At 67.2% G+C, this 57,671-nt stretch carries 18 protein-coding genes (2 of these 18 running past the window's edge); 12 read left to right on the top strand and 6 right to left on the bottom strand.

Annotated elements, in window-relative coordinates:
* The 6 genes in view from ACQP1G_RS05290 to ACQP1G_RS05265 are tightly spaced (at most 33 nt apart) and all read left to right on the top strand, a layout consistent with a single transcriptional unit that may run on beyond the window.
* A protein-coding gene (locus ACQP1G_RS05290) for a carboxyl transferase domain-containing protein (protein ID WP_433198909.1) crosses the window boundary here: on the top strand, positions 1-109 show its final stretch. The gene continues 1,493 nt to the left of window position 1, outside the view; the window shows 109 of its 1,602 coding nt (coding positions 1,494-1,602); the start codon falls outside the window, past its left edge; the stop codon is at positions 107-109.
* A gap of 5 nt (positions 110-114) precedes the next feature.
* On the top strand, positions 115-2,157 hold the full coding sequence (locus ACQP1G_RS05285; RefSeq protein ID WP_433198907.1) for an acetyl/propionyl/methylcrotonyl-CoA carboxylase subunit alpha: 2,043 nt from the start codon (positions 115-117) through the stop codon (positions 2,155-2,157).
* Complete coding sequence (locus ACQP1G_RS05280; protein WP_433198905.1) at positions 2,154-3,314, top strand: acyl-CoA dehydrogenase family protein; 1,161 nt, start codon at positions 2,154-2,156, stop codon at positions 3,312-3,314. Before ACQP1G_RS05285 ends, ACQP1G_RS05280 begins: the two co-directional genes overlap by 4 nt.
* Positions 3,311-3,799, top strand: a complete 489-nt coding sequence (locus tag ACQP1G_RS05275; protein WP_433198903.1) for a MaoC family dehydratase — start codon at positions 3,311-3,313, stop codon at positions 3,797-3,799. The genes ACQP1G_RS05280 and ACQP1G_RS05275 overlap by 4 nt, the downstream gene beginning before the upstream one ends.
* Complete coding sequence (locus ACQP1G_RS05270) at positions 3,796-4,608, top strand: HpcH/HpaI aldolase/citrate lyase family protein (protein ID WP_433198901.1); 813 nt, start codon at positions 3,796-3,798, stop codon at positions 4,606-4,608. The genes ACQP1G_RS05275 and ACQP1G_RS05270 overlap by 4 nt, the downstream gene beginning before the upstream one ends.
* 33 nt (positions 4,609-4,641) lie before the next feature.
* A complete protein-coding gene (locus tag ACQP1G_RS05265; protein ID WP_433198899.1) occupies positions 4,642-6,582 on the top strand; it encodes an acetoacetate--CoA ligase in 1,941 nt (646 codons plus the stop codon).
* A 79-nt stretch (positions 6,583-6,661) separates the two neighbouring features.
* On the opposite strand, the gene ACQP1G_RS05260 is transcribed toward ACQP1G_RS05265, so the two are convergent.
* Complete coding sequence (locus tag ACQP1G_RS05260; protein ID WP_433198897.1) at positions 6,662-8,209, bottom strand: protein kinase domain-containing protein; 1,548 nt, start codon at positions 8,207-8,209, stop codon at positions 6,662-6,664.
* Between the two features lie 145 nt (positions 8,210-8,354).
* Here ACQP1G_RS05260 and ACQP1G_RS05255 point away from each other — a divergent pair, with 145 nt between their 5' ends.
* Positions 8,355-9,644 (top strand): TetR/AcrR family transcriptional regulator, encoded by a 1,290-nt coding sequence (locus ACQP1G_RS05255; RefSeq protein WP_433198895.1) that lies wholly within the window; start codon positions 8,355-8,357, stop codon positions 9,642-9,644.
* A gap of 186 nt (positions 9,645-9,830) precedes the next feature.
* On the top strand, positions 9,831-11,081 hold the full coding sequence (locus ACQP1G_RS05250; RefSeq protein WP_433198893.1) for a TetR/AcrR family transcriptional regulator: 1,251 nt from the start codon (positions 9,831-9,833) through the stop codon (positions 11,079-11,081).
* A gap of 132 nt (positions 11,082-11,213) precedes the next feature.
* On the opposite strand, the gene ACQP1G_RS05245 is transcribed toward ACQP1G_RS05250, so the two are convergent.
* Positions 11,214-12,332: a serine hydrolase domain-containing protein gene (locus tag ACQP1G_RS05245; protein WP_433198891.1), complete on the bottom strand. Its 1,119-nt coding sequence runs from the start codon at positions 12,330-12,332 to the stop codon at positions 11,214-11,216.
* Between the two features lie 211 nt (positions 12,333-12,543).
* Between ACQP1G_RS05245 and ACQP1G_RS05240 the strand changes: the two genes are divergently transcribed.
* Together ACQP1G_RS05240 and ACQP1G_RS05235 are read left to right on the top strand one after the other, a co-directional pair.
* A complete protein-coding gene (locus tag ACQP1G_RS05240; RefSeq protein WP_433198889.1) occupies positions 12,544-13,002 on the top strand; it encodes a carboxymuconolactone decarboxylase family protein in 459 nt (152 codons plus the stop codon).
* The gene (locus tag ACQP1G_RS05235; RefSeq protein WP_433198887.1) at positions 12,999-13,349 is read left to right on the top strand and encodes a carboxymuconolactone decarboxylase family protein; all 351 of its coding nucleotides are present in this window, start codon (positions 12,999-13,001) and stop codon (positions 13,347-13,349) included. Before ACQP1G_RS05240 ends, ACQP1G_RS05235 begins: the two co-directional genes overlap by 4 nt.
* On the opposite strand, the gene ACQP1G_RS05230 is transcribed toward ACQP1G_RS05235, so the two are convergent.
* A complete protein-coding gene (locus ACQP1G_RS05230; protein WP_433198885.1) occupies positions 13,346-14,506 on the bottom strand; it encodes an MFS transporter in 1,161 nt (386 codons plus the stop codon). The two genes, ACQP1G_RS05235 and ACQP1G_RS05230, sit on opposite strands and share 4 nt — an antisense overlap.
* Before the next feature lie 78 nt (positions 14,507-14,584).
* Here ACQP1G_RS05230 and ACQP1G_RS05225 point away from each other — a divergent pair, with 78 nt between their 5' ends.
* Together ACQP1G_RS05225 and ACQP1G_RS05220 are read left to right on the top strand one after the other, a co-directional pair.
* Positions 14,585-15,328 carry a helix-turn-helix domain-containing protein gene (locus ACQP1G_RS05225; protein ID WP_433198883.1) on the top strand — a complete coding sequence of 248 codons (744 nt, stop codon included), beginning with the start codon at positions 14,585-14,587 and terminating at the stop codon, positions 15,326-15,328.
* A 590-nt stretch (positions 15,329-15,918) separates the two neighbouring features.
* Entirely contained in the window at positions 15,919-17,217 is a 1,299-nt protein-coding gene (locus ACQP1G_RS05220) for a helix-turn-helix domain-containing protein (RefSeq protein WP_433198881.1), read from the top strand.
* A gap of 56 nt (positions 17,218-17,273) precedes the next feature.
* Here the strand turns inward: ACQP1G_RS05220 and ACQP1G_RS05215 are convergent, their stop codons facing one another.
* The 3 genes in view from ACQP1G_RS05215 to ACQP1G_RS05205 are tightly spaced (at most 25 nt apart) and all read right to left on the bottom strand, a layout consistent with a single transcriptional unit that may run on beyond the window.
* Entirely contained in the window at positions 17,274-17,492 is a 219-nt protein-coding gene (locus tag ACQP1G_RS05215) for an MbtH family protein (protein WP_433198879.1), read from the bottom strand.
* Between the two features lie 25 nt (positions 17,493-17,517).
* Positions 17,518-43,011, bottom strand: a complete 25,494-nt coding sequence (locus ACQP1G_RS05210; RefSeq protein ID WP_433198877.1) for a non-ribosomal peptide synthase/polyketide synthase — start codon at positions 43,009-43,011, stop codon at positions 17,518-17,520.
* Positions 43,011-57,671: the 3' portion of a non-ribosomal peptide synthase/polyketide synthase gene (locus ACQP1G_RS05205; protein WP_433198875.1), read on the bottom strand. The gene runs 3,165 nt beyond the window's last position; 14,661 of the gene's 17,826 nt are visible here — the last part of the coding sequence; the start codon falls outside the window, past its right edge; the stop codon is at positions 43,011-43,013. Before ACQP1G_RS05205 ends, ACQP1G_RS05210 begins: the two co-directional genes overlap by 1 nt.

Here is a 57,671-nt window from a genome sequence, read left to right as displayed (position 1 = left end):
CGACGGCGTCATCGACCCCGCCGACACCAGAACAGTGCTCGGACTTGCCCTTTCGGTGTGCGCGCAGGCGCCGCTCGAACCCGTTTCCTACGGCGTCTTCCGGATGTGAACCAGATGATGAACAAATCCCATCCCGTCGACTTCGACACCGTCCTCGTCGCCAACCGCGGCGAGATCGCGGTGCGGGTCATCCGCACCCTGCGCACCATGGGTATTCGCTCCGTCGCGGTCTACAGCGATGCGGACGCCGACGCCAGGCACGTGCGCGAGGCCGATACCGCGGTGCGCCTGGGCCCGGCTCCGGCCAGGGAAAGCTATCTCGATATCGACAAGGTGGTCGCCGCGGCGGTACGCACCGGAGCCAAGGCCGTGCATCCGGGCTATGGATTCCTCTCCGAGAATGCCGCTTTCGCCGCCGCGCTCGCCGGGGCGGACATTGTGTTCCTCGGACCGCCCGCGAAGGCGATCGAGATCATGGGCGACAAGATCGCGGCGAAGAACACCGTCGCCGCCTTCGATGTGCCGGTCGTCCCCGGTATCGCCCGGCCGGGACTCACCGATGCCGAATTGATCACTGCCGCAACCGATATCGGCTATCCGGTGCTGGTCAAGCCGTCGGCGGGCGGTGGAGGTAAGGGTATGCGGCTGGTCGAGGAGCCCGCGGCCCTACCCGCCGCACTGGTCAGTGCCCGGCGCGAGGCAGCGGCGGCATTCGGTGACGACACCCTGTTCCTGGAGCGGTTCGTCACCCGACCCCGGCATATCGAGGTGCAGATCCTCGCCGACCAGTTCGGCCATGTGATCCATCTCGGCGAACGCGAATGCAGTCTGCAGCGGCGGCATCAGAAGGTCATCGAAGAAGCGCCGTCGCCGCTGCTGGACGCCGCGACGCGGGCGCGTATCGGCGCTGCCGCGTGTAATACCGCGCGCAGTGTCAATTATGTCGGTGCGGGCACCGTCGAATTCATCGTCTCCGCCGACCGGCCGGACGAGTTCTTCTTCATGGAGATGAATACCCGCCTGCAGGTGGAACATCCGGTCACCGAACTGGTCACCGGAATCGATCTGGTGGAGTGCCAGGTGCGGGTCGCGGCCGGGCAGAAGCTCGCAGTGGAGCAGGACGAACTGCGAATGGTCGGGCACGCGATCGAGGCCCGGGTCTATGCCGAGGATCCCGGACGCGGCTTCCTGCCCACCGGCGGCACCGTACTCGATCTGTCGGAGCCCGAAGGCGTTGGCGTGCGGGTGGATTCCGGATTGCGCGTCGGCACCGTGGTCGGTAGCGATTACGATCCGATGCTCTCGAAGGTCATCGCGCACGCCGCCGACCGCGACGCCGCACTCGCGAAACTCGATCGGGCACTGGGCGATACCGTACTGCTCGGCGTCACCAGCAATATCGAGTTCCTGCGGTTCCTGCTGGCCGACCCGGATGTGGCCGCGGGAAAGCTCGATACCGGACTGCTGGACCGCCGTGTCGGCGACTTCCACCCCGCCGCGGTCGGGGACGACGAATTCATCGCCGCCGCTGCCTATCACTGGCTGCGGCGGTGGCCAACGGCACCGCGCGATCCGTGGGATATCCCGTCCGGGTGGCGCATCGGCACACCCGCGCCGACCACCATCAGGCTGGCCAGCGGTGACCGCACCGAACACGTTTATCTGACCGGCTCTCCCGCTGCCGCCGAAGTGCACCTCAACAGCAGCGAATCCGCCTCGCTCGCCGCCGATTTCACCGGCGATACGTCCGGAGTGCTCGTCCTGACGCTGGGCGGCCTGCGCCGGGAATATCGCGTCGCCGAATACGACGGACAGCTCTGGGTGGCCGGGCCGTCCGGTGTCTCGGTGCTGCGCGAAGTGGCCGAGGTGAATGTCCGCGGCGCTACCGAGCACATCGGCGACGCCGAGATCCGCAGTCCCATGCCGGGTTCGGTCATCGCGGTGCCGGTCGCCAACGGTGCCACCGTGGCCGCGGGCGCGCCGGTCGTCGTGGTCGAGGCCATGAAGATGGAGCACACCCTCACCGCACCGGTCGCGGGCACCGTCGAAGTCCTGGTCGAACCGGGCACCCAGGTCCGCCTGGATCAGCCGCTGGTGCGCATCGCCGCGGCCCCCACCGAAGCCGAAACCGCCGAGCGAGAAGGAACTTCCGCATGACCGAGTTTTTGTCCACCGGCACACTGCCCGAGGACTACCGCGACCTCGCACTGACGGTGCGCGATTTCGCCAAGTCGGTGGTCGCGCCGGTGGCCGCTGAACACGATGCGAACCACACCTTCCCGTACGAGGTCGTCGCTGGTATGGCCGATATGGGCCTGTTCGGCCTGCCGTTCCCGGAGGAGTACGGCGGCATGGGCGGCGACTATTTCGCGCTGTGTCTTGCGCTGGAAGAACTCGGCAAGGTGGATCAGAGCGTCGCGATCACCTTGGAGGCCGGTGTCTCGCTGGGCGCCATGCCCATCTACCGCTTCGGCAACGATAAGCAGAAGCTGGAATGGCTGCCGCAGTTGACCAGCGGCCGCAATCTCGCCGCGTTCGGGCTCACCGAACCCGGCGCGGGCAGCGATGCGGGCGGCACCAGGACCACCGCGGTCGCCGACAGCAGCGAATGGATCATCAACGGCAGCAAGCAGTTCATCACCAACTCCGGCACCGACATCACCAAACTGGTGACGGTGACCGCGGTCACGGGCCAGTCGGGCGGTAAGAAGGAGATCTCCACCATCCTCGTCCCCACCGACACCCCCGGCTTCGTGGCCGAACCCGCCTACAACAAGGTCGGCTGGAACGCCTCGGACACCCACCCGCTGAGCTTCACCGACGTCCGGGTGCCCGAGGAGAACCTGCTCGGTGAGCGCGGCCGCGGCTACGCCAACTTCCTGCGGATTCTGGACGAGGGCCGCATCGCCATCGCGGCGCTGTCGGTGGGCGCGGCCCAGGGCTGCGTCGATGAAAGCGTGCGCTACGCCAAGGAACGCGAGGCCTTCGGCCAGGCCATCGGCCGCAACCAGGCCATCGCGTTCAAGATCGCCCGGATGGAAGCGCGCGCCCACGCCGCCCGTACCGCCTACTACGACGCCGCCGCACTCATGTTGGCGGGTAAACCGTTCAAGAAGGAAGCGTCGATCGCGAAGCTGGTGGCGAGCGAGGCCGCGATGGATAACGCCCGCGACGCCACCCAGATCTTCGGTGGCTACGGCTTCATGAACGAATACGCTGTGGCCAGGCACTATCGCGACAGCAAGATCCTCGAAATCGGTGAGGGCACAACGGAGGTGCAGCTGATGCTGATCGGGCGGGAGTTGGGCCTGTGACCGAGACTGCTGGCCTGCGCCGGGTGGTGCAGCGCGGCCTGTGGTTCGACGAGTTCGAGCTCGGCATCGTCTACGAGCATCGGCCGGGCCGGACCATTACCGAGGCCGATAATGTCCTGTTCACCACGCTGACCATGAACACCCAGGCGCTGCACCTGGATGCGGCGTTCAGCGAGCAGCTGCCGCCGTTCCACCAGCGGCTGGTGAATTCGATGTTCACGCTGTCCACCCTGATCGGACTTTCGGTCGCGCAGCTGACCCAGGGCACGATCGTCGCCAACCTCGGCTTCTCCGAAATCGCCTTCCCCAAACCGCTGTTCCACGGTGACACTATGTACGCCGAGACGGTCGTCACCGACAAGCGCGAATCGAAGAGCCGTCCCGGCGAGGGCATCGTCACCTTCGCGCACACCGCGCGCAATCAGCACGGCGATATCGTGGCGACGGCCGTACGCAAGACATTGGTCCGCAAGGAGCCCACATGAGTTGGGAAATGTCCGGACCGGCCTGGCTGTTCGTGCCAGCCGATCGGCCCGAACGGTACGAAAAGGCCGCGGCGGCAGCCGATGTGGTGATCATCGACCTGGAGGACGGGGTGGCAGCGGCGGATAAGGCGGCCGCGCGCAAGGCGCTCACCGACACCCCGCTGGATCCCGAGACCACCGTGGTGCGGATCAATGCCGTCGGCACCGATGACCACGAGCTGGATCTCGTCGCGCTGGCGCGCACCGGGTATCGGCGGGTCATGCTGGCGAAAACCGAATCCGCCGAACAGATCTCCTCGCTCTCGGCTTACGAGGTGATCGCGCTGATCGAATCCCCGCTCGGTGCCGTGGCGGTCGAGCGCGCGGTGCTGGCGCGCAATGCGATCGGCGTCATGTGGGGTGCGGAGGATCTGGTCGCCGGGCTCGGCGGCAACTCCAGCAGGCATGCCGATGGCAGCTATCGCGATGTGGCACGCCATGTTCGGTCCACGTCGCTGCTCGCGGCCAAGGCGTACGGGAAGTTCGCGCTCGACTCGGTGTATTTGAACTTCCGTGATCTCGATGGGCTGCGGGCCGAATCGCTGGACGCGGTCGCGGTCGGCTTCGACGCCAAGGTGGCCATCCATCCCAGCCAGGTACCCGTCATCCGGGCGGCGTACGCGCCGTCGGCAGACGATATCGATTGGGCCCGACGGGTACTCGACGAAGTGCCGAACCATCGGGGCGTCTTCGCCTTCGACGGCCGGATGGTCGATGCCCCAGTGCTCCGGCACGCCGAGCAGATCGTACGGCGCGCGAACCACACCTGATTTCCGAAAGATATTCAGCCAGGAGGCAATGCGGTGCAACCACAATGGGTGCCGACCGAATCCGATCTCGCGGAGGCGCGCATCACCGACTTCGCCAGGTTCGTTGCGACACGCACCGGGGTGTCCGCGCCGGACTACCGGACGCTGTGGCAGTGGTCGGTCGACGATCTGCCCGGTTTCTGGCGTGCGCTGTGGGACTACTTCGAGCTGGGCCCGATCGCGGGCGATGTGCTCGCGAACGCCGAAATGCCGGGTGCGCAGTGGTTTCCGGGCACTCGGCTGAACTACGTGGATCAGGTTGTTCGACAGTTCCGCACCGATCGGCCCGCCATTGTCGCGGTAACCGAGGACGGCCCGGTGCGTGAGGTGTCCTGGAGCGAATTGATCGACAGCACCGCGGCCTTCGCGCGCACACTGCGCTCGCTCGGCGTGCGGCCGGGTGATCGGGTGGCCGGATACCTGCCGAATATTCCGGAAGCGGTGATCGCCTTCCTGGCCACCGCGAGCATCGGCGCGGTGTGGAGCGCCTGCGGGCAGGACTATTCTCCCAAGGCGGCGTTGGACCGGCTCGGCCAGCTCGAACCCACCGTACTGGTCACCGCCGACGGCTACCGCTTCGGCGGCAAGGCACACGACAAGCGTGACGATATCGCGGCGCTGCAGGCCGGACTCGATACCGTGAAGACCACCGTAGCCGTCTCCCAGCTGGGCTTGCCGGTGCCGGACGCACTGCCCTGGACCGAGGCCGCCACCAACACCGCAACCGTTGTCATCGAGACCGAGACGGTCGATTTCGACCATCCGCTGTGGATCGTATTCTCCTCCGGCACCACCGGATTGCCCAAGGGCATTGTGCACGGCCACGGCGGTGTCGTGCTGGAACACCTCAAAGCCGTTGCGCTGCAGGCCGATATCGGATCCGAGGACACCTTCTTCTGGTACACCAGCCCGAGTTGGATGATGTGGAACTTCCAGGTCGCCGGGCTGCTCGTCGGCGCGACCATCGTCTGCTATGACGGCAGTCCCACCTATCCGACCCCGGATGCGCTGTGGCATATCGCATCCCAGGTCGGCGCGACGGTGCTCGGCACCAGCCCCGGCTATGTGCTCGCCTGCATCAAGGCGGGTGCGGTACCGCGCACGGACCACGATCTCTCCGCGCTGCGGCAGGTCGGCATCACCGGTTCCTCACTGCCGCCCGCGTCGGCAGTGTGGTTGGGCGACAATGTCGGTGACCATGTCCAGGTCGCCTCGATCAGCGGCGGCACCGATGTGGTTTCCGCCTTCATCGGCGGCGCGCGCACGGTGCCGACCTGGCCAGGTGAGCTGTCCGCGCCCTATCTCGGCGTCGCGCTGGAAGCCTTCGACACCGACGGCAAGCCGGTCCGCGACGAGGTCGGCGAGCTCGTCATCACCAAGCCGATGCCGTCCATGCCGGTGCGCTTCTGGAACGATCCGGACGAAACCCGCTACCACGACGCCTATTTCGATATGTTCCCCGGCATCTGGCGGCACGGCGACTGGATCACCATCACCGATCGCGGCAGCGTCGTGGTGCACGGCCGCTCCGATTCCACCCTCAATCGCCACGGCATCCGCATGGGCAGCGCCGATATCTACCAATCCGTCGAACGGCTCCCCGAAGTCACCGAGGCACTGGTCATCGGCGCCGAACAACCCGACGGCGGCTACTGGATGCCACTGTTCGTCACCCTCACTCCCGGCACCGACCTCACCGAGGACCTGAAAACCCGTATCAACAGCACCATCCGCACCGAGGTCTCCCCCCGCCACGTCCCCGACGAGATCATCGTCGCTCCCGGTATCCCGCACACCCGCACCGGCAAGAAACTCGAGGTCCCGATCAAAAAGCTCTTCCAAGGCGCCGACCCGACCCGCGTGGTCGAACGCAGCGCCGTCGACAACCCGGACCTCCTCGACTGGTACGCCGCCATCCGCCCGCAGTCCGGATAGTCTTCGCACGCCAGGATCAGGGCAAACGCCTGCTCGACGCCGGGCTGTCGACGATCCGATCGGTGGTGCGGTCCGGCGGTTAAGGGCGGCGACCCGATCGCGGTCCCTCGGCCAGCCATCGCCTGGTCGGGCGGCTGAGCGCACCGACCACAACGGCGATCGCGGGGAGCAGCGTGATCAGACAGAGCGTGCGGATCGGGTAGGGTTCGGGATCTCCCTCGGCGACGGCTATCGGCGTGAGCAGCAGAAGCAGGCCCGACGCAGTCGCCACCAGGATGCGGCCGATCGGCATTCTGGCGAATATCTGACCGGATCCGAGCAGCAGCATCGAGCCGATGACGGCCGAGGCGAGCATTCCGGCGATGATGGTTCTGGTCATGCCCGTGTACAACGACGTATCCGCGTAGGTTTGCCCGAAGTCGCTGGTGTGCAGGGACTTCAGCGAGATGACGGATCCGAGTGCCACGAAGACGACCCACAGTCCGAGCAGGAGCGCGAGAATCGCGGTGGTGCGAGCGAATCCAGCCGTGGGTGACCTGGGGACGGCGATCGGCCGCCAGGCAGGGTTGGGCGGCGGTTGCGCAATCCGGCCCGCCTGCGCGGTGACCGGCCACGTCGGCATCGACTGTACTGGATTCGAGTGCCGCGGAACCGACGGCGCTGAGCTCGAGCCTCGCGGAATCGACGGCGCGGGAACAGCGTTCGGCTGTCTCGGATTCGACTGCGAGGACCTCGATTCCGCCGGACCGAGGTACGGATTCGACAGACCGGGCATATTCCGCACGGGCGGGCTCGGAGCCGCAAACGCAGCCGCGGCGGCCGTCGCGAACTCCGTACAACTTGCGAACCGCTCCTCGCGCTGTTTGGCCATCCCGCGCGCGATAACCTCGTCCAATCGCCGAGGCAGCTCGGGACGGCTGGCGCTGAGGCGGGGCACGGGCTCGCTGAGATGCCCGACGATGACCTGCCCCGGATTGGACGCCAGATAGGGCGTACGACCGGCCAGCAATGCGAAAAGCGTGCAGGCGAGGGAATATTGGTCGGTGCGGTGATCGAGCGGCAGACCCGACAGATGTTCCGGCGACGCGAAAGCCAGCGTGGCCGTCAACTTGCCGGTGGCCGTCAGCTGGGTATTCGAATCGATCAGGCGGGCAATGCCGAAGTCGGTGAGGACCGCCCGCGCCTCGCGGCCGACCTCGGCCGCGGCGAGCAGGATATTGGCGGGCTTGATATCGCGGTGCAGCACCCCCTGGCTATGCGCATAGTCCAGCGCCGCAGCGGTTTCGGTGACGATCCGCACAGCCCGCTCCGGCGGAATCCGGTGTGCCTGCGCCGCGTCGGTGCCGCGAATGTACTGCATGGAGATCCACAGGTGCCCATCGTGGTCACCACGGTCGTGGATGCCGACGATGCCGGGATGGTCCAGTCGCGCAACGACATTCGCTTCCTGGTCGAAGCGTCTGCGCAGTTCCTGATCCGCGGAGAACTCCCGGTCGAGTACTTTGAGCGCAACTCGGCGCGGCAGCCGCGGATGTCTGGCCAGATACACCGTGCCCATTCCGCCCCGCCCGAGCACTCCCTCCACCACATGGCCCGCGAACGGCTCGTTCACCGCGAGCTGAGCCACATTTCCCCTTCGATCGAGCACTGTCCTCTCGGACGGAGCATATCCCGCTCGCGGCCGCCCCGAAATAGGGGCCGACGCCCCCACCAGGGAAAATCAGGCATACCTCGGCACATCGCGAGCCGACATGGTCGTTACGATGTCGGGCATGGGTGTCGACAACCGCCGTACGGCGCACAAGGCAGTCAGCGGCGACTCGGCACCGCGGGAGGTTCGGCGTAGGCCGAAGAATCGGCGGGCCCAGATCGCGGCGGCCTCGGCGGCAGCGTTCGGTGCGCTCGGCTATCACGGTGTCAGCATGGATGACATCGCATCCGGGCTCGGGATCAGCTCGGCGGCGCTGTACCGGCACTATCCGAGCAAGTACGCGCTGTTCCGGGAGGAATTGCTGCGGGTCGGCCGGGCCATGACGGAATCGGTCGAGTTGCCGGAAGAGGCGGCGGGCCGGGGGCTGGCAGCCGACGAAGCCGGCGGGGTGGGTAAACCCTGGTCGCCGGAGCGGCGGCTGCGCCATGTGCTCGACGCGCTCATCGCCGTCACCATCGAGAATCGGCCCACCATCACCCTGGTGCGCTGGGAGGGCCGCTATCTCGAGCCGGAGGATCTCGCGGTTCTCACCGAGCAGCAGCTCACCGTCGTCGGCGCGATCGGCGCGCAACTGGCCGCGCTGCGACCGGAACTCGCGGAGAACGACCTTCGGGTATTGCGCGCCGCGGTGCTCAGCGCGATCACCAGCATCGCCGATCACCATGCCAGCTTGCCCGCGAAATCCCTTGCCCGGCTGTTGAGTTCGGCCTGCATGGCACTCGTACCCGCTGAGCTGCCCGCAGTGGGGACCGATACCGAACTGCCGGTGGCCCCGGAGATTCCGGAGTCGTTCAAACATGAGCTGTTGCTGCGCAAGGCCGTCGAACTCTTCCACGATCGCGGCTACCCGAATGTCAGTGTCGAGGAGATCGCCACTGCCGCAGGGCTTTCCGCGGCATCCGCGGTATACCGGTTCTATCGCGGCAAGAGCGATCTGCTCGCCGCCGCGTTCCGCCGGGCCGCGGATCGGGTCTCCGGCGCGATAGGCCCGGCGGTGGCGGCCGCCGCCGACTCCGAAGAGGCGCTGACCACACTGATCGAGCAGTACGTCGAGGGCTCGTTCACCGAACGCGCGCTGACCTTCGTGTATTACACGGAGTTCCAACACGTTCCGACCGACGAGCGCACGGTGCTGCGAAATATCCAGCGGCTCAGCGTCGAAGAGTGGGCGCGGCTGCTGCGCGATGTCCGACCGGAGCTCTCGCCCGCCGAGGCCCGATTCCTCATCCACGCGGGGTTCGCGTCGGTGGTCGATCTCGGGCGAACCTTCGGTGCCGAACCGATCGCCTCCCCGGCCCGGGTTCGGTTGCTCATGCAGCTCGTCCTGTTCGGTCGCCCGGCCCGCTCGTAGTCCGCACCACGCTGTGGTGCAGAGCCTCGTCGACGCTCGATATGTTACCCAGCATTCCCGTCCGCTCGCGCACAATATGAGGACGTGAAAACCTAGTTCTAGATTTCTTTGTGATCTTCGATTCAATTCGATTTCAGCACTGGGAAGACACATCTAACAAGCGTCCGATTGGGCTAACATCGCGGGATGGATGCCGAGGATCGTCGCGTAGCGGGGGACGCGACCGCAGGCCGCGCCACACCGTCGCGTGCGGTACGCCGTCGACCACGCGATCGCCGGGCGCAGATCGCCGCCGCCTCGGCAGAGGCCTTCGGATCGTTCGGCTACCACGGTGTGAGCATGGAGGACATCGCCTCGCGCCTCGATATCAGCTCCACCGCGCTCTACCGGCACTATCCGAGCAAGTACGCGCTGTTCCGGGAGGAGGCGCTGCGGCTGGCCGCGCTGAGCACCGAGGCCGTACACCTGCCCGAGCAACTGCACGACCGACCCCCCGTCGAACGCCTCGACCATATCCTCGATGCCCTGATCGCGGCCTCCATCGCGAACCGCCGTAGCGCCGCGCTACTGCGCTGGCAGAACCGCTACCTCGACGGTGCCGACCGCCAGATCCTCATCGACCATCTGGTGGCCACCGATACGGCGGCCCGCAACCTGCTGGCCGAGACCCGGCCGGAGCTGCCCGGCGGGGATCGGGCGGTGGTCTCGGCCGCCGCAATGAGCGTGATCGGCAGCATCTCCGACCATCACGTCGCGGTTCCGGTACGCACACTTACCGCCCTGCTGCGCTCGGCCTGCGACGCGGTCATCGCATGCGAACTGCCCGCCCCCGGCGATGAAACCGAATCCCCTGGGGCGAAAGAGGTTCCGCTCACCTTCAAACATGAGCTGTTATTGGTGCGGGCCATCGAACTGTTCCATGAGCACGGGTATCCCCATGTGAGCGTGGAGGATATCGCCAATGCGGCCGGCCTGCCCGCCTCCTCGGCGGTGTACCGCTTCTACCGCAGCAAGGGCGATCTCCTCGCGGCGGCGTTTCGCCGTGCGGCGGACCGGGTTTCGGCGGCGATCGGCCCCGCCATCGCGGCATCGGACAGTCCGGAGCAGGCGCTGGGAACCCTCATCGAGTTGTATGTGCAGGGCTCGTTCGCCGAGCGCGCGCTGACCTTCGTCTATTACGCGGAAATCAGCAATGTGCCGCCCGAGGATCGCACTGTGCTGCGAAATATCCAGCGGCTCAATGTCGAAGAGTGGGCCAAGCTGCTCATCGGGGTCCGGCCGGAGCTTTCCCCGGCCGAGGCGCGGGTGCTCGTCCATGCGGCCCTGGCCCTGGTGGTCGACCTCGGTCAGTGGCTCGGGCCCGATAATCCGCTGTGCTCGCGGCAGCGGGTCACGCACCTGATGCGGGTCATCCTGTTCGGTCGCCCCGCGCACTAGGTCAGGACCGCGGGGCTGCGGCGAGCGGCGAGTTGACCTTGTTGACCAGCCAGCGTCCGTCCACCTTCTCCAGCCGCATCACCTTCACGCGCGATACCGTCCGCCACGCTCAGATGCTGCCATTGATTCCCGTCACGGACACAGCGCGTGCGCCAACATGTCCGTCACATCGGGCATGGATTTCGGCTCCTTGGTGAACGCATAGGTCACCGCCCGGCCATCGGGTGTCGCACCGGAGACCGTGACGAATCCGTAGATGCCACCCGTATGCCCGACGTACTCGACACCGCAGGACAAGTGCGTGGATCCGACCCCGAGCCCGTAGTTCATATCCATCTGTCCCATCGGCACACCGGTCCGCATTTCCTGCAACTCGGCCGCGGGCACGACCCGCCCCGCCAGCAATGCCTGATAGAAGCGATTCAAATCGTTGCCGGTGGAGACCATCGCGCCCGCACCCCACGGCACCGACGGCTCGATGCGCGACACATCCGTGACCACACCATCGATATCGGCATAGCCCTTGGGATGTGGGCCACGGATATCGAGCTCGCCGGGCGCCGGAAGATAGGTGTCGTCGAGCCCCAACGGTTTCAAGATGCGACGGTTCAGCTCGTCGACCAATGGCGATCCGGTGACCCGTTCGACGAGCACACCCGCCACGATGTAGTTGGAGTTGCTGTACTCGAACCGCTCACCCGGCGCGAAATCCGCTGGCCTGCTGAGGATGATGGCGATCTCCTGCGCGGGCGTCAGGATCCGCCCTTGCAGCGCAGCCCGATACTCATCGATCACCGGGTCATCGGTGAGCTCCGGCAACCCGCTTTGGTGACGCAGGATCTGGCGCACGGTGATCACCCGCCCATCGATCCCCGCCCCGCGCAGCAGCCCCGGCAGATACGTGTCCACCGGTTCATCGAGCCGAATCTTTCCCTCCGCCACCAACTGCAGGACAACCGCACTGGTGAACGTCTTGCTGATACTGCCGATCCGCACCTGCTGCGGCGGCTCGGCCGGAATCGGCGCACGGGTGTCGCGGTCGGCAACACCGCTGGTGAGCGTCACTGTCTTCCCGTTCTCGGTAAGCGTCGCGATCATCCCGGTGACCCCGGACTCCACCATCCGATCGATATCGCCCTGAACCGCCCGAATCCTGTTGTCCGACACCACTACTGGCCCATCCGAAGCGTTCGCACATCCCGCGAGGAGGGCAACGACACCGACGGCCATACCTATCGTCACAAGGCGCATACCTGAACGCTATGAACCTCCGCCGCACCGCGCATCAGGGTCCGACCCCGAAATTTCCCCTAGTACCAGCGGGTGATACCGCGCCGGTTTGTCACTACATCAGCGTTGCAGACCGACCGAGGCGCGGCATCGGGATCTGGGCGGTGACGCACTCGGCCCAACGCAATCGCCATTTGCGTTGGAGCACACTCCAGCTTTTAGAGTTCGGCACATGACGAACACACAGCCCGGTACCAGCAATGATCGTTTCGAGCGCGGCTTGGCTCTGCTTCAGCAGGTCAGTGGGAAAGAGCGGCCCGCGGTGCTGGACACCCTCGCGGATATCGCTCCTGACCTGGGGCGGTTGACCGTCGAGTTCGGGTATGGCGATGTGCTGTCGCGGCCGGGACTGACATTGCGGCAGCGGCAGCTGGCCACGGTGGCGGCGCTCGCGGCGATGGGAAATGCCGCGCCGCAGTTGCGGTTCCACATCGACGGGGCGCTGAATGTGGGGTGCACACGGGAGGAGATCGTGGAGACACTCATCCACGTCAGCGTGTATGCGGGGTTCCCCGCCGCGCTGAACGGACTCGGGGCCGCACGTGAAGTGTTCAGTGCCCGTACCGATCTCCCGGTTGCGGCCGAGCCGGCACCGGCCCGACCGGCGACCGGTTCGAGCGCGGGAGTGTGAAGATCGCCGAGATCGATGGACATGCGGGTGAGCAGGTCATCGATTCGCTGCGCGATATCGCGCCGGATCTCGGCCGATACATCATCGAATACAGCTTCGGCGATATCTATTCGCGGCCCGGGCTCGACCTGAAGACGCGCGAGATGGTCACGGTCGCGATGTGCACCGCGCTCGGGACGGTCGCACCGCAACTCGGCGTGCACATCCACGGGCTGCTGAATGTCGGCGGCACCGAGACCGAGGTCGTCGAAATCATCACGCAGATGGTCGGTTACGCGGGATTCCCGGCCGCGCTGAACGGAATTGCCGTGGCGCGTGCCGTCTTCGCGGAACGCACCGGCGACTAGACAGCGGGTTCGGGCAGCAGCGCGGCCAATGCGATCGCGATGACGGGGATGAAACACAGTGTGGTGAGGACGGCTTGGGGGCCGTGCCGGTCGGCGATGGCCCCGAGCACCGGTACGAACAGGCCGCCCGCGCTCACCGCGAGCCCCAATGTCACGCCCGCCGCGGTTCCCGGGCGAGACGGCAGGTAGTCCTGTCCGAGTTTGACGAATACCGCGAACGGCATGTTCACGGCCACGCCGACGAGGACGGCGGCGGCCAATCCCAGTTCGGGATACGGGCACACGCGCAGCAGCACCAGCGCCGGAATCGCCGCGGCACTGCCGATCTGGATGGTGCGCAGCATTCCGACACGGTCGGCGACGCGACCACCGACCACTGTGCCCGCGACACCACCGACCAGGAAGGCAGCCAAGGCGACTCCCCCGAGGGCCCGCGCGGAGCCGAGCTGATTGATCCAGTACAGCGCGATGAAGGTGTTGATGCCGGAGTACATGGCCGATCGAACGACCTCGACCGCGGTCAGCAAGAAGAACGGAATCCAGCGGTCGGGTCCATCGAGTCGCCTCGACGCCACGGCATTTCGAATGTGCCGCTGTTGATGCCGCCACAGCACGAACCCCATCAGCACCGCGGGCGGGATGAACAGCGCGGTGGCGCCGACACCGAACGACACCAGCGCCGGTGTCGCCAGCGCGGGCGCGAGAAAGAACCCGACACTGCCGCCCGCCGCGAATAGGCTCATGGCCTTCGCACTATCGTCGGCGGCCGCGCGCGCGTCGCGTCCGGCCGCCGGATGGAATGCCGCTACCCCGAGCCCCGACAACAGCAGCAAGGCCCACACCAGCGGATAGGTCGGCGCCAGTCCGGCAAGCCCGGCCCCTACTCCGGCGAGCGCCAATCCGGCCGGAGCCAGCCACAATAGCCGCCACCGGTCGGCGATCACACCCAGGATCGGTTGTGGCAGTGCGCTTCCCAGGGTCGCGGCCAACGCGAGTCCGGAGGCCGCGACATAGCTGTAGTCCCGCTCCAGCACGAAGAACGGAATGCTCGCGGGCACCAGGCCCTGATAGAAGTCGTCGACCATATGCGCGAGGGCCCAGTGCCGCATCCGTTGCCAGTCGGATACGGCCCGGACGGCCTCGACTGCCTCCACCATGTCCGACCTCCTCATTTCCTCGTCCGCAGTCAGCGTAGGAACGAGCAACGCGGCAGACTTCCGATAAAGTGCCAAAATATGTCGCTGATCAGCCAAAGTCTCGGAGCGCCGACGGCGACCGGCGATCTGCCCGGCGGATCGCAGATCGATCGGCATCGGCATATCGAGCACCAGATCGTGTACCCGAGCGCGGGAGTCGCCGAGGTCCGCACCGACGCGGGCTGCTGGATCGCGCCCGCGGACCGGGCCATCTGGATCCCGGCGGGATGCCGGCACGAGCACCGCTTCTATGGCCCGACCCGATTCCATTGCGTCGCTTTCGAACCCGACCGGACCGAACCGCGGCGCGATGCCGTGGTCATAGCGGTGAACCCGCTGTTGCGCGAACTGATCATCGCGTGCTCGGCCCCTGATGATCTCCCCACCGACGAACTCGACCGCCTGCGACAGGTCCTGCTCGACCGGATCGGCCGCAGCTCCGAACAACCACTGCGTCTGCCCGCCGCACAGGACGAACGACTCCGCCGCGCCTGCGCGTTGGTGCAGCGCGATCTCACCGAGGTCTGGACGCTGACCGAACTCGGCCGACAGGTGGGCGCGAGTGAACGAACCCTTGCCCGGCTGTTCCGCACCGAACTCGCCATGACCTACCCCCAATGGCGAACTCAGCTTCGCCTGCACCGCGCGATGCAACTACTGGCCGAATCGCTTCCGGTCACCACCGTTGCCCAGCGCTGCGGCTGGGCGAGCACCAGCGCATTCATCGACGTCTACCGCCGCGCACTCGGCCACACACCGGGCGCTTACCACCGACGCCACTAACTCGCTCGGCCCCAAGGTCTTTGCCGACCGCCTGGACCGAACCCGGTGTGGCGCTCGATCAACGAACGCCGCACCGAGACCCCTCATCAGGGCATCGGCTACTTGTCGGCGGTGCGCCGGAAGCAGTGCGCGGAGGCGGCCAGGTACTGGCGACAGCGGGCGCCGTGACCGGCGTGAACGGACAGGATGAATCGGGCTCGGTCATAGCTGAGACCCACGGGTTCTTGACTGCAGTCTCGGCTTTGCACCAGCCACAATTCGCGGATATCCGAATGCAAAACGTCCATTGTTCACCTCCACGAAAGATAAGTGCACCCGGCACCGGTGGTGCCGCCGGAACCCGCCGTCGACGCTGTTGGATCGGAGCAACGTCGGGACCGTGCGTCGGGTTCTGGAGAGCTTGCGCCCCCGAAAGGGTTTGGGGCACAACCCGGTGCCGGGTACCGCTTCAGCGTGCACGTTGCGATTCGGTCTATAACAGAGCCGAATGTGGTAAATGCGAGTAATTTCCGATTGAATCAGCCTGGTACGAGGAAGCGGGACCTATGGTTGAGGTCGACTGGACCGGCGAAGACGTACACGCTCTTCGCGTGGCGATGAAGCGAAGTCGCTATGAGTTCGCACGCTTGGTGGGCGTAACCCCGCGCACCGTGATCTTGTGGGAGAACGGCCGGACAACCCGGATGCATGCCGCAAGCCGACGTTTGCTCGATCGAGTGCTATCGGAGGCCGATTCGGTCGTCATCGCGCGGTTCGAGCGCGCGATCGAGACGGGCCCCGTGATGGCCCACGACACCGAAAATATGAGCGTGGCGCTCGATCGGACACAGCTCGGTAGGGACATCGGGCTCGACAAGGAAGTCGAGGATGACGACGTGAGAAGGCGATTACTGCTGGCCTGCATCGGCGCGGGCCTGGCGGGACAGGCGGCCGATATGGTCGCCGGTGAACCGGAGAAAATGCTCGCCACCCTGGACGCCGGGTCGATGAGCGAGCGGCGGCTGGGATTTTTCGAGCAATCCGCCGAAGCCCTCGGCACCCGAGTGGTGCAGGTGCCGCCGCATGAATTGCTGCACCTCACGCTGGACCAGTTTCGCGCGGTCCGTGGCTGCCTCGCGGAACGACAGGCCACGCACCATCAAATCCGACTGGTCCGTACGGCGGGCCGCCTGGCGAATGTCGTCGGCGAAATTCTGTTCAATGAAGGTCATTTCGGTCAGGCGCGATTGTGGTACACCACCGCAATTCACGCCGCCCAGGACATCGGCGACCGCTATTCCGAGGACATCGCCCTCGCCGGATTGGCGTATTTACCGACCTACAGCGATAAACCGAAGGAAGTTTTGAACCTGCTCGGCCCGCGTCTCGAAGAAAATCCGGGCCATGGTCCGGCGGCGGCCTGGCTGTGGGGAATGGCGGCCCGCGCGCACGCCAGTCTCGATAATTTCGACGGCTTCGCCCGCTGTATCGCAAGATCGGAGCAGGCGATGGAAAATGTTCCCGCGGATCAACTCTCGATCGGCATCTTTTCCTTCCGGCCGGAGAAGCTGGCCTTCTATCGAGCCATCGGCTACTCCCGCTTGGGCCGCACCGAGGAAACCGCACGGGCCGCCGCGCGAGCTATCGAACTGTACGACCCCATTGAGACGATGGAGCCCGCGCTGGTCCGGTTCGAACACGCCACCGCCCTGCTCGGCTCGGGCGAGGTGGACGAGGCCTGTTCGGTGGCCACGCGCGCGATCACCAACGGCCACACCTACGTCGGCCTCACCGTCACCAAGCGCGCCAAGCAATTCGACGCCGCACTGTCCACCTTCCAGGGCCGGGCCGTCGCCGATTGGCGGCAGCAGGCGCGGATGGTCATCGCCTCCCCACGCACCCGAGCCTGAGGGGCGGGGTGCACCGGTCGGCAGGGGGGATGTGAGGACCGGCGCACCCCGCCTATTCAGTTGGCTTCGGACCCCATGGCGGCGATCAGGGAATTGGGACGCATATCCAGCCAATGGGATTCGACATAGTCGAGGCAGGAGTGGCGGGCGGCCGCACCGTAGGCGATGGTCCAGCCGCCGGGAACGGCGGCGAAGATCGGCCACAGCGAATGCTCGCCCTCATCGTTGATCAGCACATAGAACTGGGCGTTGTCGTCGTCGAACGGGTTGGTCATCTGAATTGGCCTTCCTGGTAGGGGTTCAGGCCCGGTCGGCGTGCGCCAAGACGTTGGTCAGGACGTGGCCGATGCGGGCGAGCGCGGATTCGCAGGTCATGCGCCAGTGCGAGGCCTGGACGGCATGGTTGTGCACGGTGCCGTCGATGGCGTCGGACCAGCTGGCCGCGCCGGTGGCCCCGGTGGGGTCGTCGAGTGCGGCGGTGAAGTAGACGAGGTTGCCCTTATAGGGCCGTGGGCGGTAGCGCGTAATCAGCTCCAGGGAGTGGGTGCCCGCGTCGAGGACGCGGCCGAGTCGATCGAAACCGAAGGAGGCGAACGGTTCCGGTAGGTCGGCGATGCGGCGGGCGAGTTGGGTGCGGTCGAGTTCGGTATCGGCGTCGTCGGCCTGTTCACCGAGTAGCCCGCCGAGCAGGTCGGCGACCGGGACCGTCGCCGTCTCGTCCACCGTGACGCGCAGCGAACTGTCCATCATGGCCAGCATCGCGACCTGCTGGCCCTGGTCCTGCAATTGGTTCGCGACGGCATGCGCGAGCACACCGCCGAGCGACCAGCCCAGCAGGTGATAGGGGCCTTCCGGCTGCACCGCACGGATCTCGCGGACGTAGTGCCCGGCCCAGCCCTCGATCGAATCCGGCAGCGCCGCCGCGGAATTCAATACCGGCGATTGGATGCCGTAAATGCCGCGCTCCGGATCGATATGCGCGCCGAGGCCCGCGAACGACCAGGCGACACCGCCGACCGGATGGATGCAGAACAGCGGCTCGCGGGAACCGCCGGGCCGCAACGGCAGCAGCACATCGAAGGCCGCCTGTGCGTCGACGCGGCCGCGACCGCAGCGATGCAGCTCGAGTTGGGTGATCAGATCGGCCGGCGTCGGGGCGGCGAACAGCCACACCACCGGGATCTGTTCGGGGAAAGCCGCACTCAGCCGGGTCGCCAGGCGGGTGGCGAGCAGCGAATTGCCGCCGCGTTCGAAGAAGTTGTCGTCCATACCGATTCGCTCGGCCGCCAGCACCTCGGCGAAGGCCGCGCAGACCAGCTGCTCCAACTCGGTTTCCGGAGCGCGGAATTCCCTGACCCCGAGCTCGGGCCGTGGCAGCGCGGCCCGATCGACCTTGCCATTCGCGTTGACCGGCAGAGATTCCAACCGCATCAGCACCGTCGGCACCATATAGCTCGGCAGTGCCTCGGTCAGCGCGGAGCGCAGCACCGTCGGGTCGACCGGCTCGGTTGCGGTGAAATACCCGACCAGTATGGCGTTGTCGCCATCTTGATGGGCGATGACGATGGCCTCGGACACCAGCGGGCGCGAACGCAGCGCGTGCTCGATCTCGGCGAGTTCGATGCGGTACCCGCGCACCTTCACCTGGAAGTCGCGGCGCTGTACATATTCGAGATTGCCGTCCGCACCCCAGCGGACCATATCGCCGGTCCGATAGATTCGCGTGCCCGGTGCGCCGAACGGGTGGGCCACGAAGCGTTCCGCGCTCAAATCCGGTCTGCCGTAGTAGCCGCGGGCCAGCTGCGCACCGCCGAGGTACAGCTCACCGGTCACCCCCGCCGGGACCGGATGCATCCGGTCGTCGAGCACATAGACCTGATTCCCCGGTTCCGGTGTGCCGATCGGGACCACCGCGTGCCGGATGCCCGTGCCGGTGCGGAATCGGGTCACCGAGACCGCGGCCTCGGTGGGGCCGTACAGGTTATCGGTCCGGGCGTCGGTGCGTGCGCGGATCCGGTCGACGGTCGCGGTGGGCAGCGCCTCACCGATGACCAGCAACCGGTGCAGCGACCTCGGCAACCGCTGGTCACCCCGGACCTCCGCCAGCATGGCCAACAGCGATGGCACCAGCGTCACGGTGGTCACCGAGGCGCGCCGGATCAGATCCAGCACGCCCGCCGGATCACGCTGCGCGCCTTGCGGTGCCAGCACCACTCGCGCGCCGGCACGCAGGGCCGACCAGAACTCCCATACCGACAGGTCGAAGGCGGCGGAGGTCATCAGCAGGGTGGCGTCGTCGGTGTCGAGCCCGTACTCCGACTGCAGCCAATCCAACTGATGCGCCACCGCATCGTGCGAGACGGCCACGCCCTTGGGTGTTCCGGTCGAACCCGAGGTAAAGATGATGTAGGCGGTGTTCGCCGGGGTCAGCGTGGCCACCCGCTCCTCGGCGCGCACCGGACTGCTGTCGAGGACACCCGCGGCGATCGAGATATCCAGCACCACATCGTGATCCGCCACGCCGTCGGGCAGCATCGGCCGCTCGGCCGAGGTCAGCACCAGCGCCGGGTTCGCGGCGGCGAGTACGCTGGCGGTCCGCTCCACCGGGTGGGCCGGATCCAGCGGCACATACGCACCACCCGCTGTCACCACGGCATACATCGCGACCAGCAGCTCGGCGCTGCGCGGGATGGCAAGGGCCACTCGTGATTCCGGTCCGATACCGCGCCCGATCAGCGCGCGGGCGAGCCGATTGACCCGAGCGGCGAATTGACCGTAGGTGATCGTCGCGGCGTCGTCGACGATGGCCACCGCATCGGGCGTCTTCGCGACCTGCGCCTGGAATGCGGCGATGAGGGTGGCCGGTGTGCGCTCGTACTCGGTTCGGTTCCAGGTCATCACCATGCGTTCGCGTTCGGCGGGGTCGAGCAGGTCGAGATCACCGACCGGGATGTGCGGTGCGCTACAGATTGCGGTCAACAGGCGCTGTAGGCGACCGGCGAAGCCGGCGACGGTGGATTCGTCGAACAGTGCGGTCGCATACGTGATCGATGCGGCCATACCCGCCGGATTCCCGTCGGTGTCGTAACGGTCGGTCACGACCAGATGCAGATCGAATTGCGAGATCTCGGAGTCGAAATCGGCTGCGGTAGCGGTCAATCCGTCCAGTGCGAACTCGGCTGCGGCCTGGTTGTGGAAGGAGAAGCCGACCTGGAACAGCGGATGCCGCGCGGTGGAACGCTCCGGATTCAGCACCTCGACCAGCCGCTCGAACGGCACATCGGCATTCGAGAAGGCGGCGACGTCCGCGGCACGCACCAGATCCAGCAATGCGGTGAAGTCCGCGGCCGCATCGACCGGGGTACGCAGCACCAGGGTGTTGACGAACATGCCGACCACATCATCGAGTTCGGCCGCGCCCCGGCCCGCGACCGGGGTGCCGACGGCGATATCGGCGGTTCCGGACAGCCGCGCCAGCAGTACCGCGAATGCGGCGTGCAGCACCATGAACAGCGTCGCACCGGTGCCGCGACCCAAATCCGCCAGAGCCGCCTGCATGTCGGCGTCGATCGTGAAATCGACATGTCGACCGCGGGTGGAGACAATGGCGGGTCGTGGCCGGTCGGTCGGCAGAGCGAGTTGTGCGGGCAGACCGGTGAGGGTTGCGATCCAGAACCGGAGCTGCTGGGCGACCAGCGCATCCGGATCGTCCTCGCTGCCGAGCAGATCCCGTTGCCACCGGCTGTAATCCGCGTATTGCACCGGCAGTGGCGCCCACCCCGGCAGCGCACCCTGCTTGCGCGCGGCATAGGCGACCATCACGTCACGGGCCAGCGGGACCAGTGACGAACCGTCCGCGGCGATATGGTGCACGACCACGACAAGCACATGTTCACCGAGGTCGTCGGGTCCCTCGACCGGGCGGAACAGCCGGGCTCGCACCGGAACCGCGTCGGTGACATCGAATCCGCCGCCGACGAAGTCGACGACCGCGGAGGTCATATCGTCGACGGGCACCGGAATCGGCGCCAGTACCGGCACCCCCGCCGCCGCCATCGGCAACACCACCTGCACCGGGCCGGTTTCACGCTCCGGGTATACGGTGCGCAGCACCTCGTGGCGCTCGACCACATCGGTGATGGCCGCATTCAGCGCCGCGATATCCAGATCACCGGTGAGTCGCACCGCGAGCGGAATGTTGTAGGCGGTGGACTGACGGTCGAGGCGGTTGAGGAACCACATGCGCTGCTGCGCGAGCGACAGCGGAACCGGATCGGTTCCGGTTCGCCGGGTCAGCGCCGGACGGGCCCGGACCGCGGCCGGGTCGGTGGCGGCGATGTCGAGCGCGGCAGCCATGGCCGATATCGTCGAATTCTCGAAGACCAGCCGCACGCCGACCGCAACGTCCAGGCGCGCGCCCAGTCGTGCGGCCACTTGTGTTGCGGTCAAGGAGTTTCCACCGACCGCGAAGAAGTCGTCATCGACGCCGACGGGCGTGTCGAGGCGGAGCACTTCGGCGCAGACCTCCGCCACGATCCGTTCGACCGCGGTCTCCGGCGCACGGAAGGCCGCGGTACGGAACTCCGGCTCCGGCAGTGCCCTCCGATCCAGCTTGCCGACGGGAGTCAGCGGGAGTTCATCGAGCACCATGACGGCAGCGGGCACCATATAGGCGGCGAGTGCGCGTCCGGCAAAGGTGGTGAGCTCGGCGGTGTCGATCGTCCGCCCCGCCGCGGCGACCACATAGGCGACCAGCGAGACCGCGCCCGCGGCATCGGTATGCCCGATGGTCACCGCGAATTCGACGGTGTCGTGGGCCGAGAGCACCGCGTCGATCTCACCGAGTTCGATGCGCAGGCCGCGCACTTTCACCTGATGGTCGGCGCGTCCTACATACTGGATCGCACCGGCCGCGGTCCACCGCACCAGATCACCGGTGCGATACAACCGCCCGCCCGCGGGACCGTAGGGATCGGCGACGAACCGATCCGCCGAAAGTCCCGGCCGCGCATGGTATCCGCGAGCCAGACCGGGACCGCGCAGATACAGCTCGCCGGTCACCCCGTCCGGGACGAGCCGCAACCGGGTATCGAGTACCACCGCGGACATACCGTGGATCGTGGTGCCGATATCGAACTCGCCCGGCCGCAGCGCTGCGCTGATATTCGTGATGATCGTGGTTTCGGTCGGTCCGTAGGTGTTGTGGAAGGCCCGCCCGATCCCCCAGCGCTGCACCACATCGGGGCCGTAGGACTCGCCGCCGACCGTCAGGTGGGTGAGTTCGGGCAGTTCGCTCGGATCCAACGTCTGCAGCACAGCGGGAGTAATGAACATATGGGTGACCCGCTGGTCGCGGATCAGCGCGGTCAATTCCGCGCCGCCGTAGACACCGGAGGGCGCGATTATCAGCGCGGCGCCCGCGGGCAGTGCCAGCAAGAGCTCCAGCATGGATGCGTCGAAACTCGGCGATGCCACCTGCAGAACGCGGGACGCGGCGGTGATCTCGTACCGATCCCGTTGTGCGCGTGCCACTCCCGCGAGTCCGCCGTGAGTGGCCAGCACGCCCTTCGGTATGCCGGTGGAACCGGAGGTGTAGATCATCCACGCCGGATTCGCTACTCGCACCGGCCGCGTCAGCTCGGCCGGGCTGAGCGGAGCCGCACTCGTATGCCGCATGCGCGCCGCCATTGCGGGCGCGTCGAGGACCAGCCATTCGGCGGTTTCCGGCAGCGCCGTTCGGCACGCGGTGAGCGTTAGGCCGACGGTCGCACCGGAATCCGACAGCATGTGCGCGATCCGGTCCGCCGGATACGTGGGATCGACGGGTACGAAGGCTGCCCCGGTCTTGGCCACCGCCCATACCGCGAGCATGGACTCGACCGATCGTGGGATCGCCACGGCGACGAAATCCTCGGCGCCTATGCCGTGCCCGATGAGCATCCGTGCCAGTCGGGACGACTGTTCGTCCAGCGCACGATAGCTGAGTTCCCGATCCTGCGAAACCAGGCCCAGCGCATCGGGATTCAGCGCGACGGCGGCGGCCATCAGCTCGGCGAGGGTGCGCGGCGGCACCGGCTCGTCGCCGCGCCGGTCGAGAAGTTCGGCGCGTTCCGCGGGGGCGAGCACATCGATGGTGCCGATCGGCGCGGCCGGATCGGCCGTGAGTGTGCCCAGTACACGGCCGAATCGGCGCAGCAATCCAGCGGCCGTGGCCGCGTCGAAAAGGTCGGTGGCGTAGTTGAGTTCCACCGCCAGGTGACCGTCGGCATCGAGTTCGGCCGCCACGGTGAACTGCAGATCGAATCGGGCGACCGGCTCGTCGAATGCAACCGCGGCCAGCTCCAGCCCCGGCAGCGCGAACGCCTCCGCACCGGTATTCAGATAGCTGAGCGCCACGGTGAACAGCGGATGCCTGGCCTGCGAGCGCTCGATACCGAGTTCGTCGACGACGCGCTCGAACGCGACGGTGGTATGGGCGAACGCGGCCAGATCGACCGTCCTGGTCTCGGCGAGCAGATCGGCGAACGAGCGGTCCGGATCCGGGTGCGTACGCAGTACCAGGGTATTGACGAACATGCCGACGAGATCGTCCAGTGCCGCTGCCCCGCGTCCCGCCACCGGGGTCCCGATGGCGATATCGGCGGAACCCGAGAGCCGGGCCAGCAGCACGGCCAGCGCGGCATGCACCACCATGAACGGTGTCGCTTCGTGTTGCAGGGCGAGTTGGTGCACCCGTGCGCCGACACCGCCGCCGATCCGGGCGCGGACATTGCCGCCACGCTTGGACGCGACCGCCGGACGTGGCCGGTCGGTGGGCAGCGCCAACTCTTCCGGCAGGTCGCGCAGCGCCTCGGTCCAGTAGGCGAGCTGCTGTGCCGCAACCGAATCCAGTTCGGCCGTCTGCCACAGCGCGTAGTCGGCGTACTGCGCGGCGAGTTCGGGCCAGACCGGCGTCCCGCCGAGTACTCGGGACAGGTAGGCCGACAGTAGATCTCGCAGCAGCGGCCCCATCGAGTAGCCGTCCGCCGCGATATGGTGTAGCACCGCGACGAGCACGTGGCTGGTCGCATGTTCGCGCAGCAGCACCGCACGCACCGGCACCTCGGCGGTGACATCGAAGCCGGTACCGAGGAATTCGGCGATCCGATCATCCACCGGTCCATTCGACGTCTCGACCGCCAGCCGCACCGGAGCCGATTCAGCGGGCCGGATCACCTGGTGGCCGGTGCCGCCGGCATCGGCGGGATACACCGTGCGCAGCACCTCATGACGTGCGACCACATCCGCGAATGCGGCACACAGCGCCGCCGCGTCCAATTCGCCGCCTATCCGCATCGCGACCGGGATATTGTGCGCTGCCGAATCCGGGTCGAGCCGGTTGAGGAACCACATACCGCGCTGCACCGGCGCCAGCGGAATCCGCTCCGGGCGCGGCCCGGCGATCAACGGCACCACCTGCGCGCCCGCATCGGCGGCCAGTCGGGCCGCCAGCGCATGCACGGTGGGTGCCTCGAACAGCGACCGCACCGGTACCCGGCGACCGAGCCGCTCACTGAGCCGGGCCAGCACTCGGGTGGCGATCAGTGAGTTGCCGCCCAGGTCGAAGAAGTTTTCGTCGACACCGATCGTCCGTGCCAGTACCGCCTCGAATGCCTCGGCCACCAGTCGCTCGGCCGGAGTGACCGGCACTCGGTAGGAGATGCGGTCGAATACCGGTTCCGGCAGCGCATTTCGGTCCAGCTTGCCGGAAGCATTGAGCGGGAACGCGGCGAGTACGACGATCGCCGACGGAATCATGTACGACGGCAACGCATCCGCAGCGGCATCCAGCGCCGCCGCACGCAGGCCGTGCGCATCCTGCCCGACACCGGTGACGTAACCGACGAGCTGATCGCCGGTATTCGTGGCGACAACGCGGGCGGCCGCCTGTGAAATGCCGGGCACAGCGGCGAGCACCGCAGCTACCTCGCCGAGTTCGATGCGCTGACCGCGGAATTTCACCTGGAAATCGGTGCGGCCCAGGTACACCAGTTCGGCGGTGGCACCGCTGGTGTCCCAGCGGACCAGGTCGCCCGTGCGGTACATGCGCTCGCCCACCGGACCGAACGGGTTGGCGACGAAGCGGTCGGCGGTCAGATCGGGCCTGCCGTGGTAACCACGGGCGAGCTGCGTCCCCGCGAGGTACAACTCCCCCGCGACACCGGGCAGGGTCGGCCGCAGCCGGGAGTCCAGCACGTACACCCGGCTGTTCCATTCCGGATTGCCGATCGGCGCGACGGTACGGGCGATATCGCCGGTGACATCGCGGTAGGTGATGCTCACCGCCGCCTCGGTCGGGCCGTACAGGTTGTGTAGGCGTGCGGCGCTCACCGCGCCGAAGGCACGGACGGTCTCGGCCGGCAGCGCCTCGCCGATGACGAATACCGTGCGCAGTGTGGCGAGATCGACACGCACTGCGGCGGTTTCGACATGTCCGGCGAATTCGCTCAACATCGATGGCACGAAATCGGTCACCGTGACGCCGTATTCGCCGATCACCGCGCCGAGGTAGCCGGGGTCGCGGTGGCCGTCCGTGGTGGCGAGCACCAGGGTCGCCCCGATGCGCAGCGGCAGGAAGTAGCCCCATAGCGAGACATCGAAGGTGGTCGCCGTCTTCTGCAGGTACACATCCTCGGCGGTCAGCTGGTACTCCGACTGCATCCAGGTCATCTGATTGACGATGGCGGCGTGGGAGACGCTGACGCCCTTGGGCTTTCCGGTGGAACCGGAGGTGAAGATGACGTAGGCGGGATTCTGCGGGTGGATCGGCGCGGTCCGCTCGCTCACCGCGATCGGATCGTCGGGGTAGCCGTCGAGTGCGACGGTATCGACGTACACCGTCGTACCGGTGTAGCCGAAGTCCGCTCGATCGCGCTCGGTGGTGAGCAGCGTGGCCGGTGCCGTGGTGTCGAGGATGTGCGCGATGCGCGGTAGTGGATGATCCGGGTCGATCGGCACGTACGCACCGCCCGCCTTGAGCACCCCGTATATCGCGACCACCAGATCCGTCGAACGCCGAATCGCCAATGCCACCAACGACTCCGGACCGACACCGTGCGCGATCAGATGCCGGGCCAGCTGGTTGGTCCTGCGGTCCAGTTCGCCGTAGGACATGGTGCGGCCGATGCTCGCGTCATCGGGCGCGAAGACCACGGCGGTGTCCTCCGGTGTCGCGGCGGCCTGCGCCTCGAATTCGTCGAGCAGCATCTCCGCGACGAACGCGGTGTGCGCGGAGTCGTTCCACGCGGTCACCACCCGATCCAGCTCGCCGGACTCGAACAGATCGATATCGCCGACAACCTGCTCCGGATCGCCTGTCACCGCGGCGAGCAGCCGGAGGAAGCGGGCGCCGAAGGTCGTGATGGTCGTCTCGTCGAACAGGTCGGTGGCGTAGGTGAGGCGCAGCGCGTCATCGGTGACGGTCAGCTGCAGGTCGAATCGGGTTGTTTCGTAGTCGATATCGCACTCGGCGACGGTGACGCCCGCCAGTTCGACCGATACCGGTGCGAGATTCTGGTAGAACAGCGCGATCTGGAACAGCGGATGCCGCGCCTCGGAGCGAGGCGGATCCAGCACCTGCACCAGCCGTTCGAAGGGGACATCGGCGTTGGCGAAGGCATCGAGGTCGCCAGCGCGGACGCGAAGCAGTACCCGCGCGAAGGAGTCCGAACCGGGCACCTCGGTACGCAGCACCAGAGTGTTGACGAACATCCCGACGAGATCATCGAGCGCGGCCTCGCCGCGACCGGCGATCGGCGCACCGATGGCGATATCGGCGGTGCCGGACAACCGCGCGAGCACGGTGGCCAGTGCGGCGTGCACCACCATGAACGGACTGGCGTCGTATTGCGTGGCGACGGCGTCGATGCCGTCGCGCAGCGCGGCATCGAGGTTGATGGTGGTGCTCGCGGCGGCGTGACTCGCGACGGCGGCACGTGGCCGATCCGATGGCAGGTCGAGTTGTGCGGGCAGCCCGGCGAGCACGTCGTTCCAGTAGCGCAGTTGCCGTGCCGCCACCGATTCCGGATCGTCCTCGGCACCGAGGATTTCCCGTTGCCAGAGTGCGTAGTCCGGGTACTGCACGAGCAACTCGCGCCAGGTGGGTGCGGTGCCGGTGGCACGTGCCGCGTAGGCGATGGCGATATCGCGGGCCAGTGGCGCCATCGAAAAGCCGTCCGCCGCAATGTGGTGCACGACAAGGGCGAGCAGGTATTCCTGGTCGGGCATTGTGGCCAAGCCGACGCGCAGCGGAATCTCGGTGGTGACATCGAAGGGTGCCGCGACCAGATCCACCAGTGCGGCATCGACATTCGATGGATCCAGCGCAACGATCTCGGGCACCTGTGTGTCGTCGAGAATCCGTTGGTAACCGGTGCCGTCGACGTCCGGGTAGACGGTGCGCAGGGTTTCATGTCTGGCGATCACATCGGCGATCGCGGCGGCCAGCGCCCCGGTGTCGAGATCTCCGGTGAGCCGGATGGCGACCGGGATATTGTTCACCGTCTCGTCCGGGTCGAAGCGGTTGAGGAACCACATCCGCTGCTGCGCCGGCGAGAGCGGGATCAGGTCAGGGCGCGGTCGCGCGGTCAGGCGCGGGCGGCCACCGGTGCCGGTGAGCCGTGCGGCGCGTGCGGCCGATCCGGCGACGGTCGGGGCCTCGAACAGCAACCGCACGGGAACTTCGGCGTCCAGCGCCGCGCCGAGCCGGGCCGCCACCTGGGTGGCGAGCAGCGAATTGCCGCCGAGGGCGAAGAAGTTGTCATCGAGGCCGATCCGCTCGACGCCGAGCAATTCGCCCATGATCTCGGCGACCGCCCGCTCGGCCTCGGTCTCGGGCGCACGGTAGACCGCGACCTCGAAGACGGGTGCGGGCAGTGCGGTGCGGTCGAGCTTGCCGGAGGTATTGAGCGGTAGGGCATCCAGCACGACGAAGGCCGAAGGCACCATATATGCGGGCAGTTCCGCGTCCAGTTCCGCGCGCACGGCGTCGGTGTCGACAGACGGCCCGCCGATCAGATACGCCACCAGCTGATCGCCGAGTCGGTCGTCGGTACGCACGACGACAACGGCTTGGTCGATAGCCTCCAGTGCGGTGAGCGCGGATTCGATCTCGCCGAGCTCTATCCGCAATCCGCGCAGCTTCACTTGGAAGTCGGTGCGGCCCAGGTACTCCAGTTCGCCGTCGGCATTCCACCGGACGAGGTCACCGGTGCGATACATCCGCTCGCCCGCGCCACCATGCGGATTCGCGACGAACCGATCGGCGGTCAGTTGCGGCCGAGCGACATAGCCGAGCGCCAACTGCGCACCGGCCAGGTACAACTCGCCGGGGACGCCGATCGGCACCGGCCGCATTCGGCTATCCAGGACCAGCAGACGGGTATTGAACACCGGCCTGCCGATCGGCACCGACACCGTATCGCCGTCGGTCACCTCATGGCAGGTGACGTCGACCGCGGCCTCGGTCGGCCCGTACAGATTGTGCACACGGGCGCCGGTCAGCTCGCGAGCCCGCTGCGCGATCGGCGCGGACAGTGCCTCACCGGAAGCGAATATCGCACGCAACGTAAGACATTCGGGCACGCGCGGTGTTGCGAGGAATACCGCCAACATCGACGGTACGAAGTGTGCGACGGTAATCCGCTCATCGATGATCAATCGAGCCAGATAGTCCGGATCACGATGACCGTCGGGCCGCGCCAGCACCAAGCGCGCACCGATCTGCAACGGCCAGAAGAACTCCCAGACCGAGACGTCGAAGGTCGCGGGGGTCTTCTGCAATACCGCGTCGTCGGTCCGCAGCCCGTACTGCTCCTGCATCCACACCAGCCGGTTGACGATCGCGGCATGCGATACCGCAACGCCTTTGGGACGTCCTGTCGATCCGGAGGTGAAGATGACATAGGCCGTATGCCCCGGCGACAGTGCACCCAGTCGATCCATCGTGGTCAGCGGTGCTGGCGAGTATCCGGTCAGATCGAGCCGATCGAGCCGAACCTGCCGCGCCGCACCGACTTCCAGATCCGCGCCCGAGGTGAGTACCCATACCGGCCGTGCCGTTTCCAGTACGTATTCGATCCGGTCGGCCGGGTGGTCGGGATCGAGCGGCAGGTACGCGCCACCGGCAACCGTGACCGCGTACATGCCGACCACCAGGTCGAGCGAACGCCGCATGCCGAGCGCGACCACCGAATCCGGTCCGACGCCCTGCCGGACCAGCCAGCGCGCCAGTCGGTGGACCCGACCCGCGAATTCGGCATAGGACAGCGTCGCATAGCGACCCGGTGCGGCGTGGTGGTCGGGCGACGGGTGGGCCAGCGTCGGGTAGCGACTCGGTGCGGCGTGGTGGTCGGGCGACGGGTGGGCGAAACCCCGTTCCTCGAACGTCACGGCCGTCGCGGCGGGTGTCCGCAGCACCTGGTCCTCGAACAGCGACACCAGGGTCTGTGTGCTGTCTACCACGAACGACGTATCGTTCCACCGATCGAGCACAAGCGCGCGCTCGGTGCGATCGAGCAGTTCGATATCGCCCACGCGGACCGTGGAATCGACCACGACCGCCTCGAGCAACCGCACGATGCGGGCCGCGAACGATTCGACCGTCGTCCGGTCGAACAGATCCGTCGCATACCGCATGACAGCGCGCACCGCAGTGTCATCGCCGGCCGCGTACTCGGTCAGTTCCAGCGCAAGGTCGAATTGCGCGACCCGATTGTCGATCGGGTAGGCGGCGACGTCCAATCCAGGTAGTCGCAACACCGTATCGTCGCGATGCTCGTAGGTGAGCAGCGTCTGCACGATCGGTGAATGCGCCTGCGAACGCACCGGATTCAACTCGTCGACGAGCCGCTCGAACGGCAGATCCGCATGCGCGAAGGCCCGGATATCGGTGGTACGCACCCGGCCGAGCAGTTCGGCGAAGGAGATATCGGCCGCCACCTCGGTGCGCAGCACCAGGGTGTTGACGAACATGCCGACGAGATCGTCCAGCGCCTCCTCGGCCCGACCGGCGACCGGGGTACCGATCGCCACATCGTCGACGCGAGCCAGCCGGGCCAGTAGGACCGCATACGCGGCGTGCAGCACCATGAACGACGAGACCCCGTGCCTGCGTGCCAGCTCCGCGATGGCGGCGGTCAGCTGCGCGGTGATCGCGAACTCGACGGCGGCCCCGCGCCCGGAGGCGACGGCCGGACGTGGCCGGTCCGCGGGCAGTTCCAGGACCGGGGCGAGCCCGTCGAGTTCGGTGCGCCAATGCGCGATCTGGCGGGCCAGCACGGACTCCGGATCGTCGGCCGATCCGAGTACGTCGTGCTGCCACAGCGTGAAGTCCGCGTACTGGACCGGCAGTGGCCGCCACAGCGGGGCCTCCCCTGCGGTGCGGGCGCGGTAGGCCACCATCACATCCCGGGCCAGCGGGGCCGTGGAGACGCCGTCGGCGGCAATATGGTGCACCACCACGACGAGCACATAGTCGTCGGGCGCGACTCGGAACAGTTCGGCGCGCACCGGTATTCGGGTACGCAGATCGAATCCGACGGCCGCGACGCCGACAACCGCCGCGGCAAGATCGGATTCGGCGATATCGACGCGCGGTAGCGCCAACTCGGTCCCCTCGGCGAGCACCACCTGTGCGGGACCGGCGCCGTCGTCGGGAAATACCGTGCGCAGCGACTCGTGCCGCGCGAGGACATCACCCAGCGCCATGCGCAGCGCGTGCTCATCCAATGCGCCGGTGAGGCGAATGGTGATCGGAATGTTGTAGACGGCGGAGTCCGGATCGAGCCGGTTCAGCAGCCACATGCGAGTCTGCGCCAGCGACAAGGGAATACGGCCTCGGCGCGTCCTGGGCACGAGTGCCGGTCGAACGGTGCTCGCGCTCTCGGAATCGGTCACCCGTAGCGCCAGTTCGGCAACGGTCGGTGCTTCGAAGATCTCGCGCACGGTCAATGCGCAGCCGAATGCGGCATTGGCGCGTGCGACGAGACGCATGGCCAGCAGCGAATTGCCGCCGCGAGCGAAGAAATCGTCGTCCGCACCGATCCGTATGCCACCGCCGATGAGATCGGCGATCAGCGCGGCCAGCACCGATTCGGTGCCTTCGCTGGGTGGCCGGAACTCGGTGGTAATACCGGATACTTCGACGGCGGGCAGTGCGGTGCGATCGAGCTTGCCGACGGTGGTGAGCGGCATCTCATCGAGCACCACCAGATGCGCGGGCACCATGTACCCGGGCAGTTGGTCACGCACCTCGGCGAGCACCGCGTCCGAAGACAGCTCCGCCCCACTGACGTAGCCGACCAAACAGTCATGTCCCGAGGTGTCCTGAACCAGCACCACCGCGGCATTCGTCACGCTCGTCACCGCGGCCAGTGCCGACTCGATCTCGCCGAGTTCGATGCGCTGACCGCGTAGTTTGACCTGGAAATCGTTGCGGCCCAGATAGACCAGGTCGCCCTCGCGATTCCAGCGCACCAGATCACCGGTGCGGTACATCGGTCTGCCGGGCACCCCGAACGGATCGGCCACGAACCGCTCGGCGGTCAACCCGGCCCGTCCGTGATAGCCGCGCGCCAGTTGATCGCCCGCGAGGTACAGCTCACCCGTGACGCCGATCGGCACCGGACGCAGCCGCGCATCCAGCACGTAGGCGCGAGTGTTCCAGCACGGACGGCCGATGGCGACATCACGGCCGGATTCGGCGTCGGCATCGGTGAATTCGTGATAGATCGCCGAAATCGCGGCCTCGGTGGGGCCGTACGCATTGTGCACCGCCCCGCCGACGTGTTCGCGAATCGCGGCGAGCAGATCCGGTGTGAGCGCCTCGCCGCCGCAGTGCAGGTGTCGGAAGGAACGCAGCGCATCCCCCATCCCCTCGCCGATCAGCGCGGCGAGTACCGACGGCACGTATTCGGCAATGGTGATGGCGTGCTCGCGCAGCAATCCGGCGAAGTACGCCAGATCGAGATGGCCGCTCGGACGGGCGATGACCAGTGGTGCGCCGACCGCGATCGGCAGGAAACACTCCCAGACCGAGACATCGAAGGTCAGCGGGGCGCGCTGCAGGATCCGGTCGGCCGCGGTGACGCCGTAGCGGAATTCGAGCCAGCGCAGCTGATTCATGATGGCGCGGTGGGTGACCGCGACCCCCTTGGGGCGACCGGTCGAACCGGACGTGAACAGCACGTAGGCCGTATTGTCGCGACGCAGTGGCGCGCGGCGCTCCGGAATCGTCCGAGCGTCGTAGCCGGTCAGGTCGAGATCACTGAGGTCGACCACGCGGACGCCACCGAGTTCGGGCAGCACCGCGTCGCCGACTGCCAGCACCAGAGCCGGTGCGGCACTGTCGATCACCTGCGCGAGGCGGTCGGCCGGATGGGCCGGATCCAAGGGCAGGTAGGCACCGCCCGCGCGCACGATCGCGTATATCGCCACGAGCATATCGATCGACCGCAGCGCCGCGAGGCCGACGATCGTTTCCGGTCCCACATCCGCCGCCATCAGCCACCGCGCGAGGCGGTTCACCCGTGACTCGAATTCGGCGTAGGTCACCGAGGTGTCCTCGAAACGCACCGCGACGGCGTCGGGCGTCGCGGCAACGCGGGCGGTCAGCAGATCGTCGAGGGTTGCCGACGGCAGCGACCGCGCGGTGGCATTGCGATCCGCCAGCAACAGTCCGCGTTCGGCCACCGACATCAGCTCGACATGGCCGACAGGTGTGCGTATGTCGCGGACCATCGCGCGCAGTACTCGTTCGAAGCTCGACAGGAACCCGCTGACGGTGTCCTCGTCGAAAAGATCGAGCGCGTAGTGCACATGGATATCGATACCGTCCGCCGCGCCGTCGGCGGCGTAGCGGTCGGTCAGTGTCCAGTCCAGATCCAGTTGGATCGGCGCGGGACCGATATCGAGTGCGGCGATGGCCAAACGGTGCAGCTGGAAGTCCGGCTTGGACTGGTTCTGCAGTGTCATGGCCACCTGGTACAGCGGCGCATGTGCCTGCGAGCGAACCGGATTCACCACATCGACGAGCTGTTCGAAGGGCACGGCGGCGTGATCGAAGGCGGCCAGGTCGGCGGTGCGCACCGTCGCCAGTAGGTCGGCGAGGGTGGCTTCGGCGCGTACCTCGGTGCGCAGCACCAAGGTGTTGACGAACATGCCGACCAGATCGTCCAGGGCTTCGTCGCCGCGACCGGCGACCGGTGTGCCGACCACGATGTCACTGCTCGCGCTCAGGCGGCTCAGCAGTACGGCGAGCGCGGTGTGCAGCACCATGAACGGGGTGACCCGATGCCCGGCCGCCAATTCCTGGATGCCCTCGTGCAGTTCGGGATGCAGGCGGCCGGTTATGGCGCCGCCGCGGTTGGAGGCCACCGCGGGCCGCGGTCGGTCCGCGGGCAGGTTCAGCACCTCGGGGACGCCGGTGAGCCGGTTGGTCCAGTACTTCAGTTGATGGGCCAGCAGCGAACCCTTGTCGTCGGCCCGGCCCAGTGCGGCGCGCTGCCAGATCGCGAAATCCGCGTACTGCACGGCGAGCGGGCCCCACGACGGGGCGACATCGGCACAGTGGGCCACGTAGGCGGTGGCCAGATCGCGGGTCAGCGGTGCGAAAGACCAACCGTCCGCGGCGATGTGGTGCACGACGAACAGCAGCACGTGCACCTGCTTGCCCGGCGGCATTGCGGATTCGCCGTCGTCGATGCGCAGCAGCCGCACCCGCAGCGGCACCTCGGTCGTGACATCGAATCCGGCCTGGGCCGCGGCGGCGATGAGTTCGGGGAGCTCGGCGCTCGACACCGACCGGGCGACGAGCTCGACCAACCTGGTTCCGGCGGGCAGCACCAACTGCGTCGCGGCGCCGTCGTGTTCGGGATAGATGGTGCGCAGTGTCTCGTGCTTGCCGATGACATCGGCGATGGCATGTTCCAGCGCTGGCACATTCAGTACGCCGGTGAGGCGCAGCGCGAACGGAATATTGTATCCGCCGCTGGCGGTATCGAATCGGTTCAGGAACCACATGCGCTGTTGGGCGATCGACAGCGGAATCGGCTCGCTGCGATCCTGAGCGGTCAACGGCGGCACGGCCGGTGGTGCGGTTTCGATATCGGCCGGGCCGGCGACGGTGATCCGGCGGGACAGCTCGCGCACGGTCGGCGCATCGAAAATGGTGCGCACTGGTACATCCGCACCGATGGCCTTGGTGAGTCGGGCGGCGAGCTGAGTGGCGATCAGTGAATTGCCGCCGAGAGCGAAAAAGTCGTCGTCCGCACCGACGGCCCGCGCGCCGAGCAAGGCGGTGAAGGTCTCGGCGACCAGGGTTTCCGCCGGACCGCTCGGTGCCCGGAATTCGGTGGCGGCCGCAGCCGGTGCGGGCAGCGCTGTTCGGTCGAGTTTTCCGGAGACGGTCACTGGGAAGTCGTCGAGCACGACGAAGGCCGACGGCACCATATAGGCGGGCAGCCGCCGCGCCAGTTCGGCTCGTACGACGTCGATGTCGAGTGCGCTGTGCGCTACCAGGTAGGCGACCAGTTGATCGCCCGTACCGTAATCGTCGCGGGCCAGCACGACCGCCTGTGCGATATCGGCGACGGCCAGCAATGCCGACTCGATCTCGCCGAGTTCGATGCGCAGACCGCGGATCTTCACCTGGAAATCGGTGCGGCCGATGAATTCCAGCACACCGGGCGCACGCCACACGACCACATCGCCGGAGCGGTACATGCGGGCACCGGCCGGGCCGAACGGATCGGCCACGAACCGTTCGCCGGTCAGATCGGTCCGGCCGAGATAGCCGCGAGCCAGTTGCGCGCCGGACAGGTACAGCTCACCGGGAACGCCGACGGGTACCCGGTGCAGCCGGGCATCGAGGACATAGGCGCGGGTATTCCAGTTCGGTCCGCCCAAGGGCAATGTGCCACCGTCGACATCGGTCACCTCATGGGCTGAGACCTCGACGGCCGTCTCGGTAGGGCCGTACATGTTGTGCACCCGGGCACCGGTCACCGTTCGTGCCCGCTGCGCGGTGGCCGCGGGCAGTACCTCGCCCGAGCAGAACACGTGCCGCAGCGCGGGCACGTCGATATCGTCCGCGACGAAGATCGCGAGCATGGACGGGACGAAATGCGCGACCGTAATCGACTCGCGCCGCATCAGATCCGCGAGATATCCGGGATCCCGGTGACCATCGGGCCGGGCCAGCACCAACCGGGCCCCGACCTGCAACGGCCAGAAGAACTCCGGCACCGAGACATCGAAGGTCACCGGCGTCTTCTGCAGCAGCGCATCAGTGCCGTCCAGCGCGACGTGCGCGGACTGCATCCACCGCAGCCGGTTCACGATCGCACCGTGGCTCATCGCCACGCCCTTGGGCCGGCCCGTCGACCCCGAGGTGAAGATGACGTAGGCGGTATTGGCGGCTCGCAGCGGTGCGCGCCGGTCGGCATCGGTGACCGGGGCGGCCGAATACCCGGACAGGTCGAGCCGATCGATACGAATCTGTGGCCCGGCGATATCCAGATCACATCCCGAGGTCAGCACGCAGAGCGGAGTCGCGGTATCGAGGATGTGGTCGGTGCGCTCGGCCGGATGGTCCGGATCGAGTGGCACGTAACCGCCGCCCGCCACCGTGATCGCGTACATGCCGACCACCAGATCGATGGACCGGCGCATCCCCAGTGCGACAAGGGCATCCGGTCCCACACCCTGTTCGATGAGCCAGCGCGCCAGCCGGTGTACCCGCCCGGCGAAGTCGCCATATGTCAGCGTCGCGTAGCGACTCGATGCGGGGTGGTGGTCGGGCGACGGGTGGGCCAGCGTTGTCCCCTCGAAGGTCAACGCGGGTGCGTCCGGGGTACGAGCGACCTGAGCGGCGAATAATGAAGCGAGCGTTTCGGTTTCGTCGAGTGCGTGCGACGTGTCGTTCCACCGATCCAGCAGCGACCGGTCGTCGGCATCCAGCAGTTCGATCTCGCCGATCCGGATCTGCGGCGCCGCGGCGACGGCGGCGAGCACCCGCTGGAAACGGACGACGAAGGCGGCGACGGTCGTCGCATCGAACAGATCGGTGGCATAACGCAGGCTGCTGGTGAGCCCGCCGTCCTCGGCGCGTTCGTTCACCACCAGGTGCAGATCGAATTTCGCGCCGGTATCGGACGGTTCGATCGGTTCCACCGTCAGCCAGGGCACCTCGAGTGCCCGGCTGCCCGCGACCAGGTGCGGTGCCGCACCGAAGCTGAACATGACCTGGAACAGCGGATGCGCGCCGGTGCCACGATCCACCGCCATGGCGTCGACCAAGCGCTCGAACGGCAGATCCGCATTGGCGAAGGCCGCGAGATCGGTATCACGCACGCCCGCGAGGAGTTCGGCAAAGGTCGCCGAAGCACTGACCTTGCTCCGCAGCACCAGGGTGTTGACGAACATGCCGATCAGCGCGTCGAGTTCGCGTTCGCCGCGCCCGCCGACGGGCGAGCCGACCACCACGTCGTCGGTGCCGCTCAATCGGGCGAGCGTCGCCGCGAAGGCCGCGTGCACCACCATGAACAGCGTCGCGCCGCTGCGCTGTGCGAGTGCGCGCAGGGCCGTCGTGATCTCGGGTTCCACCCCGAAATCCACCGCGGCGCCGTGATTCGACGGCAGTGCCGGACGTGGCCGATCGGTGGGCAGCGCAAGCTGGGCCGGCACACCGGCGAGGGTTTCGCGCCAGAATCGCAACTGCTGGTATGCCGGATCGCCGGGCCGGTCCTGCGCGCCGAGCAGTGCCCGATGCCAGAGACTGTAATCCGCGTACTGCACCGGCAGTTCCTGCCAATCCGGTTCGCGGCTGCACCCACCCGCCTCCCGGCCACCACCGCTCATCGAATCGCTTCGCGATACTGTGCCCAATCTGGCGAGGTAGGCACGAACCAGATCGGTGATCAGCGGCGTCATCGACAGCGCGTCGGCCGCGATATGGTGCACGACGAAGACCAGCACGTATTCGTCACCGGGGATGCCGCGCCGGTCGTCGACCCGGTCGACGCTCAATAGCGCTACCCGCGAGGGCAGTTCGGTCGTCACATCGAATCCGGCACTGGTGATCGCGCTGATGGCGGCGGCCAGATCGGCACGGTCGACGGGAACCGGATCGAGGGTCAGCCCGATACCGGTCGGCGCCAGAATCGATTGGTACGGACCGGATTCGCTGTCGGGATAGCGGGTGCGCAGTGATTCATGTCTGGACAGCACATCCAGCACCGCGCGCTCCAGCGCGGTGACATCGAGTCTGCCGGTCAGCCGGAGTACGACCGGAAGGTTGTACACGCTGGTGGCGCCGTCCTGGCTTTCGATCCGATTGAGGAACCACAGCCGCTGCTGCGCGGGCGAGAGCGGAATCCGCGCCGGACGCTCTTGACGCACCAATGGCCGTGCGGGCGCACCGGCATGGCTGAGTTCGTCGACAGCGGCCGCGAATCCCTCGACCGAAGCGGCGTCGAAGAGGGCGCGCACCGGGATTCGCGCACCGATGGCCTCGCCGGCCCGCGCGGTCACCTGGGTGGCGTCGAGCGAGCTGCCGCCGAGTGCGAAGAAGTCGTCGTCGAGGCCGACCCGCTCGACGCGCAGCACCTCGGCGAATACCGCGGCGACCAGACGTTGGGCCGCATTGGTCGGCGCCCGAAAGCTCTTGTGCTGCAGCACCGGAAGCGGCAGCGCTCGGCGATCGAGCTTGCCGCTGGTGTTGAGCGGGAATTCGGATAGCTCGACGAGGGCGGTCGGCACCATATATCCAGGAAGACGCCGTGCCAAGCCAGCTTCGACCGCATCCAGATCGAGCGCACCGCCAGGCGAGCGGATCACATAGCCCGCCAGATAGTCACCGGTATCGCCATTGATCAGCCGGGCCGCGGCCTGCCCCACCCCTGGCGCCGCAAGCAATGCCGCCTCGATCTCGGCGAGTTCGATGCGCTGACCGCGGAACTTCACCTGGAAATCCACCCGGCCGAGGTAGATGAGCTCACCATCGGCGCTCCAGCGCACCAGATCGCCGGTGCGGTACATCCGCGCACCGGATCTGCCGAAGGGGTTGGCCACGAACCGCTCCGCGGTCAGATCCGCCCGGCCGTGATAGCCGCGGGCCAGTTGGTCACCGGCCAGATACAGTTCGCCCGGTACGCCGATCGGCACCGGATGCAGCCGCGAATCCAGCACATATACCTGGGAATTCCACTCCGGCTCCCCGATCGGCACCAGCTCGTCCGCGGCCGTGACCTCGCGGTAGGTGATCGACACCGCCGCCTCGGTCGGGCCGTACAGGTTGTGCAGTGCGGCATCGCTGACGGTGTGGAAGGCCGCGATGGTCTCCGGCGGCAACGCCTCACCGATGACGAAGATATCGCGAAGCGAATCGAGTTCCCCCACTTCGGCATGCGTCGCGAAGACCGCGAGCATCGATGGCACGAAGTCGGTCAGTGTGACGCCGTGGCGGGCAATGGTTTCCGCGATATAGCGGGGATCGCGGTGGCCATCCGGCGCGGCGAGCAGCAGGGTCGCGCCCGCGCGCAGCGGCAGGAAATAGCCCCACAGCGATACGTCGAAGGTGGTCGCGGTCTTCTGCAGATACACATCACCGCCGCAGAGCCGGTATTCGTCGTGCATCCAGGCCAGCTGGTTGGCGATGGCGCGATGTTCGACCGACACGCCCTTCGGCTTGCCCGTCGACCCGGAGGTGAAGATCACGTAGGCGGGGTGGTCGGGTCGCAGCATCGCCCGACGCTCGCCGTCGCCGATCTTGGCGGCCGGGTATTCCGACAGGTCGAGTTCGTCCACATGGTGCAGGTGGACACTCTGCGGCACGGTCGCGGGGAGGATGAATCCGGCACCGCGCGTGGTGAGTACCGAATGCGGCCGCGCGGTGTCGAGGATGTGCCAGATGCGCTCGGCCGGATGCTCGGGATCCACTGGGACGTAGGCACCACCGGCGCGCAGCACGGCGTATATCGCGATAACCAACTCGATCGAGCGTGGCATGGCCAGCACAACCAGTGACTCGGGGCCGACACCGGTACCGATGAGCAGGCGGGCCAGCCGATTGGCCCGCTCGGAGAGCTCGGTATAGCTGAGTTCGGTCGTATCGGAGACCAGCGCAATGGCATTCGGCGATCGACGCACCTGGTTGTCGAAACCCTCGTGCAGAAAGCGGTCGGTCACCCGGTGCCCACTGGCATTCCAGCTGGCGGTGACGTAGTCGAGTTCGCCCATATCGAGTAGCTCGATATCGCCGACCGCGATATCCGGATCGGCAGCCGCCGCGCGCAACAGCCGCAGGAATTTGGCGCCGAACTCGCGCACGGTCGCGGCGTCGAACAGATCAGTGGCATAGGTGAATTCGGCACGGTAGCCGGATTCATCGGTGTCCGAGAGTGTCAGCTGGAGATCGAATTTCGCGAAGCCGGGATCGAAATCGACCAGCTCCGCGGCCAGATCGGGCATCGTCAGCGCGATCGGCCCGATGTTCTGCATGAACAGCGCGACCTGGAACAGCGGATGGCGCCCCTGGGACCGGGCCGGGTTGACCACCTCCACCAGCCGCTCGAACGGAATATCGCTGTGCGCGAAGGCATGCAGATCGCGCTCGCGCGCCTGGGCGACGAGATCGGCGAAGCCGACCTCGCCCCGGACCTCGGTGCGCAGGACGAGGGTGTTGACGAACATGCCGACGAGGTCGTCCAGCGCGCGATCGCCGCGACCGGCGACCGGCGTGCCGATGGCGATATCGGACGTGCCGGACAGCCGCGCCAGCAGCACAGCGAGCGCGGCGTGCACGACCATGAACGGCGTGGCCCGGCTGCGAGCGGCGATCCGGTCGATCGCGTGACGTAGTTCCGCGTCGATGGCGAACTCGTGGGTGGCCCCGCGATAGGACGCGACCGCGGGACGTGGTCGATCGGCGGGTAGATCCAGCTGTGCTGGCAGGTCGGCCAATTCGGTGGCCCAGAACGCGAGCTGGCGTGCGGCCAGCGATTGCGGATCGTCCTCGTCACCGAGCACCTGCTGCTGCCACAGTGCGTAGTCGGCGTACTGCACCGTCAATGCGGCCCATCCGGGTTTGTGGCCAGCGCGCCGGGCGGCATAGGCGGTGATGAGATCGCGCATCAGCGGCCCCATCGAGACACCGTCCGCGGCGATGTGATGCACCACGAGCACCAGGGTGTGGTCCTGCGGGCCGCTGCGCAGCAGTCGCACCCGAACCGGAATCTCCTCCGTGATATCGAATCCCTGGACGGCGGTGGCCAATACCGCCCCGGCGAGCTCGGCCGCCGGCACATCGGTCGGCGACAGGTCGAATACGGCGTGCACCGACCGCACCACCTGGACCGGACCGTCCTCGGTCTGCGGGTAGACCGTGCGCAGGATCTCGTGCCTGGCAACGAGATCGGTGATCGCCGCGGATAGGGCGGTGACCTCGAGTGCGCCGCGCAGGCGCAGCGCGACCGGGATATTGTCCACCGCGGCGGTATCGAAGACGTAGGCCGATTCGGTGTGCGTGCCGAACCGGTTGAGAAACCACATGCGCCGCTGCGCCGGGGACAGCGGAATGTGCTGCGGCCGTGCGACCGTCGTGAGCGCGGGCCGTGCGACTCCGGTCCGCGACAGCCCGGCCAGCGCGGCGACCGTCGGGCGGTCGAAGAAGTCTCGAACATCAATGGTGATGCCGAGCGCGGCCCCGATCCTGGCGATGGCCCGGGTGGCAATGAGGGAATTGCCGCCGAGTGCGAAGAAATCGTCATCCGCGCCGACCCGCTGGGCATCGAGCAGTTCACCGAAGATCTGCGCGACCGCGATCTCATCGGCGGTCGCCGGAGCACGGTATTCGGCACTGCCGGAACCGAATACCGGTTCCGGCAGTGCCCGCCGGTCCAGTTTGCCGTTCGCATTGATCGGCATCTCGTCCAGCACCAGCACCAGCGACGGCACCATGTAGTCCGGCAGGTGTCGCCGAGTCGACTCCAGCACGCTGGCCGGATCTGCGGTAGTGCCGCGGTTCGGCACCACATAACCCACCAGATGATCCCCGCCCGCGTGCCGATGCAGCAGCACCGCGGCCTGCGCGACCTGGTCACTGCGCAGCAGCGCCGCCTCGACCTCGCCGAGCTCGATCCGCAGCCCGCGCAGCTTCACCTGGAAGTCGATGCGGCCCAGATATTCCAGTTCGTCCGGACCGCCGCCACCATCGGTGATCCAGCGCACCAGATCACCGGTGCGATACATCCGGTCACCCGGCGCGCCTTCAGGATTGGCCACGAAGCGATCGGCGGTCAATCCGGGACGGGCCACATAGCCGCGGGCCAACTGCACGCCGCCGAGGTAGAGCTCACCGATAACGCCGCTGGCTACCGGCCGCAGATTGTCGTCCAGCACCAGCAATTGGGTGTCGTCGGCGGCCGCACCGATCGGCACCGTGGTGCTGTCGGCCGCGGTGACCTCATGTGCGGTGACGTCGACGGCGGCCTCGGTGGGGCCGTAGAGATTGTGCAGGGTCGCGCCGCTGATATCGCGGAAGGCGGCCGCGGTGGCGGCGGGGAGCGCCTCACCCGAGGCGAAGATCAGGCGCAGCGTCCGCGCCGCCGTCTCGATCTGCGGTTCGGCCACGAATACCGCGAGCATCGATGGCACGAAATGTGCGACGGTGACGCCGCGTTCGGCGATCGTGCGGGCCAGGTAGGCCGGATCACGATGACCGTCCGGTGCCGCGATCACCAGCCGCGCGCCGACCTGCAACGGCCAGAAGAACTCCCACACCGAGACGTCGAAGGTGAACGGCGTCTTCTGCAGTACCACATCGTCGCCGCGTAGTCGGTACAGCCGTTGCCGCCACCGGAGGTTGGCCAGTATCGAACGGTGCGATACCGCGACACCTTTCGGGCGGCCGGTCGACCCGGAAGTGAAGATGACGTAGGCCGTATTGTCCGCCGATAGCGGCGAGCGGGGTACCACCTGCTCATCAGGCGTTGCACCGCCGTCGAATTCATCGATCCGCAGTACGCGGATATCGGCCCCGAGCTCCGGCTGGTCCTGGGTCGTGGTGAGCACCAGCAGCGGTGCGGCCACCTCGAGCACATATCGGATACGTTCGGCCGGATGCTCCGGATCGATCGGCACATAGGCGCCGCCCGCCCGCAGGATCGCGTACATGCCGACCAGCAGGTCGAACGAGCGTCGAACGGCAAGCCCGACCAAGACGTCCGGGCCGACACCCAGCTCGACCAGATGCCGCGCGAGCGCGTTCACCCGGCCGTCGAGCTCCGCGTACGTGAGCGTCGCGCCCGCGAATTCCAGCGCCACCGCGTCCGGTGTCCGCCGCACTTGCTCCTCGAACTCGCTGACCAGCGTCTCGACCGGCGCGAATATCGTCGGCAGCACATGCGCCGCCGCCGTCAGCACATCGTCGAGCAGTTGCTCGAGCACCGTGCCGAGCGCACCGTCGGCCGATTCCAGCAGTACGGGCAGCTGGCCGGAGACCACGACCGATACCAGTGCGTCGGCGCCGAGACCGCCGCCCATGGCCTGGTCCAGCACCATGATCTCGGTGGCCAGCGCGCCGTAGGTGATGGTGGTTCCGTCGTGCCGCAAGGCGACCCGGTCCGGGTCCAGTTCGGCGACCTTATCGATCAGGCCCGGTAAGTCGTCGATTCCGTACGCCCGGCGCAGCGCCGAATGATTGTGCGCGGCAATACGGTTGCCGAGTCCGCTGGATGCGACCGATTCTGCGTGGGACATCAGCTAATTCCTTCCGAATCGACTTCCAACCCCGAGTTGGAGATCACGGCCTGTGCCTCGGTGCGCAAGGTCCGCAGCACCGCGGCGAGACCACTGCCGCCGAGGGCGGCCAGCAAGCCGGGGACCAGCCCGGCCAGGGCGACATTGATGAGCGCTTCCGGTTTCGCGGTCGCGCCCATGGCCTTGGCGACCGTTGCGAGCTTGGCGGCCAACTCGCCATAGGTCACGGTGTGCGCGTCGTGCGTGAAGGCGACCGCACCGGATGCGATATCGGCCGCGGCCGCGATGACCGCGGGCAGGTCCGCCAGCGTCGGCGCGCTCCTCGGTTCATCGACACCCGGCGACTGTTCGACCGCGCCGCGTTCGACAGCGTTTCGAATATCGATGGCGCGAATCGCGATCGACGGATCTTGCGCGATGACCGTGAACACGCGCAGTAGTCGCTCGGCGAACAAGCGGACGGTGGCGGCGTCGAGAATGTCGGTCGCGTACCCGAATCGCATATCCAGGCCGGCCGGATCCCCTGCGGCGTCGAATAATTCGATACCGGTCAGTTGTAGGTCGTATTTCGCCTCGGCCAGCTCGAGATCGAGCACCTCGACCTCGAGCCCGGGCAGCGCGATGCGGCCCGACGGCATGTTCTGGAAGGTGAACATCACCTGGAACAGCGGCGTATAGGCGCTGGATCTGGTCCGGCCCACGGCGTCGACCACCTGCTCGAACGGCACGTCGGCGTGCGAGAGCGCCGCGATATCGCGATCCCTGGCCTGTCCCAGCAGGTCCGCGAAGCCGGTGCGCGCATCGACTTCGGTGCGCAGTACGACGGTATTGACGAACATGCCGATCAGATCGTCGAGTTCGCGTTCGCCACGGCCCGCGACCGGTGCGCCGATGGCGATATCCGTCGTGCCCGACAACTTGCTGAGCAGGACGGCGAACGCACTGTGGATCAGCGTGAACAACGTGGTGCCGTAGTCGCGCGCAATGGCGTCCAATCGCCCGGCGAGCGCGGCATCGACCTCGAAATCGACGGCGGCGCCGCGCATATTCCGGCGCGGCGGACGCGGTCGATCCGTCGGCAACGGCAGTACCTCGGGCAGTCCGGCCAATTCCGCTGTCCAGTAGTCGAGTTGGCGCGACAGCAGGCTGCCCGGATCGCGGTCGGAGCCGAGTACCGTCCGCTGCCAGTCGCTGTAGTCGGCGTACTGGATCGGTAGCGGCGCCCACTCGGGTGTGTGGCCCGCGGTCCTGGCGAGGTAGGCGCGCATGAGATCCCGGGTCATCGGGGCGACCGAATAGCCGTCGGCGCTGATGTGATGCAGCACCACGACGAGCAGGTGTTCCTCGATATCGGTCCGGAACAGTACCGCGCGCACCGGCGCGGCCGCCGTGATATCGAAACCGGCGGCGACGAATTCGTCTATCCGCGCGTCGATATCGTGCCGCGACACCGGAATCGCCGCCAAGTGCAACGCCAGATCGGCGACGGGCAGCACCTCTTGCACCGGACCGGGTTCGGCATCCGGATACCGGGTGCGCAAGGTCTCGTGGCGTTCGATCACATCCAGGATGGCCGATTCGAGGGCAGCGGCATCCAATGCGCCGGTGAGGCGCAGTGCCGCCGGGATGTGGTAGGCCGAGGAGTCCGGTGCCAGCCGGTTGACCACCCACATCCGCTGCTGTGCCAGCGAAAGCGGCGCGGGCGCGGTGCCGGACCGGCGGGTGAGCGCGGGTCTGGCATCGGTATCGCCGAGGTCGGCCAGGTGTGCCGCGAGCAGCCCAACAGTCGGCGCATCGAATACCGCGGCGACGGGAACCCGCACTCCCAGTGCGGAACCCAGCTGCGCGGCGAGCCTCGTGGCCAGCAGAGAATTGCCGCCGAGCGCGAAGAAGTCGGTACCGACCCCGATCTCGCCGCGCAGCGCCGCCGAACCGATAACCGCCACGAAGGTGGCCGCGACCAACCGTTCGAGTTCGGTCGATGGTGCGCGGACATCCGCCGCAGCGGATACCGGTTCGGGCAGGGCGGCCCGATCGACCTTGCCATTGGCATTGAGCGGCAATGACTCCAGCACGACAACCGCGGCGGGCACCATATAGGTGGGCAGCTCCGCGGCCACCGCAGTGCGCAGGGTAGCGGCGAGCGCGGTGCGCGCGGTCGCATCCGGTTCCGACACCGCGACATAGGCGATGAGCCGAGATCCGGCCTCGTCGTCATCGCGCGCGACCGCCACCGCGGCTCGCACGTCCGACAGTCGCAGCAGCGCGGTCTCCACCTCGCCGAGTTCGATCCGGAATCCGCCGATCTTGACCTGGAAGTCCGCGCGCTCGAGGTACTCCAGCGTGCCCTCCGGACGCCACCGGACGATATCGCCGGTCCGATACATCGTGGTGCCGGTGGCGTTCGCCAAGGGATCCGCGACGAACCGGTCGGCGGTCAGGCCGGGTCTGCGCTGGTAGCCGCGTGCCAGTTGGGCACCGGCCAAGTACAACTCACCGGGCACACCGACCGGTACCGGCTGCAGACGGGCATCGAGCACATAGACCCGGCTGTTCCAGGCAGGCGTCCCGATCGGCACGATATGGGTCGGATCGTCATCGACCTCGAAGCCGGTGATCGATACGGCGGCCTCGGTCGGACCGTACAGGTTGAACAGTCGCGCACCGGTCTGCTCGGCCCGGCGGCGGAATTCGAGGGCGGTCGCGGGCGCGAGCGCCTCACCAATGGCGAGCACCTGCCGCAGCGAATCCGGCAGCGGTGTGTCCGAGACCGCGAGCAGCATGGCGACCAGCGACGGTACGGCGTGCAGCACCGTCACCGCGTGCCGTTCGATCAGAGCACGGAGCCGGTCCGGATCACGTTCGGTGCCCGGTGCGGTCACCACCAGGCGACCGCCCGTCGTCAGGATCGACCAGAACTCCCACACCGACAGGTCGAAGGTCGCCGGAGTCTTGAGCAGCGCGCTGGCATCCGGCCCCGGTGCGAATCGGTCACGCAGCCAGGCCAATTGGTTGACGATCGCGGCATGCGCGATGGTGACGCCCTTGGGCAGACCAGTGGACCCGGATGTGAAGATCACGTACGCGGGGTGCTCGGGTCGCAATGATCGAACCCGGTCGTCATCCGTGATCGGCATCGCGTCGTATTCCGACAGGTCGAGTCGATCCACTTCCAGTACGGGAAGCGCTGTTTCGATGGGTAGTCCGTCGCGCGAGGTCGTCAGCACACACTGCGGCCCGGCGGTCTCGATGATGTGCGCGATGCGGTCGACCGGATGGTCCGGGTCGATGGGCACGTACGCACCACCCGCCCGCACCACCGCATACATGGCGACAACCAGCTCGACGGAGCGCCGCATCGCGAGCACGACGGTCGCCTCCGGACCAACCCCGTCGGCGATCAGCCTGCGCGCCAGCCGGTTGACCGTGGCGTCGAATTCCGCATAGGTGAGCACGGATTCGGAGGGCGCATCTATCAGTGCGATGCGGTCGGGCGTCAGCGCCACCTGGGTATCGATGAGATCTGCCAGCGTCGCCGACGCCACCGGATGCGTCGTCCGGTTCCAGTCCTGCAGCAACTGGGCACGCGCAGCCTCGCCGAGTACGTCCAGCTCGCCAATGGCTGTATCGGGCTGGCTAACAACCACTTCGAGGATCCGAAGCAGCTGCTCACTGAACCGCTGCGCACTCGCGGGTGCGAACAGATCGGTCGCATACCCGAGCGCCAGGTCGATACCCTCGGGCGCGCCGTCCGCTTCGTAGCGATCGACAGCAAACAGGTGCAGGTCGAATTGCGCTACACCGCTGTCGAATTCGATCTCACGAACCTCGAGTCGGGGCAGGTGGAGTTCACCGCGCTCATGGTTCTGGAACGAATACCCGACCTGGAACAGCGGATGCCGTGCCGTCGACCGTTCCGGATTCAGCACCTCCACCAGCCGCTCGAACGGCACATCCGCATGTGAGAAGGCCGCGATATCCACTCCCCTGGCCCGCCCGAGCAGCTCATCGAAGCTTTCCGCACCCTCGACCCGGGTCCGCAGGACCAGCGTGTTGACGAACATGCCGATGACATCATCGAGTTCGGCCTCGCCCCGCCCCGCGATCGGCGTGCCGACCGCGATATCCGAACTTCCGGACAGCCGCGCGAGCAGTGCGGCAAAGGCGGTATGGACAACCATGAACAGCGTTGCGCCGCTGCGTCGTCCGAGCGCGACGAGCGCGGCATGCAGACTTGCGTCGATCGCGAACTCCACCTTGGCTCCGCGCAGGCTCTGGCGCGCGGGCCGCGGGTGATCGGTCGGCAGTGTCAGCTGATCGGGCAGCCCGGCCAGTGCTCCGGTCCAGTACGCGAGCTGTTGCGCCGATACCGATTCGGGGTCGTCCTCGCTGCCGAGCAGTTCCCGCTGCCACAGCGCATAGTCGGCGTACTGCACGGTGAGCGGCGTCCAGCCGGGTGCGCTGTCGCTCGAGCGGGCGCAATAGGCCAGCATCAGATCCCGGACGAACGGTGCGAGCGAGGACCCGTCCGCGGCAATGTGGTGCAGCACCGCGGCCAGGACGAACTCCTCACGTCCCGCGATCCGGAACAACCGCATCCGGATCGGAATATCGACGGTCACGTCGAAGGTGGTGGTGGCCAGCTCCCGAATACGGTGCGGCATTTCGGCTTCGGTGCCCTCGATCGGGTAGAGCGACGGAACCGCCTGCGCGACCGGCACGATCAGCTGGGTCGCCACACCGTCGACCTCCGGATATCGCGTCCGCAGCGATTCGTGTCGGCCGATCAGATCGGCGACCGCCGCCCGCAGCGCCGCGATATCCAGTGCGCCGGTGAGTTGCAGCGCCACCGGAATGTTGTAGGCGATCGAGTGCGGGTCGTACCGGTTGAGGAACCACATCCGCTGCTGCGCGGGCGATAGCGGAATCCGGGCGGGACGCGCACCGGCCACCAGCGCGGGCCCGATCGCCCCCGAATCATCAGCGGCGACCACGGCGGCGAGCTCGGCCACCCGTGGCGAATCGAACAGTGCGCGGACGCCGACAGTACGGCCGAACGCGGCACCGATTCGGGCCGCGGCCTTGGCGGCCAGCAGGGAACTGCCGCCGAGTGCGAAGAAGTCGTCATCCGCGCCGACCCGACCGTCATCGGCCATGCCGAGGACGTCCGCGAAGACTCCGGCGACGATTTCCTCGGCGACCGTGCCCGGCTTGCGATAGGCCGTCGCCTCGAATACCGGCGCAGGCAGCGCCGCGCGATCCAATTTCGCGTTGACGGTCAATGGAATTCGATCCACCGCCATGATCGCGGCGGGCACCATGTGCTCGGGCAACCGGTATCCGAGCTGTTGGCGCAACACCGCGGTATCCATCTCGTCGAAGCCGACGACATACGCGACGATGCGCGGTTCATCCACCAGATCGGCGCGCACGATCACCGCCACCTCGCGCACCGCCTCGGCCGCATCCAGCAGCGCCGCCTCGATCTCACCCAGTTCGATACGGAACCCACGCAGATTCACCTGCTGATCGGCCCGGCCCAGATACTCCAGCTCGCCGTCGGCCGTCCATCGTGCGAGATCACCGGACCGGTAGGCCAGTGCACCGTCCCCGGCATACGGGTCGGCCACGAACCGGCTCGCGGTGAGCGCGGGCCGCCCCAGGTAGCCGCGCGCCAACTGGCCGCCGGAGATATAGATTTCGCCGGGCACCCCGACCGGCACCGGCCGCAGCCGGGCATCGAGCACCCGCACCACCAATCCCGGTATGGCGCCGCCGATTACGCTCGCCGAGCCGGTGCCCGACTCGATCCGCCGGTAGGAGACGTGCACGGTGGTCTCGGTGATGCCGTACATATTCACCAGCCGCGGCGCGTGTGGATGCCGGGCGAACCAGCCGCCGAGCCGCTGCGGTTCCAGCGCCTCACCACCGAAGATCACATAGCGCAAGGCGAGTTCGGCCGGCGGTGCGGCGGCGTCGGCCGCAATCAGTTGATAGAACGCCGACGGTGTCTGGTTCAGCACCGTCACCCGTTCCTCGGCAAGCAGTTCCAGGAATTGCTGCGGTGAGCGCGAGGTGTAGTAGTCGACCAGCACGAGCTTGCCGCCGTACAGCAGCGCACCCCACAGCTCCCAGACCGAGAAGTCGAAGGCGTAGGAGTGGAACATCGTCCAGACATCCGATGGCCCGAAACCGAAGTGTCCCTGGGTGTTGTCCAGCAACCGCAGCACATTGCGATGCGGGACGACCACCCCCTTCGGCTGCCCGGTGGATCCGGAGGTGTAGATGACGTAGGCCGTATGCGCGGGGTCGAGCGGTGCACGCCGCTCGGCCTGCGTGATCGGCCCCGGGGCAATCGAATTCGGATTCGCGGCCATATCCAGCACGGGCCCGCCGAACCAGCCGGGTGTCAATTCGGTGGCGGCGCTGGTGATCGCGCAGATCGGTCGGGCATCGTCGAGGACGTATTCGATCCGATCGGCCGGATAGTTGGGGTCGATGGGCAGATATCCGCCCCCCGCCTTGACCACCGCGAGCAGCGCGACGATCAGTTCGACCGAGCGCGGAAGCGCCACCGCCACCAATGCCTCCGGTCCGACTCCGGCGGCGATCAGCCGTCGGGCCAGCCGGTTCGACCAGGTGTCGAGTTCGGCATAGGTCAGCGATCGGATACCCGCGCGGACCGCGACCGCGGTCGGATCGAAGGCAGCCGCCAGCGCGAACCGGTCGGCCAACGTGCCGGTCTCGGTAACGTAAGCCGCTGCGGGAGTGGCCCATTCGTGCAGCGCCCGATGCTGTTCCTCGGCGCTGAGCAGTTGGATATCGCCCACGACCACCGTGGCATCGGCCGCGATGGCCGCCAGCACCTGGGTGAACCGGCGACCGAGCACCGCGATGGTGCCCGCATCGAAAAGATCGGTGGCGTAGGTGATCTCGATATCCATACCATCGGCGCGACCATCGGCGTCATCGGATTCGACCACGGTGAACTGCAGATCGAATGTGGCCGCGGCCGCGTCGAATTCGACCGGCCGCACCACGAGATCAGCGAGTTCCAGCCGGGGCAGCGTGAAGTTCTGGAAGGCCAGCGCCACCTGGAACAGCGGATGCCGGTTCTGCGCCCGCGCGGGCGCGATGGCCTCGACCAGCCGCTCGAACGGCACATCCGCATTCGACAGCGCCTCGATATCCTGTGCGCGCACGGTGTCCAGCACCGTTTCGAACCGCGCCCTGGTGTCGATATGCGTGCGCAGCACCAGGGTATTGACGAACATGCCGACGAGTCCATCGAGCTCGGCAGCACCGCGACCAGCGACCGGTGTGCCGATCGCGATGTCCTCGCCGACCGAAAGGCGCGACAGCAGCACCGCCAAGGCCGCGTGCATCGTGCTGAACAGCGTGGTCTCCCGCTTACGCGCCAGCTCGCGCAGTTCACCGTGCAGATCCGAGTCGATGCGCAGCCGGTGGGTTTCACCGCGATACGACGAGACGGCCGGTCGCGGACGATCGGTGGGCAGCTCCAGTTGCTCCGGCAGACCCGCCAGCGCACCCCGCCAGTACGCGAGTTGTCGGTGCGCCTGCGACCGCGGATCCTCATCGGTGCCCAGTATTTCGGCCTGCCACAGCGTGTAGTCGACGTACTGCACGGGCAGCGCGGTCCAAGTGGGCGCGCCGCCGTTGCGACGAGCGGCATAGGCGGTCATCAGATCACCCGCGAGCGGGCCGAGCGAAAAGCCGTCCGCCGAAATGTGGTGCAGCACCAGCGCGAGCACGTGCTCGATCGCAGCACCATCGGTGATCGCGAACAGCCGGGCCCGAATCGGCAGCTCGACCGTCAGATCGAAGGTCGCCGCCGCGAATGCCCTGAGGTGCGCGGTGTGTTCCGCTTCGGTGACCGGCTCGGACCGCAGCGTCGCAACAGCCTGCGCCGCGGGGATGATCACCTGCTCGGCACCTTCAGGGCTGTCCGGGTAGACGGTGCGCAAGCTCTCGTGCCGGGCGAGGACATCTGCCAGTGCGGCGGCCAAAGCCGCGACATCCAGCTCACCGGTCAGCCGCAGTGCGACCGGAATGTTGTCCACGGCATCGCCGGGTCCGGTCTCAGCTCCCGCGAGAAACCGGTTGAGGAACCAGATGCGCTGCTGCGCGGGCGACAGCGGAATCCGCTCCGGACGTATACGTACGGTCGGCGCGATATCACCACGTCCCGGGAATCCGCCTTGCCGCACCTCGTCCGCGAGCGCTGCGACCGTGGACGCCTCGAACAACATCCGCACCGGCAGCCGCATCTCGAGCGCCGCACCCAACCGGGCCACGACCCGCGTGGCAGTCAGCGAATTGCCGCCGAGGGCGAAGAAGTCATCGTCGCGGCCGACTCGCTCGACACCGAGGACCTCGGCAAAGGTCCGTGCGACGATCTCCTGCATCGCCGTACCGGGCGCGCGGAACACGGCGGTCTCGACTACCGGCGCGGGCAACGCGGTGCGATCCAGCTTCCCGGAGGCATTGAGCGGGAACTCGTCGAGCACCACATAGGCCGACGGCACCATGTATGTCGGCAGCTGCCTGCTCAGCACTGATTTCACGGCATCGGTATCGACCGTCGCATCGACTTGCGCGACGATGTAGGCCACCAACTGTTCCGCGCGCAGTACGACCACCGTCTGCGCGACCGAATCGACTGCGGCAAGGGCCGTTTCGATATCACCGAGCTCGATCCGCAAGCCGCGCAGTTTGACTTGGAAGTCGGTGCGTCCCACATAGTCGAGCACCCCATCGGCACGCCAACATACGAGATCACCGGTGCGGTACATCCGCGCACCAGCGCCGAACGGATTCGCCACGAACCGATCGCTGGTCAGGTCCGGCTGCCCGACGTATCCGCGCGCCAATTGCGCTCCGGCCAGGTACAACTCACCGGGCACCCCCACCGGCACCGGACGCAACCGCCCGTCGAGCACATAGACCTGGGTATTGAATACCGGCGCACCGATCGGCACGGTGTCGGTATCGGCATCGGTGACCTCGTGGCTGGTGACATCCACCGCCGCCTCGGTCGGGCCGTACAGATTGTGCACCGCCGCACCGGTCAACTCCCGCAGCCGGTGGGCGGGCCTCGGCGGCAACGCCTCGCCCGAGGCGAATACCAGTCGCAACGAATCACACTGAACCGCTGATGGTTCCGCGACGAACACCACCAACATCGATGGCACGAAGTGCACGACACTGACCCGCTCGCGGCGAATCACCCGCGCCAGATACGCCGGGTCACGATGCCCGTCCGGCTGCGCGACAGCCAGGCGCGCGCCAACCTGCAAGGGCCAGAAGAACTCCCACACCGAGACATCGAAGGTAGCCGGGGTCTTCTGCAGCACCACATCATCGACGGTCAATGCGTATGCGTCCTGCATCCACACCAGCCGATTCACGATCGCGGCGTGCGAAACCGCGACGCCCTTCGGCCGTCCGGTGGAGCCGGAGGTGAAGATCACGTACGCGGCATGGCCCGCAAGCAACGCGCCGAGCCGATCCTCGTCGGTGAGCGCTGCGTCCGAATAGTCGTGGGTGTCGAACAGATCCACATCGAGCACCGCCCACACCCGCGAGCGCCCCTCGACCTCGGTGGGCAGCGCCAACCCGTCATCCGAGCGCGTCAGCACGCATACCGGCCGAGCAGTCCGCAGCACCTGTGCGATCCGCTCCGCCGGATGATCCGGGTCCACCGGAACATATGCGCCACCTGTGGTGAGCACCGCATAGATGGCCACGACCAGATCGATGGATCGCCGCATGCCGATCGCCACGGTGCTCTCCGGACGAACCCCGATGGACACCAGCAGCCGCGCCAACCGGTTGACCCGGCCCGCGAACTCCGCGTACGTCAGCGACACCCCGTCGAACGAGACCGCAACAGCCTCCGGCGTCCGCACGACCTGCGCCTCGAACAGCGACACCAACGTCGCGTCGGCGGCACCCGGCCGCGTTGTCGCATTCCAGGATTCGAGGATCAATAGCCGCTCGTCGTCGGAGAGCAGATCGATATCGCCGATCCGCACCCGCAGATCCGCTACCGCATCGAATACGCGATGCAGCCGGGTCGCGAAGGAGGCAACCGTCGGCGCGTCGAAGAGATCGGTGGCGTACTCGAAGGTCGCGGCCATGCCCGCGGGGGAACCCGTGGCGTCGACGGTCTCGGTGAGCGTCAGCTGCAGATCGAATTTCGCTGTCCGCGTGTCGATATCGAGTCGTGAGGCGGCGAGCCCGGCCAACTCCGGACTGGCCTGCGCGGTGTGCTGGAAATCGAGCATTACCTGGAACAGCGGATGCCGCGCCGCCGAGCGCTCCGGTTTCAGCACCTCGACCAGCCGCTCGAACGGCACATCGGCGTGTGCGAAGGCGTGCAGATCACTGTCGCGCACGGCCACGATCAAGTCGGCGAAGCGGAATTCCGGACGCACATCGGTGCGCAGCACCAGCGTGTTGACGAACATGCCGACCAGATCGTCGAGCGCCTGGTCACCACGCCCCGCGATCGGGGTGCCGATCGCAATATCCTGCTGACCAGCGAGTTTCGCCAGTAGTGTGGCGAATGCCGCGTGCACCACCATGAACAGCGAACCGTTCGCATCCTCTGCCACACTGAGCAGTCGGCGGTGGGTCGCGGCATCGATCGTGAAGGTGTGGCGAGCGCCCCGGCCCGAGGCGACCGCGGGACGCGGCCGGTCCGCCGGAAATGTCACGACATCCGGCAGCCCTGCCAATTCGGCGGACCAGTACCGGATCTGCTCGGCGAGCAGCGATTCGGCATCATCCTCCGCACCGAGCGTCTCGCGCTGCCACAGGGTGTAGTCGGCGTACTGCACCGACAGCGGTGCCCACCCCGGCTCGGCGCCGGCGCGGCGCGTAGCGTACGCGGCCATGAGATCCCTGGTCAGCGGCGCGATAGACCAGCCATCGGCGCTGATGTGATGGATGGAGACGACGAGGACGTGCTCGACGGTTTCCGAAGGGTCCGAGGCATCGTCGATGCCGCTCGCACCGTCGGACCGTAGGCAGAGCAGGGTAAGCCGAACGGGCGGCTCCCGATCCACGGCGAACGGCATTGCCGCCACGGCACGGATCCGATCGGCCACCTCCGCCGCCACCACCGGCTCCGGCGTGCGCGGACCCGCGACCTCCTCGATCGCCAGCACCTGCTGATGCGGAATACCGTCCACCGCCGGGTATCTGGTGCGTAGCGTCTCATGTCGGACGAGCACATCCGCAATAGCGGCGTTCATGGCCGCCACGTCGAGCACGCCCCGCAACAGCACCGCGGCCGTCAGATTGTTCGCGACCGAATCGGCATCGAACTGATTGAGGAACCACATCCGCTGCTGTGCGTAGGACAGCGGCACCACATCGGGACGGGGACCGGCCACCAGCTCCCGACGGCTCCGTGCCGTGCCCCGGGTGGGCAGATGCGCCGCGAACCCGGCTACCGTCGAATATTCGAACAGCAGCCGCACCGGAACCTCGACCCCGGCGATCGCGCCGATCCGCGCCGCGATCCGCGTGGCCACCAGCGAATTTCCGCCGAGTGCGAAGAAGTCGTCATCCAGGCCGACCCGGTCGAGCCCGAGCACCGCCGCGAACACCTCGGCCACCGCGAGTTCCATCGGTGCGGTCGGCGCGCGAAATGCCCTGGCGGCCAGCACCGGATCCGGCAGTGCCCGACGATCCAGCTTGCCCGAACTGGTCAGCGGCAGCTCCGCCAGCGCGATATAGGCGGTCGGCACCATGTACGACGGCAGCGCGGCGCGCAGCCGCTGCGGCAGTACCGCATCGAGCTCCGCCTCCGGAACGGCCGAGACAACGTAGGCGACCAGCAGTTCACCCGCGTCGTGCGCGAACACCCGAACCGCCGCCGCCCGCACATCGGCGGCGCCGAGGAGCGCGGCCTCGATCTCGCCGAGCTCGATCCGCTGCCCGCGAAGCTTGACCTGAAAGTCACTGCGCCCCAGGTACTCCAACTCTCCGGCCCGATTGCGGCGCACCAGATCACCGGTCCGGTACATCCGAGCTCCGGCCGGTCCGTACGGGTTGGCCACGAAACGCTCGGCACTCAACTCGGGCCGGCCCTGGTAACCCCGCGCCACCTGGACTCCGGACAGGTACAGCTCGCCGATCACCAGGTCCGGCACGGGCCGCAACCGCGCATCGAGTACCAGCGCCTGACTCGCGCGCACCGGCCGACCGATTGGCACCGGCCCCGTTGCCGCCGCATCGATCGCCGCATAGGTGGCATGCACCGTGAATTCCGTCGGGCCGTACAGATTGTGCAGCTCGGCCCGGCTCACCGCGGCGAAGTCGGCCGCCGCCGCACCGGTCATCGCCTCACCCGCCACGAAAACCGTTCGCAGCGACGCGATCTCGGCGATGCCCGTGGCGTCGGCGAATACCGTCAGCATCGACGGCACGAACGAGGTCATGCTCACCCCGTGCGCGGCAATGGTGGCGGACAGATACGCACTGTCGCGGTGCCCGTCGTGTTCGGCCACCACCACGCGCGCCCCACGCGCCAGCGGTGCGAACAGCTCCCACACCGACACGTCGAAGGTTGCCGGAGTCTTGAACAACACCACGTCGTCGGACGCGATGCGGTACTCGTCGGCAATCCACTCGATCTGGTTCACCGCCGATGCATGAGATACCGCAACACCTTTCGGCCTACCGGTCGATCCCGAGGTGAAGATCACGTACGCGGTGTTGGCTGCCCGCAACGGGTGCGCACGATCCGAATCCAGCACCGGCGCACCGGAATAACCGGAGCAGTCGAGTACATCGACCGCGAGCACCGTCACCTCGGATCCGATCGACCATCCGTCGCGAGCGCGGGTCAGCACGCAGACCGGCCGGGCCGAGTCGATAATGTGCGCACGCCGGGCAGTCGGTTGATCCGGATCCACCGGCACATACGCACCGCCCGCGCTCAGCACGGCATAGGCGGCGACGACGAACTCCACCGACCGCCGCATACCGAGCACAACGAGCGACTCGGGACCGACCCCCGCGTCGATCAGCCGCCGAGCAAGCCGATTGATCCGCCCCGACAACTCCGCATAGGTCAGCGCACCCGCCGCGTCGACCAGGGCCACGGCATCGGGCGTGCGCCGCACCTGCGCCTGGAATCCGGCCAGCAAGGTGGTAGCGCGGTGCCGCGACGGTTCGGCGATTCCGGACTCGATCGCGCGCTGCCGACCGGCCGCGTCCAGTAACGGCAGATCCCCCACCGGCGACGCGGCATCGATCACCACCGCCCGCAGCAACCGGACCAGCCACTGTGCGTAGTCCGCGATGGTGGATTCGTCGAATAGATCTGTGGCGTAGGTGAATTCCGCCCGAACCCCCGCCGGTGCCGGACCTTCCCCGAGTCCGCCACCGGCGAAGCCTTCGGTGACCGTGAGCTGGAGATCGAATTTGGTCACTCCGGTGTCCAGCGTACTGGTGCAGACCGACAAATCGGGGAGTTCGAATGCGATGTCCGCAGCATTGTCGAAGGCCAGCAGCACCTGGAACAGCGGATGGCGCGCCTGTGAGCGCGGCGGATTGATGGCCTCGACCAGCTGCTCGAACGGCAATTCGGCATGGCCGAAAGCGGCGAGGTCGGTGTCGCGCACCCGCGCGAGCAGCGCCGAGAAGGGCGCGGCGGAATCGACCGCGGTCCGTAGCGCCAGGGTGTTGACGAACATGCCGACGAGGTCGTCCAGCGCCCGTTCACCGCGCCCGGCCACGGGTGTACCGATCACAATGTCGTCGCCACTGGACAGCCGCGACAAGAGCACCGCGAACGCGGCATGCAACACCATGAAGTTCGAAACACCCTGGGTACGTGCGAGTTCGGTGATTTCGGTATGCAGGTCACGGGGTAGCTCGAACTGGAAGACCGCGCCCCGCCCGGACGACACCGCAGGCCGCGGCCGATCGGCGGGCAGCTCGATCAGATCGGGCGCACCGGCGAGCGTGCCGACCCAGAAGTTCAGCTGCCTCGCCAGCAGTGCGGCCGAATCTGTTGCGACGCCGAGCAATTCACGCTGCCAGAGGCCGTAGTCGGCGTACTGCACCGGCAGCGGCGCCCACTCCGGCGCATTTCCCGCACGCCGGGACCCGTACGCGGACATCACATCTCGCGCCAGGACCCGCAGCGAGAGCCCATCGGCCGCAATATGATGCAGGACCAGCGCCAACGCGCAGCTGTCGTCATCGACCAGGAAAATCCGGGCCCGAATGGGTATTTCACGTTCGAGGTCGAATCCGAGCGCCGCGAACCGGGCCAACTCCGCGGCCAGCTCATCGGCGCCGATCATCTCGGGCTCGCCGACGACCACCGTCTCGTCCTCGGACAGCACCACCTGCCGCGCGGCCGCCTCCGCCGCCGCTACCGCGGGAAAGATCGTGCGCAGCACCTCATGTCTGCCGACCACATCGGCCAGGGCCGAACGCAGCGCGGGCACCTCGACCGCACCGCGCAACCGCACCACGAAGGGCATGTTGTACCCGGCGCTGGCACTCTCGAACCGGTTCAGGAACCAGATCCGCTGCTGCGCCGGAGATAGCGGAACCAGCGACGGCCGGTGTCGCGCCCGCAGCTGCGCGAGCACCGGCACGTCACTGGCTCCACC

Source organism: Nocardia sp. CA-107356, from assembly GCF_050946365.1.
Taxonomy (GTDB): Bacteria; Actinomycetota; Actinomycetes; order Mycobacteriales; family Mycobacteriaceae; genus Nocardia.
The sequence above is the reverse complement of the archived record's forward strand: the minus strand, read 5'-3'. Positions and strand labels throughout refer to the sequence as shown.

Coding starts and splice junctions, on each gene's coding strand:
- ACQP1G_RS05270 (WP_433198901.1), top strand. CDS start 3,796: ATGAGTTGGGAAATGTCCGGACCGGCCTGGCTGTTCGTGCCAGCCGAT.
- ACQP1G_RS05215 (WP_433198879.1), bottom strand. CDS start 17,492: ATGACCAACCCGTTCGACGACGACAACGCCCAGTTCTATGTGCTGATC.
- ACQP1G_RS05285 (WP_433198907.1), top strand. CDS start 115: ATGATGAACAAATCCCATCCCGTCGACTTCGACACCGTCCTCGTCGCC.
- ACQP1G_RS05230 (WP_433198885.1), bottom strand. CDS start 14,506: ATGGTGGAGGCAGTCGAGGCCGTCCGGGCCGTATCCGACTGGCAACGG.
- ACQP1G_RS05255 (WP_433198895.1), top strand. CDS start 8,355: ATGGGTGTCGACAACCGCCGTACGGCGCACAAGGCAGTCAGCGGCGAC.
- ACQP1G_RS05225 (WP_433198883.1), top strand. CDS start 14,585: ATGTCGCTGATCAGCCAAAGTCTCGGAGCGCCGACGGCGACCGGCGAT.
- ACQP1G_RS05245 (WP_433198891.1), bottom strand. CDS start 12,332: ATGCGCCTTGTGACGATAGGTATGGCCGTCGGTGTCGTTGCCCTCCTC.
- ACQP1G_RS05250 (WP_433198893.1), top strand. CDS start 9,831: ATGGATGCCGAGGATCGTCGCGTAGCGGGGGACGCGACCGCAGGCCGC.
- ACQP1G_RS05210 (WP_433198877.1), bottom strand. CDS start 43,011: ATGTCCCACGCAGAATCGGTCGCATCCAGCGGACTCGGCAACCGTATT.
- ACQP1G_RS05280 (WP_433198905.1), top strand. CDS start 2,154: ATGACCGAGTTTTTGTCCACCGGCACACTGCCCGAGGACTACCGCGAC.
- ACQP1G_RS05240 (WP_433198889.1), top strand. CDS start 12,544: ATGACGAACACACAGCCCGGTACCAGCAATGATCGTTTCGAGCGCGGC.